The 57,671-nt window shown below is 40.6% G+C and carries 52 protein-coding genes (2 of these 52 cut by a window edge); 28 read left to right on the plus strand and 24 right to left on the minus strand.

What is annotated here, in order from left to right:
- Positions 1 to 721, minus strand: the 5' portion of a protein-coding gene (locus PTET_RS06805) for a fructosamine kinase family protein (RefSeq protein ID WP_036982909.1). The gene continues 149 nt to the left of window position 1, outside the view; 721 of the gene's 870 nt are visible here — the first part of the coding sequence; its start codon is at positions 719 to 721; its stop codon lies beyond the left edge, outside the window.
- Between the two features lie 123 nt (positions 722 to 844).
- On the opposite strand from PTET_RS06805, the gene PTET_RS06810 reads away from it, so the two are divergent.
- Complete coding sequence (locus PTET_RS06810; protein WP_090492838.1) at positions 845 to 1,537, plus strand: DUF445 domain-containing protein; 693 nt, start codon at positions 845 to 847, stop codon at positions 1,535 to 1,537.
- A 97-nt stretch (positions 1,538 to 1,634) separates the two neighbouring features.
- Here PTET_RS06810 and PTET_RS06815 read toward each other — a convergent pair whose 3' ends face one another.
- Entirely contained in the window at positions 1,635 to 1,997 is a 363-nt protein-coding gene (locus PTET_RS06815) for a DUF3718 domain-containing protein (protein ID WP_096038392.1), read from the minus strand.
- Positions 1,998 to 2,440: 443 nt separating this feature from the next.
- Here PTET_RS06815 and PTET_RS06820 point away from each other — a divergent pair, with 443 nt between their 5' ends.
- The 3 genes from PTET_RS06820 (at position 2,441) to PTET_RS06830 (ending at position 5,963) form a co-directional block, all read left to right on the plus strand.
- Positions 2,441 to 3,226, plus strand: coding sequence for a hypothetical protein (locus tag PTET_RS06820; protein ID WP_013464747.1), 786 nt, complete (start codon positions 2,441 to 2,443; stop codon positions 3,224 to 3,226).
- A gap of 100 nt (positions 3,227 to 3,326) precedes the next feature.
- Positions 3,327 to 4,709 carry an amidohydrolase gene (locus PTET_RS06825; RefSeq protein ID WP_016899875.1) on the plus strand — a complete coding sequence of 461 codons (1,383 nt, stop codon included), beginning with the start codon at positions 3,327 to 3,329 and terminating at the stop codon, positions 4,707 to 4,709.
- Positions 4,710 to 4,721: 12 nt separating this feature from the next.
- Positions 4,722 to 5,963: an amidohydrolase family protein gene (locus tag PTET_RS06830; RefSeq protein WP_096038393.1), complete on the plus strand. Its 1,242-nt coding sequence runs from the start codon at positions 4,722 to 4,724 to the stop codon at positions 5,961 to 5,963.
- Positions 5,964 to 6,121: 158 nt separating this feature from the next.
- Here the strand turns inward: PTET_RS06830 and PTET_RS06835 are convergent, their stop codons facing one another.
- The gene (locus PTET_RS06835) at positions 6,122 to 8,344 is read right to left on the minus strand and encodes an NADP-dependent isocitrate dehydrogenase (protein ID WP_013464750.1); all 2,223 of its coding nucleotides are present in this window, start codon (positions 8,342 to 8,344) and stop codon (positions 6,122 to 6,124) included.
- 453 nt (positions 8,345 to 8,797) lie between these two features.
- Entirely contained in the window at positions 8,798 to 9,016 is a 219-nt protein-coding gene (cspD, locus tag PTET_RS06840) for a cold shock domain-containing protein CspD (RefSeq protein WP_013464751.1), read from the minus strand.
- A gap of 209 nt (positions 9,017 to 9,225) precedes the next feature.
- Between cspD and clpS the strand changes: the two genes are divergently transcribed.
- Positions 9,226 to 9,534, plus strand: a complete 309-nt coding sequence (gene clpS, locus PTET_RS06845; protein WP_008110102.1) for an ATP-dependent Clp protease adapter ClpS — start codon at positions 9,226 to 9,228, stop codon at positions 9,532 to 9,534.
- A gap of 68 nt (positions 9,535 to 9,602) precedes the next feature.
- On the plus strand, positions 9,603 to 11,864 hold the full coding sequence (gene clpA, locus PTET_RS06850; RefSeq protein WP_013464752.1) for an ATP-dependent Clp protease ATP-binding subunit ClpA: 2,262 nt from the start codon (positions 9,603 to 9,605) through the stop codon (positions 11,862 to 11,864).
- 201 nt (positions 11,865 to 12,065) lie between these two features.
- Here the strand turns inward: clpA and infA are convergent, their stop codons facing one another.
- The 5 genes from infA to trxB all read right to left on the minus strand — a co-directional run bounded on the left by infA (position 12,066) and on the right by trxB (position 18,061).
- Entirely contained in the window at positions 12,066 to 12,284 is a 219-nt protein-coding gene (gene infA, locus PTET_RS06855; protein ID WP_002962494.1) for a translation initiation factor IF-1, read from the minus strand.
- 90 nt (positions 12,285 to 12,374) lie between these two features.
- On the minus strand, positions 12,375 to 13,079 hold the full coding sequence (locus tag PTET_RS06860) for an arginyltransferase (RefSeq protein WP_096038394.1): 705 nt from the start codon (positions 13,077 to 13,079) through the stop codon (positions 12,375 to 12,377).
- Complete coding sequence (gene aat, locus PTET_RS06865; RefSeq protein WP_096038395.1) at positions 13,072 to 13,788, minus strand: leucyl/phenylalanyl-tRNA--protein transferase; 717 nt, start codon at positions 13,786 to 13,788, stop codon at positions 13,072 to 13,074. Before aat ends, PTET_RS06860 begins: the two co-directional genes overlap by 8 nt.
- A gap of 182 nt (positions 13,789 to 13,970) precedes the next feature.
- A complete protein-coding gene (locus tag PTET_RS06870; RefSeq protein WP_081844607.1) occupies positions 13,971 to 16,784 on the minus strand; it encodes a bifunctional aconitate hydratase 2/2-methylisocitrate dehydratase in 2,814 nt (937 codons plus the stop codon).
- A 326-nt stretch (positions 16,785 to 17,110) separates the two neighbouring features.
- Entirely contained in the window at positions 17,111 to 18,061 is a 951-nt protein-coding gene (gene trxB, locus PTET_RS06875) for a thioredoxin-disulfide reductase (RefSeq protein WP_008110078.1), read from the minus strand.
- Positions 18,062 to 18,337: 276 nt separating this feature from the next.
- Between trxB and pssA the strand changes: the two genes are divergently transcribed.
- Entirely contained in the window at positions 18,338 to 19,663 is a 1,326-nt protein-coding gene (gene pssA / locus PTET_RS06880) for a CDP-diacylglycerol--serine O-phosphatidyltransferase (RefSeq protein WP_028835872.1), read from the plus strand.
- A 118-nt stretch (positions 19,664 to 19,781) separates the two neighbouring features.
- On the opposite strand, the gene ald is transcribed toward pssA, so the two are convergent.
- Positions 19,782 to 20,903 carry an alanine dehydrogenase gene (gene ald / locus PTET_RS06885; protein WP_013464758.1) on the minus strand — a complete coding sequence of 374 codons (1,122 nt, stop codon included), beginning with the start codon at positions 20,901 to 20,903 and terminating at the stop codon, positions 19,782 to 19,784.
- Between the two features lie 139 nt (positions 20,904 to 21,042).
- Here ald and lrp point away from each other — a divergent pair, with 139 nt between their 5' ends.
- The 9 genes from lrp (at position 21,043) to PTET_RS06930 (ending at position 30,048) form a co-directional block, all read left to right on the plus strand.
- On the plus strand, positions 21,043 to 21,522 hold the full coding sequence (gene lrp / locus PTET_RS06890; RefSeq protein WP_008110073.1) for a leucine-responsive transcriptional regulator Lrp: 480 nt from the start codon (positions 21,043 to 21,045) through the stop codon (positions 21,520 to 21,522).
- 196 nt (positions 21,523 to 21,718) lie between these two features.
- Positions 21,719 to 24,208, plus strand: a complete 2,490-nt coding sequence (locus tag PTET_RS06895) for a DNA translocase FtsK (protein ID WP_096038396.1) — start codon at positions 21,719 to 21,721, stop codon at positions 24,206 to 24,208.
- On the plus strand, positions 24,208 to 24,834 hold the full coding sequence (gene lolA / locus PTET_RS06900) for an outer membrane lipoprotein chaperone LolA (RefSeq protein ID WP_024601693.1): 627 nt from the start codon (positions 24,208 to 24,210) through the stop codon (positions 24,832 to 24,834). The genes PTET_RS06895 and lolA overlap by 1 nt, the downstream gene beginning before the upstream one ends.
- On the plus strand, positions 24,827 to 26,170 hold the full coding sequence (locus tag PTET_RS06905) for a replication-associated recombination protein A (RefSeq protein WP_096038397.1): 1,344 nt from the start codon (positions 24,827 to 24,829) through the stop codon (positions 26,168 to 26,170). The genes lolA and PTET_RS06905 overlap by 8 nt, the downstream gene beginning before the upstream one ends.
- Entirely contained in the window at positions 26,163 to 26,543 is a 381-nt protein-coding gene (gene crcB / locus PTET_RS06910) for a fluoride efflux transporter CrcB (RefSeq protein WP_010389726.1), read from the plus strand. The genes PTET_RS06905 and crcB overlap by 8 nt, the downstream gene beginning before the upstream one ends.
- 9 nt (positions 26,544 to 26,552) lie before the next feature.
- Positions 26,553 to 27,857: a serine--tRNA ligase gene (gene serS, locus PTET_RS06915; protein ID WP_024601694.1), complete on the plus strand. Its 1,305-nt coding sequence runs from the start codon at positions 26,553 to 26,555 to the stop codon at positions 27,855 to 27,857.
- A 380-nt stretch (positions 27,858 to 28,237) separates the two neighbouring features.
- On the plus strand, positions 28,238 to 28,738 hold the full coding sequence (locus tag PTET_RS06920; protein WP_090492822.1) for a hypothetical protein: 501 nt from the start codon (positions 28,238 to 28,240) through the stop codon (positions 28,736 to 28,738).
- Positions 28,739 to 28,751: 13 nt separating this feature from the next.
- On the plus strand, positions 28,752 to 29,312 hold the full coding sequence (locus tag PTET_RS06925; RefSeq protein ID WP_090493056.1) for a YfbU family protein: 561 nt from the start codon (positions 28,752 to 28,754) through the stop codon (positions 29,310 to 29,312).
- Between the two features lie 409 nt (positions 29,313 to 29,721).
- Positions 29,722 to 30,048, plus strand: coding sequence for a YggL 50S ribosome-binding family protein (locus PTET_RS06930; RefSeq protein WP_096038398.1), 327 nt, complete (start codon positions 29,722 to 29,724; stop codon positions 30,046 to 30,048).
- A gap of 447 nt (positions 30,049 to 30,495) precedes the next feature.
- On the opposite strand, the gene PTET_RS18950 is transcribed toward PTET_RS06930, so the two are convergent.
- The 3 genes from PTET_RS18950 to PTET_RS06940 all read right to left on the minus strand — a co-directional run bounded on the left by PTET_RS18950 (position 30,496) and on the right by PTET_RS06940 (position 32,877).
- Positions 30,496 to 30,672, minus strand: a complete 177-nt coding sequence (locus PTET_RS18950) for a hypothetical protein (protein ID WP_244186378.1) — start codon at positions 30,670 to 30,672, stop codon at positions 30,496 to 30,498.
- Positions 30,669 to 31,849, minus strand: a protein-coding gene (locus PTET_RS06935; protein WP_096038911.1) for an IS3 family transposase whose coding sequence is annotated in 2 segments (ribosomal slippage) — positions 30,669 to 31,591 and positions 31,591 to 31,849 — 1,182 coding nt in all. Because the reading frame shifts where the segments join, the coding sequence is not laid out codon by codon here. Before PTET_RS06935 ends, PTET_RS18950 begins: the two co-directional genes overlap by 4 nt.
- 44 nt (positions 31,850 to 31,893) lie before the next feature.
- The gene (locus tag PTET_RS06940) at positions 31,894 to 32,877 is read right to left on the minus strand and encodes a response regulator transcription factor (RefSeq protein WP_244186379.1); all 984 of its coding nucleotides are present in this window, start codon (positions 32,875 to 32,877) and stop codon (positions 31,894 to 31,896) included.
- A gap of 181 nt (positions 32,878 to 33,058) precedes the next feature.
- On the opposite strand from PTET_RS06940, the gene PTET_RS06945 reads away from it, so the two are divergent.
- The 3 genes from PTET_RS06945 (at position 33,059) to PTET_RS06955 (ending at position 35,292) form a co-directional block, all read left to right on the plus strand.
- Positions 33,059 to 33,964: an alpha/beta fold hydrolase gene (locus tag PTET_RS06945; RefSeq protein ID WP_096038399.1), complete on the plus strand. Its 906-nt coding sequence runs from the start codon at positions 33,059 to 33,061 to the stop codon at positions 33,962 to 33,964.
- Positions 33,965 to 34,102: 138 nt separating this feature from the next.
- Complete coding sequence (locus PTET_RS06950) at positions 34,103 to 34,912, plus strand: hypothetical protein (protein WP_096038400.1); 810 nt, start codon at positions 34,103 to 34,105, stop codon at positions 34,910 to 34,912.
- Positions 34,900 to 35,292 carry a hypothetical protein gene (locus tag PTET_RS06955; protein ID WP_016899893.1) on the plus strand — a complete coding sequence of 131 codons (393 nt, stop codon included), beginning with the start codon at positions 34,900 to 34,902 and terminating at the stop codon, positions 35,290 to 35,292. Before PTET_RS06950 ends, PTET_RS06955 begins: the two co-directional genes overlap by 13 nt.
- A 143-nt stretch (positions 35,293 to 35,435) precedes the next feature.
- Here PTET_RS06955 and PTET_RS06960 read toward each other — a convergent pair whose 3' ends face one another.
- Positions 35,436 to 36,617 (minus strand): PQQ-dependent sugar dehydrogenase, encoded by a 1,182-nt coding sequence (locus tag PTET_RS06960; protein ID WP_096038401.1) that lies wholly within the window; start codon positions 36,615 to 36,617, stop codon positions 35,436 to 35,438.
- On the opposite strand from PTET_RS06960, the gene PTET_RS06965 reads away from it, so the two are divergent.
- Entirely contained in the window at positions 36,602 to 37,063 is a 462-nt protein-coding gene (locus PTET_RS06965) for a hypothetical protein (protein WP_096038402.1), read from the plus strand. The two genes, PTET_RS06960 and PTET_RS06965, sit on opposite strands and share 16 nt — an antisense overlap.
- Before the next feature lie 74 nt (positions 37,064 to 37,137).
- Here PTET_RS06965 and PTET_RS06970 read toward each other — a convergent pair whose 3' ends face one another.
- Positions 37,138 to 38,337: an Nramp family divalent metal transporter gene (locus PTET_RS06970; protein WP_013464769.1), complete on the minus strand. Its 1,200-nt coding sequence runs from the start codon at positions 38,335 to 38,337 to the stop codon at positions 37,138 to 37,140.
- 405 nt (positions 38,338 to 38,742) lie between these two features.
- Entirely contained in the window at positions 38,743 to 40,005 is a 1,263-nt protein-coding gene (locus tag PTET_RS06975) for a valine--pyruvate transaminase (protein ID WP_036956369.1), read from the minus strand.
- A 234-nt stretch (positions 40,006 to 40,239) separates the two neighbouring features.
- Between PTET_RS06975 and PTET_RS06980 the strand changes: the two genes are divergently transcribed.
- From PTET_RS06980 to PTET_RS06995, 4 genes are all read left to right on the plus strand, one after another.
- Positions 40,240 to 41,253: an endonuclease/exonuclease/phosphatase family protein gene (locus tag PTET_RS06980; RefSeq protein WP_036956371.1), complete on the plus strand. Its 1,014-nt coding sequence runs from the start codon at positions 40,240 to 40,242 to the stop codon at positions 41,251 to 41,253.
- Between the two features lie 355 nt (positions 41,254 to 41,608).
- Complete coding sequence (locus PTET_RS06985) at positions 41,609 to 42,613, plus strand: HlyD family secretion protein (protein ID WP_036956373.1); 1,005 nt, start codon at positions 41,609 to 41,611, stop codon at positions 42,611 to 42,613.
- Entirely contained in the window at positions 42,613 to 45,402 is a 2,790-nt protein-coding gene (gene rbbA, locus PTET_RS06990) for a ribosome-associated ATPase/putative transporter RbbA (RefSeq protein ID WP_036956375.1), read from the plus strand. Before PTET_RS06985 ends, rbbA begins: the two co-directional genes overlap by 1 nt.
- Positions 45,403 to 45,404: 2 nt before the next feature.
- A complete protein-coding gene (locus PTET_RS06995) occupies positions 45,405 to 46,526 on the plus strand; it encodes an ABC transporter permease (RefSeq protein ID WP_036956377.1) in 1,122 nt (373 codons plus the stop codon).
- 139 nt (positions 46,527 to 46,665) lie between these two features.
- Here PTET_RS06995 and PTET_RS07000 read toward each other — a convergent pair whose 3' ends face one another.
- On the minus strand, positions 46,666 to 47,832 hold the full coding sequence (locus tag PTET_RS07000) for a DUF3103 family protein (protein ID WP_208619167.1): 1,167 nt from the start codon (positions 47,830 to 47,832) through the stop codon (positions 46,666 to 46,668).
- A gap of 279 nt (positions 47,833 to 48,111) precedes the next feature.
- On the opposite strand from PTET_RS07000, the gene PTET_RS07005 reads away from it, so the two are divergent.
- Positions 48,112 to 48,531, plus strand: a complete 420-nt coding sequence (locus tag PTET_RS07005) for an MAPEG family protein (RefSeq protein ID WP_024602566.1) — start codon at positions 48,112 to 48,114, stop codon at positions 48,529 to 48,531.
- A 52-nt stretch (positions 48,532 to 48,583) separates the two neighbouring features.
- On the opposite strand, the gene yddG is transcribed toward PTET_RS07005, so the two are convergent.
- From yddG to PTET_RS07020, 3 genes are all read right to left on the minus strand, one after another.
- On the minus strand, positions 48,584 to 49,486 hold the full coding sequence (gene yddG, locus PTET_RS07010; protein WP_036956379.1) for an aromatic amino acid DMT transporter YddG: 903 nt from the start codon (positions 49,484 to 49,486) through the stop codon (positions 48,584 to 48,586).
- A gap of 181 nt (positions 49,487 to 49,667) precedes the next feature.
- Positions 49,668 to 51,515, minus strand: a complete 1,848-nt coding sequence (locus PTET_RS07015; protein ID WP_029609971.1) for an ABC transporter ATP-binding protein — start codon at positions 51,513 to 51,515, stop codon at positions 49,668 to 49,670.
- Positions 51,516 to 51,625: 110 nt separating this feature from the next.
- Positions 51,626 to 52,081, minus strand: a complete 456-nt coding sequence (locus tag PTET_RS07020; RefSeq protein ID WP_013464778.1) for a phosphate-starvation-inducible PsiE family protein — start codon at positions 52,079 to 52,081, stop codon at positions 51,626 to 51,628.
- A gap of 280 nt (positions 52,082 to 52,361) precedes the next feature.
- Here PTET_RS07020 and PTET_RS07025 point away from each other — a divergent pair, with 280 nt between their 5' ends.
- Together PTET_RS07025 and PTET_RS07030 are read left to right on the plus strand one after the other, a co-directional pair.
- Positions 52,362 to 53,756 carry a M28 family peptidase gene (locus tag PTET_RS07025; protein ID WP_016899906.1) on the plus strand — a complete coding sequence of 465 codons (1,395 nt, stop codon included), beginning with the start codon at positions 52,362 to 52,364 and terminating at the stop codon, positions 53,754 to 53,756.
- Between the two features lie 119 nt (positions 53,757 to 53,875).
- Positions 53,876 to 54,322, plus strand: a complete 447-nt coding sequence (locus PTET_RS07030; protein ID WP_008110031.1) for a DUF4826 family protein — start codon at positions 53,876 to 53,878, stop codon at positions 54,320 to 54,322.
- Positions 54,323 to 54,420: 98 nt separating this feature from the next.
- Here PTET_RS07030 and PTET_RS07035 read toward each other — a convergent pair whose 3' ends face one another.
- Genes PTET_RS07035 through PTET_RS07050 form a run of 4 tightly spaced genes read right to left on the minus strand, consistent with a single transcriptional unit; the run spans position 54,421 to position 57,332 of the window.
- Positions 54,421 to 54,888, minus strand: coding sequence for an outer membrane lipoprotein (locus PTET_RS07035; protein ID WP_096038404.1), 468 nt, complete (start codon positions 54,886 to 54,888; stop codon positions 54,421 to 54,423).
- 16 nt (positions 54,889 to 54,904) lie between these two features.
- Entirely contained in the window at positions 54,905 to 55,522 is a 618-nt protein-coding gene (gene lpoB, locus PTET_RS07040; protein ID WP_407681289.1) for a penicillin-binding protein activator LpoB, read from the minus strand.
- A gap of 11 nt (positions 55,523 to 55,533) precedes the next feature.
- The gene (locus PTET_RS07045) at positions 55,534 to 55,959 is read right to left on the minus strand and encodes a YcfL family protein (RefSeq protein ID WP_016899910.1); all 426 of its coding nucleotides are present in this window, start codon (positions 55,957 to 55,959) and stop codon (positions 55,534 to 55,536) included.
- Positions 55,960 to 55,967: 8 nt separating this feature from the next.
- Positions 55,968 to 57,332 (minus strand): COG3014 family protein, encoded by a 1,365-nt coding sequence (locus PTET_RS07050; protein WP_016899911.1) that lies wholly within the window; start codon positions 57,330 to 57,332, stop codon positions 55,968 to 55,970.
- A gap of 216 nt (positions 57,333 to 57,548) precedes the next feature.
- On the opposite strand from PTET_RS07050, the gene PTET_RS07055 reads away from it, so the two are divergent.
- Positions 57,549 to 57,671, plus strand: partial view of a DMT family transporter gene (locus PTET_RS07055; RefSeq protein ID WP_016899912.1) — the beginning only. 753 nt of this gene lie beyond the right edge of the window; only the first 123 of its 876 coding nucleotides appear in the window; the start codon lies at positions 57,549 to 57,551; its stop codon lies beyond the right edge, outside the window.

Raw genomic sequence — 57,671 nt, forward strand, 5'->3', positions numbered from 1 at the left:
TATAGGCGCTATAAAATTCATCGGGTAATGGGGCAAAAAGCTCACTCATAGCAATATCGACCTCCCGATCACCGTAATAGCAGGCAGGGTCAAATAGGGTCGGAATATTATTTACAAATCCCATGTTTCCGCGCCAAAAGTCGCCATGTAATAATGAGGGCAAAACATGATGATTATGCAGTTGCTCTTTTACTAAATTTATCAGTTGTTCGGGGTCTGCCAGCACAATGTCTTTTTCAGCTAATAGCTGTAATTGCCAACCAATACGTTCTTCTGCAAAAAATACATCCCATTTTTTATGCCATTGATTTGGTTGAGGTGTAGAGCTTAAATAATTGTCTGTATCAAAACCAAACATCGCTTGCTCGTGTTTTTGATGTAACATGGCAAGGTGTTCACCCATCGTTGACCAATGCGTGTGGGGAAGGTCATCAAGTGTAAGCCACTCTAATACAATAAACGCATATTCTATATTGGCGCCAGTTGTAATACAGTCGGGCACCATAAATATACTGTTTTGAGTGAGTTGTTTTAAGCCCTGTGCTTGTGCTTCAAAGCGATCGAGCTCATTCTTTTGCGCAATTTTAACTAAATAATTGTGCTTGCCATCACTTATATGGAAAAGCTTATCGGTTGATGTGTTTTGCAACTGACGTTTATGGGTGTGTTTAAAATCGTAATGGATAGCTTGGCTGATCTGTTGATTGATTGTTTTCCACATAACAATTGCTCACCTTTTAAACCTATAAATAAACTATGGCAAAAAGGGATTAAATAAACAAATTAATCGGTGTAAAATTAAGACTATCAATTTCTGATACAAATCACTGAAATGGAATAAAAAATGAATAAAAGTTTTATCACTAACTTATTGGCAGCGTGTTGTGTTGTTATTGGTTTTGTATTTGATCAAGCCATTGTACTTTCGGTGGGCTTATTTGCACTCTCTGGTGCGGTTACAAACTTACTCGCTATTCATATGCTATTTGAAAAAGTCCCGTTTTTATATGGATCGGGGGTGATTGCGCTCAAGTTTGAAAGCTTTAAAGTAGCTATAAGAAATTTAATACTTACGGAGTTCTTTTCTGAGCATAAAATAGACAAGCTTCTAAGCAAGGCGCAGCCAACGATAGACTTTGAAGCGGTAATTGAAAAGGTAGATTTAAATCCCGCTTTCGATAATTTGTTAGTGGTGATAGAGCAATCACAATTTGGCAGCATGCTGGCAATGTTTGGCGGCACTGAAGCCGTTGAGCCAATGCGAGAAAAATTTATCGAAAAAATGCAATTATCACTGGTGCAAATAAGCGGCACCGACGATTTTAAAATGCTACTAAGCGATATGCTTACTCAAGGCAATAACGCGGAAAATTTACATAATACAGTACTTAAATTAGTGGATGAACGCCTAGATGAACTCACCCCTAAAATGGTAAAAGAAATAATTCAAACTATGATCCGCGAACACTTAGGCTGGCTCGTTGTATGGGGTGGGGTATTTGGTGGCTTGTTTGGTTTGTTGGCAGCGCTTATTTAATAATAAATACACGTTAAGCAGGTACTAAGCCCTGCTTAACGTGTTTGATTCGCGTAAATTGAACGTATTAAAACCGATTTCCTAGTTATAATTTGGGTTATTTAGATCCCGCCATAATAACCACCATCGGTTTATTTACCTTTGCCAAATCCCTTATTGATGTGCTGGTGGTAGCCTCAATATTGAAAAAGCGTGCAGATTTTTCTAAATCATAAAGCGCTACAAAATCATTCATTGATAAATCATTGCAGCGTAATTTTTTGCCAATTACATGCTTGTTGGTATGGAGCTCTTTAATTGTTTTGTGCAGTGTCAGTTGTTTGTTAGATGCAACGGCCATGCAAACTTGTGTACCGGGTGATGAATCAGCGGCAACAAAAGTGGTTGCCATTACAGGCGCTGTTAATGTTGCTGCGCCCAATAATACAGTTGAATATAGAGTTGCTTTGAAAGAAATCATAGTATTTGCCTCTTTGTTTATGTGCAACTTAAGTATTGCTTAATGTAGCCAGAATGTTGTTAACTGAATGGGGCAAGCTGTAAGAAGATGTGTATATAAATCGTGCAATTTTGTAGGTGTATGAAAAGTTGTATATAAGTAACCTGAACTATGGATAATAAATCTATCTCAAGCAGCTATTTTCAGCGCTAACTGCGTTGAATTTACTTGCAATAGGCCCACTATTGACGCGAAAATTCGCCTTGTTTTCACTGTAAATTTCTGGCTGGAGAAAACGAACTAAATTATAGATATAATTCAATATATTAGTAAATCTCTTAACCAAAGTTCAGGTTAAATAATTTATTTTTGACACACTTTAGCGTTTTCATACTGAAATATTTTTTCAGACTGTTATTATCGCGCCCTAAATTTGTGGCATTTTATATTTTTGGAGCGCAATTGTGAATAAAACGTTAGCCAGTTACTACCAGCAAGCTTATGCGTGTGAGCAACAGCATTTTAACCAATGTTTTTATTGCGGGTGTGAGGCAACAGAGCGCGATCATTGCCCACCATTGCACATGTTACAAAGTATTATTGATTTAGGCGAAGAAGCAGATTTTGTTGCTATTGCGGCTTGTTATGAATGCCATGCATTACTTCATAATGAACGCTTAATGACCATTGATGAGCGTTTTAGTAAGCTTAAAAAGAAACTATCAAATAAATACGCCAAGCCCTTACGTGTGTACAACATGTGGGAAGAAAGCGAGCTTGGCGACATGAGCGATGAATTTGCGCACAGCATTCAAGCGGGCATGAAACTCGGTAAAGAAGCGGCTGAGCGACTCGCCTTTACAGGGTTTAGTTATGCCACTGAAGAAGCGCGCGTTACGGTGCGCGAAAAAACCAAAGAGTTTGATGTAGAAGGCACCGTATTTACCGACTTTAAAGAAGCGCTTAACTATTGCATTACTGTATTAAAAGTACAAAAAAGTGATTTTTATAAAATTTTAGTCGAGGATTATCAAGGCGATTTTAATAAGGCATTGAGCCAATACAGGCATCGTCATGATAAAGTCACCGCCGCAAAAGATGGTAATACATTAATTAAAGATTTTTCAAAATTACATAAGCAAAATTCGGATTTTGTAACCCGAACGGTTAAACACTTTATTAGTAAAGATCCATCGCTCACCACAGAAGGGGCACTGGATAAGCTTTATAACAATTATATAAAAAAATAATTACAGAAACTCACCTTAAATAACCGCCTTTTCACCTGTTTTTTTAGCTTTATGCGTTTGCTTTCGCTAAAGTAGTAAAAAAACAGGAGAACCTAAAAACATGCAAAAATTTGCTCCCTCATTGTTAGCTGTTGGTTTAGCAGCGGCTCTTGTTGGTTGCCAAGAAAGCGGCCCGCAAGATGCAAAAGTAACCATTAATAAAAACCCATACCCAAGTACTTATCAACCCGTTGCTACATCAAGCACATTAATTACCAATGCCACTGTATTAACTGGCACGGGTGAGCGTTTAGATGAAGCCGATGTATTACTTGTTGATGGTAAAGTACAGCAAGTAGGTAAAGATTTAACCGCTAACGCAGACACCACTATCGATGCGCAAGGCAAATGGGTAACACCAGGTATTATTGATGTTCACTCTCATTTAGGTGCTTACCCAAATCCGTCGGTTGAGTCTCACCAAGATGGCAACGAAATGACTAGTCCAAATACAGCGGAAGTATGGGTTGAGCATTCAATTTGGCCACAAGATCCAGGCTTTAATCGCGCACGTGAAGGCGGTATTACCTCGTTACAAATTTTACCAGGTTCAGCTAATTTATTTGGTGGACGTGGCGTTACCCTTAAAAATGTACCGGCTCACACCATGCAAGGGATGAAGTTTCCTGATGCACCATACGGTTTAAAAATGGCGTGTGGTGAAAACCCTAAACGCGTTTATGGCCGTAAAGGTGAATTACCGATGACACGTATGGGTAACATGGCAGGCTATCGCACAGCTTGGATTGGTGCGCAAGAGTACAAGCGTGCTTGGGACAAATACGATGCTGATTACGCTGCGGGTAAAAACCCAGAAGCTCCACACCGCGATATTAAATACGATACCCTTCGCGGTGTTTTAGAGGGTGAGGTTCGTATTCACAATCACTGTTATAAAGCTGAAGAAATGGCGATGATGATCGACCTTTCTAAAGAGTTTAATTACCATGCGGGTACATTCCATCACGGTATTGAAGCCTATAAAATCGCAGATTTACTGGCTGAAAATGGCTCGTGTGCAGCACTTTGGCCAGACTGGTGGGGCTTTAAAATGGAAGCCTACGATATGGTACAAGAGAACGTAGCGATTGTTGATGCAGTTAAAAACTCATGTGCCGTTGTGCATTCAGACTCAGACACGACCATTCAGCGCTTAAATCAAGAAGCCGCAAAAGTAATGTACAGTGCAAACCAAAATGGTTTTGATATTTCTGAGCAGCATGCAATTAAGTGGATCACGGCTAATGCCGCTAAATCACTCGGCATTGAAGATAAAACAGGCTCACTTGAAGCGGGTAAACAAGCTGATGTGGTTATTTGGAATCAAAGCCCATTTAGCGTTTACGCAAAAGCTGAGCAAGTGTTTGTTGATGGCGCAAAAGTTTACGATAGAAACGATAGCGCATTCCAAGCACAAAGTGATTTTATGTTAGGTCAACAATAAGGAGCACCCAGAATGAAAAAATTATCACGTTCGTTTTCGCTTTCTCTGGTTGCTGCAGGGTTACTAGCATCGGGTGCGGTGAGCGCTCAATCTCTTGCTATAATTAACGCAACACTGCATACATCCTCAGATCAAGGCGTATTAGAGTCTGCCAGCATCGTAATGAATGATGGCAAAATTACTGCAATCAATCCTAGCGATGTTAAAGCAGATGAAATTATTGATGCCAAAGGTCAAATCGTTACCCCTGGTTTTATTGCCACTGTAAATCAACTTGGTTTAGTTGAAGTCGGTGCGGTTGCAGGCTCTCGCGATGCGGGAGAAGAAAAAGCAGGTATTGATTTTGATGCAAGCTTGGCATTTAACCCTCGTTCAAGCCTAATCCCTTATGCACGTAAAGGCGGTGTTACTCGCGATTTGATCACCCCGTACGGCGGTGACAGCATATTTGCAGGCCTTGCCAGTGTGGTGGATTTAAGCGGAAGCTTTGAAAGCGTAAACAAAAAGCAAGCGGCATTAGTGGTTCATTTGGGTGAGCGTAGCAAAGGCTCTCGTGCATTTACGTTGCAAACACTGATCAATAAGCTAGATGATCACCAAACCAAAGCAATCAAAGAAGCTAAAAAAGACGATGCTAAGCCAAGTGCTGAAGATAAAATAATGGCTAAAGTACTAAAAGGCGATATGCCATTACTAATTAGTGTGTCGCGTGCATCGGATATTATTGAACTTATAAAAGTGAAACAGCAGTTTGGGGTAAATATTGTTCTTAATGGTGCGCAAGATGCCGTTGTAGTTAAAGATCGTATCGCAAAAGCGGGTATTCCTGTGATCATCAGTGCAATGGATAACTTACCAGGCAGTTTTGATTCATTACATGCAAGCCTAAATAATGCCGGCATACTAGAAAAAGCCGGTGTTAAAATACTTTTAACTGTGGGTGGCGATGCCAGTCATAATGTTTACCAGCTCCGCTATGATGCCGGTAACGCAGTGTCTTATGGTATGAGCCAGCAAGGCGCATTAAAAGCGATGACTTCAAATGTGGCTGATGTATTTGGTATTAATGCTGGTAGCTTAGAAGTGGGTAAAGCCGCTGATGTTGTAATGTGGAGTAATGACCCGTTTGAGCTGAGCAGCCACGTAAATAAAATGTTTATTAATGGGGTTGAGGTAAGTACTGAATCTCGCCAAGATAAACTGCGTGAGCGCTATACAACAGAATCAAACATGCCACGTGCATACACTAAATAAACTTGTTTAGTTGAATAAAAAAGGCCGCATTAGCGGCCTTTTTTATGAACAGCTTTTACTTATACCAATCCGCAAAGTAAACCACTTAAATAAACGAATTGGTATTAGGCACAAAAAAAAGGCGCTCTTTGGAGCGCCTTTTCATTCATTTAATGGATTTATACCAGTTTAGATAAAATCTCGTTAAATGTTGTGCTTGGGCGCATTGCTTTAAAAGCTGCATCATCATTTGGCTGGAAGTATCCGCCAATGTCCATTGCTGGGCCCTGTGCATCGTTTAACTCGCTAACAATTTGCTCTTTGTTAGTTTCAAGGTCGCTAGCAATTTGCGTAAACTGCGCTTTAAGCTCGCTGTCATCATTTTGCTTAGCAAGTTCTTGTGCCCAGAATAAAGATAAGAAGAAATGAGAACCACGGTTATCAATCTCTTTTACTTTACGTGAAGGCGACTTGTTTTCAGCTAAGAATGTGCCGGTAGCTTTATCAAGCGTATCTGCAAGTACTTGTGCTTTTTTGTTACCTGTTGTTGTGCTTAGGTGCTCAAGTGACGCAGCAAGTGCTAAGAATTCACCTAAAGAATCCCAACGTAAGTGGTTTTCTTTCTCAAATTGTTGAACGTGCTTAGGAGCAGAGCCACCCGCACCAGTTTCAAATAAACCACCGCCATTCATTAGTGGCACAATTGAAAGCATTTTAGCACTGGTACCCAACTCTAAAATTGGGAATAAATCTGTTAAGTAATCACGTAACACGTTACCCGTTACAGAAATTGTGTCTTTACCTTCTTTGATGCGTGCTAGTGAGAACAAGGTTGCATCCATTGGCGATAAAATTTGAATATCTAGGCCAGCAGTATCGTGATCTGGCAGGTATTTATTTACTTTTTTGATTAGCTCAGCATCGTGTGCACGTTCTGCATCTAACCAGAAAATAGCCGGATTACCTGTTGCGCGAGCGCGGTTTACTGCAAGTTTAACCCAATCTTGAATAGGTGCATCTTTAACCTGACACATGCGCCAGATATCGCCTTTCTCAACACTGTGCTCAAGTAACGTATTACCGTTTGTGTCTACAACACGGATAGTACCGTCAGCTTTTGCTTCAAATGTTTTATCGTGTGAGCCGTACTCTTCTGCTTTTTGAGCCATAAGGCCAACGTTTGGTACGCTACCCATAGTCGTAGGATCAAATGCACCGTGCTCTTTACAAAAATCAATCGTTGCTTGGTAAACGCCAGAGTAACAACGATCTGGAATTACAAAGCTTGTGTCTTGTAATTTATCGTCTTTATTCCACATTTGACCGCTTGAACGAATTGCAGCAGGCATAGAGGCATCGATGATCACATCACTTGGTACGTGTAAGTTTGTAATACCGCGATGAGAATCAACCATTGCGATAGCAGGGCGGTCAGCGTAAACAGCTTGAATGTCAGCTTCAATTTCTTCGCGCTTAGCGTCATCTAAAGTTTGAATTTTAGAGTACACATCGCCTAAACCGTTATTTACATCAACACCTAGCTCTTCAAAAAGTGCACCGTGTTTTGCAAAAACGTCTTTGTAAAATACTTTTACAGCGTGACCAAAGATGATTGGATCAGATACTTTCATCATGGTCGCTTTCATATGAAGCGAAAATAACACGCCTTTTTCTTTAGCTGCATTAATTTCAGCTTCAAGGAATGCTTGTAATTTTGCAGCGCTAATACGTGATGCATCAATAACTTCACCAGCAAGTAGCGGTGTGCTTTGCTTAAGTACAGTGATATCGCCATTAGCCGCTACGTGTTCAATACGAACATCCGTTGCTTCATCAACAGTTAGTGACTGCTCTGAACCAAAGAAGTCACCTTCTTCCATGCTTGCAACATAAGACTGTGAATCTTTGCTCCATGCCCCCATTGAATGTGGGTTATTACGTGCATATTCTTTTACTGAACTTGGTGCGCGACGGTCAGAGTTACCTTCACGAAGTACAGGGTTTACTGCACTGCCTTTAATTTTGTCATAGGCGGCTTGAATCGCTTTTTCTTCATCGTTTTTAGGTTCTACAGGGTATTCTGGAAGTGCATAACCTTTTTCTTGAAGCTCTTTAATTACAGCGCGAAGTTGTGGAACTGAGGCACTGATGTTCGGTAATTTAATGATATTAGCTTCTGGTGTTTTCGCCATTTCGCCAAGTTCTGCAAGTGCATCACCAATGCGTTGTTCTTCTGTTAGGTAATCCGGGAAGCTCGCAATAACACGACCAGCGAGTGAGATGTCGCGTGTTTCAACTTCAACACCTGCCGCATTTGTGTACGCTTGGATAATTGGTAACAACGAATACGTTGCTAATGCCGGAGCTTCGTCCGTTTTTGTATAGATAATTTTTGATGTCATCATCATTCCTAGATAGTAGGCCGCATTGGCCAAATTCAACAATGCAAAGAAATCATCGCCTAATACCTTATAAATAAAGTATTAATGTATGCAATGAGTAGTCTGTTAGGTGTTGGTACTCGTATAACCTAAACAAGGTAAGAATAATCACACCTGACGGACTAGTGTCTTTTATAACTAAAATTTATGTAAATCTAAACTAGCCATTAGGCTAAAGTAATTACGTTTTACAGGATAAAGAGTGTAACAAGCTTGGCTAAAAAGGGCTAGGATTACGCGCCAAACGCCAGCAGTTAAACATCTAATAGTGAAATTATTGGGGTAGATAAAATAAAATCAAGGAGTGGGGTTGAATTAACGAACAATGAAGCAATTAATATGGAAGTGGTTAGGGGTTTTAGGGAATTAAGCGAGGATCTAAATAGGTCGCTCGCTTTAGTCTCATATTTACAATCACTCTAAAATATCGCCGTTAGGGGCTATATTAGTAGCGTGTAGACCTTTAGGGCCTTGTTGTAATTCGAAGGTAACATCTTGACCAGCTTTAAGCGTCTTGTATCCGTCCATTACAATAGTGGAGTAATGAGCAAAAATGTCGTTCTCGCAACCGTCTTCTACGATGAAACCAAAACCTTTGGCGTTGTTGAACCATTTGACTTTACCACAAGCCATACTTCTACATCCTTCTATAAGTTGACTAATTTAGTTATCCTAAACTGTATTGTTTGCTAGACTGACTAAGGTTTAATCAATCACCATTTGACTGTAGTTTATTTAAGCAACCAGTCAAGTGTTTTGGGTTATTTTTTAACATTTTATTTATTTTTTTATTCAAGTTTGCTTGAGTTACAAAGACAAGACTATATTTAATTATGAGTGGTATGAAAGATTCTGGTGTTATCGACACCGTTCGCGATAGTGAAAAGCAAAAGTTGCAGCCACCGCGAAAATATAAAGTTGTGTTAAACAACGATGATTACACGCCGATGGATTTTGTAATTGAGATCTTGATGACGTTTTTTAATATGGATAGCGATAGAGCAACTGATGTGATGCTGCAAATACATCAGCAAGGTAAGGGCATTTGTGGTGTTTACAGCGCCGATGTAGCACATACCAAGGCTGAGCAAGTTAACCGCTACTCAAGGGATAACGAGCATCCACTGCTATGTAGTTGTGAGCAGGAATAAATACCACAAAGGTGAACTTTCATCTTTGAAGTGCGGTATAAAATTATTATCTCTGTAAGGGGTTGCCAATGCTAAATAAAGACTTAGAACTAACTTTGAACACCGCGTTTCGTGAAGCGCGTACACGTCGTCATGAGTTTATGACCGTAGAGCATCTTTTATTAGCTCTACTCGATAATCCATCAGCTGGAGAAGCGCTTAATGCGTGTGGTGTTGACATTTCTGGATTAAAAACAGAGTTACTTGAATTTATTGATGAAACCACACCGGTTATTCCTGATTTAGAAGAAGAACGCGAAACTCAACCAACGCTTGGTTTTCAGCGTGTATTACAGCGCGCAGTATTTCATGTGCAATCTTCGGGAAAAAATGAAGTGACTGGTGTAAATGTGCTGGTGGCTATTTTTTCTGAGCAAGAAAGCCAAGCAGTTTATTTACTTAAAAAGAATGATATTTCTCGCCTTGATATTGTTAATTTTATTTCTCATGGGATTGCCAAAGGTGACGACGAATTAGGCGATGACACTGACGATATACATGAAGAAGTGCAAGAAGTTGCCAGTGAAGAAGCGAGTAAGCTCGACAGCTTTACAACTAACCTTAATATACACGCTAAAGAGGGTAATATTGACCCGCTTGTTGGCCGTGACAGTGAAGTAGAGCGCACAGTGCAAGTGCTGTGTCGTCGTAAAAAGAATAACCCATTATTGGTTGGTGAAGCCGGCGTGGGTAAAACAGCCATCGCTGAGGGTTTAGCGTATCGAATTGTTAACGAACAAGTGCCTGAAGTTATTGCTGATGCGGTTGTTTACTCATTAGATATGGGCGCTTTGCTTGCCGGTACTAAATACCGAGGCGATTTTGAGAAGCGCTTTAAAAGCTTATTAAAAGAGCTGCAAGCTAAACCAGGCTCTATTTTATTTATAGATGAAATTCATACCATTATCGGTGCAGGTGCTGCATCGGGTGGGGTAATGGATGCCTCAAACTTAATTAAACCGCTACTTTCCAGTGGACAATTACGGTGTATGGGTTCTACCACCTATGGTGAGTACAAAAATATTTTTGAGAAAGACCGTGCCTTGGTACGTCGCTTTCAAAAAATTGATGTGCTTGAGCCCAGTGTGGAAGACACCACTAAAATTCTTAACGGCTTAAAAGAGCGTTATGAAGCACACCATGGTATTCGTTACACGCAAAAAGCGTTGAAGGCGGCAGCCGAGCTTAGCGCTAAGTACATTAACGAACGTCATCTGCCTGATAAAGCGATTGATGTTATTGATGAAGCGGGTGCAAGCCAACGCTTGTTACCTACCTCTAAACGTAAAAAAACGATTGGTGTTTCTGATATCGAGCTGATTGTGTCAAAAATGGCGCGTATCCCGCCACAAAATGTATCATCGTCTGATAAAGAAACGCTGAAAAACTTAGACCGTAACTTAAAAATGTTAGTGTTTGGGCAAGATCAGTCTATTGATGCATTAACTTCTGCCATTCGTTTGTCGCGTTCAGGTTTAGCGAATGAGAACAAACCGGTTGGTTCGTTCTTATTTGCAGGCCCAACCGGGGTCGGTAAAACTGAGGTTACCAAGCAACTAGCTAAGTGTATGGGCGTTGAGTTTATTCGTTTTGATATGTCTGAATATGTTGAGCGCCATGCAGTGAGCCGTTTAATTGGTGCGCCTCCGGGTTATGTTGGTTTTGAACAAGGCGGCTTACTAACAGAAGCGGTCATTAAAAATCCACACGCTGTTGTACTTTTGGATGAGATTGAAAAAGCCCATCCAGATATCTACAACATTTTATTGCAAGTTATGGATCACGGTACGCTAACTGATAATAATGGTCGTAAAGCCGACTTTAGAAACGTCGTAGTCGTGATGACCACTAATGCCGGCGTGCAAGAAACCACACGTAAGTCGATTGGCTTTAGTGAGCAAGACCATACGCACGATGCAATGGGTGAAATTAATAAAGTATTTTCACCAGAATTTAGAAACCGCTTAGATAACATTATTTGGTTTAATCACCTTGATAAAGAAGTTATTTTACAAGTGGTTGATAAGTTTGTTGTGGAGCTTCAAGCGCAACTAGACAAGAAATCAGTTAATCTTGAGCTGACGTCTAAAGCACGTGAATGGTTGGCTGACAAAGGCTATGACAAAGCAATGGGCGCACGCCCTATGGCACGTGTTATTCAGGAAGACCTTAAAAAGCAATTAGCAAACGAAATACTGTTTGGCGAGCTAATCTCTGGCGGTACAGTAAAAGTATCGGTTAAAGATAAAAAGCTGCGTTTTGATTACGAGAGTGACTTAACGCCAGCCTAACCTATAAAAGTTAGCAATTTAAAAAGCCTGCTTTATGCAGGCTTTTTTATTTGCCAAAGAAATAGACAACAAAAAACCCAGCAAAGGCTGGGTTTTTTGTTTATTAAATGTAATTACTGGCGAGTATCCATTAATTACATTTAATAAACGCTTAAAGCTAGTTTTCACTAGCCAAAAACTAAATCTCGTTTACGCACTTACTTAGCGAGCACGGAATACGATACGACCTTTCGATAAATCGTAAGGAGTCATTTCTACCGTTACTTTATCGCCGGTTAAAATACGGATATAGTTTTTGCGCATTTTACCTGAAATATGAGCCACAACTACGTGACCATTTTCTAGCTCAACTCGGAACATTGTATTTGGTAAAGTATCAAGGACTGTCCCTTGCATTTCGATTACGTCTTCTTTCGCCATGTTTAGCGTAACACCTCTTTAATAGTTAAACGCTGCAGATTTTGCCCAAAATACGCCAATAAGTAAAGGCGCAGGGGCTATTTTTGTAAATTAAATAGCCAGCCACTGGTCATTGCACTGTTTTTGAGCAGGTAAAAACTGCGTTTTATAGTTCATTTTGTCGCATTCATCTATTTGATAGCCTAAATAAACAAATTGTTTTTGTTGCAGTTTAGCAAATTTAAGTTGCTGTAATATCATCACAGTGCCTAAACTAAAGTGCTCATAGTCAGGGTCAAAAAATGTATAAATTGCCGAAATAGCATTGTCCATACAATCAGTTACAGCAACAGCCACTAAGTTTTCTTGATCCCAAAGCTCTATAAAGGTAATGGTTAACCAGCTACAAAACAAAAAGCTTTGAAATTGTGATTTATCAGGTGGATACATACTACCGTCTTGGTGGCGCAAGCTAATGTATTTACTGTAAAGTGGATAGTATTGTTCGCGTTCAACTTGAGAATATTTTACCTCAAAGCGGTTTTTTGCTTTGTTAAGTTTACGTTTTTGCGATTTTGTCGGCATAAACTCATCAGCTAAAACGCGCACAGAACCACACGCGCTGCAAATAGGGCAGTGCGGACGGTAAATTTGGTTACCACTGCGACGAAAGCCTAATGCTAACAATGACTCAAATTTAGTACTACTGTAACAACTCGGATCGAGTATGACCAACAGTTGCTCTTGGCGGTTAGGTAAATAACTGCATTCAAATGGTTGGCTTAGGCCAATACGAGCGGGAAGTTGTTCATTCATAAATCGCTAATAGCTCCTGTGGTTGCCACATGCTGTCAGGTGGGGTGTAACATTGTGCTTTATTAAGTTTAGTTAAAAATTCTTCACGTGGAATAACGCTAGCACCTAACGACATTAAATAAGGATTTTCTAATTGGCAATCAATAAAATGCGCATTATGGCGTTTAAGCAAATTAACCAGCGCCCACATAGCCAGTTTGGAGCAATTTGTTTGATGATGAAACATTGATTCACCACAAAAAACACCGGTTTGCATGATGCCATATAAGCCACCTGCAAGCTCTCCCTCGCGCCAAACCTCTAAACTATGAGCAATCCCATGGTGATGAGCTTTAATGTACGCCTGTTGCATTTGCGGGGTGATCCAGGTGCCATCGGTATCAATACGCTGGTCGCGACATGCTTCTATCACTTCTTCAAAGGCATGGTTTATGGTTACGGTGACCGGGTGCTTTTTTAAATGTTTTCGTAGGCTTTTACTAACATGAAAGTCATTGAGCTCAACAATACCGCGCTCACTAGGCGACCACCACATAATTGGCTCGTGCTCACTAAACCACGGAAAAATACCTTGGCTGTAGGCATTTTTTAATCGCGTTACCGATAAGCATCCACCAATGGCAAGTAAACCATCGGGATCATCTAATGCATGGTTGGGATCAGGAAAAGCAAAGTGGCTTTGAGCGAGTTGATAGAGTTGTTTAGTCATAACACCGATTGAATAACTGCATGGTCAAGATAAAGTGTAACCTGTTGCTTTAAAATCACAAACCACAAATTATTGTGTCACTGCATAGGACTTACTTTCTAAGCGCTATTTTTGTTAGGCAAAAAAAAGCGCGTTTAAAACGCGCTTTTAATTATTAGCTTAAAAAGTGTTAACTAATCGGATTAGCTAACCACTTTTACAGGTACTGCTTGTCCAGCGTTAAACTTAGTTGTCATTGCTTCTTCAACAGGTGTAAACGAGGTAAGGTCAATACCTTCAACCGCAGACTTATACTCTTCGATAGTCGGGAAACGACCAAGTACAGTAGAAAGTACTACAACCGGCGTAGAACCTAGTAGTGACTCACCTTTTTTCTCAGATGTATCGGCTACTACACGGCCTTGGAACAGACGAGTTGATGTTGCGATAACAGTGTCACCAGGTTCTGCTTTTTCTTGGTTACCCATACATAAGTTACAACCAGGGCGTTCTAGGTATAGGATATTTTCATACTTAGTACGTGCCGCTGTTTTTGGTTTTTCATCGTCAAATTCAAAACCAGCGTATTTAGCAAGAATATCCCAGTCGCCTTCCGCTTTAAGCTCATCAACAATGTTGTATGTTGGTGGCGCAACAACTAATGGTGCTTTGAATGAGATAGAACCGTTTTTCTTCTCAAGGTTACGTAGCATGTGAGCAATAATTTTCATATCGCCTTTGTGAACCATACACGAACCAACGAAACCTAAATCAACAGGTTTGTCGTTGTAAAAAGAAACAGGGCGGATCACATCGTGAGTATAACGCTTAGAAACATCATCGTTGTTCACGTCTGGATCGGCAATCATTGGCTCAACGATTTGGTCCAAATCAACCACAACTTCTGCGTGGTATTTAGCGTTGTCGTCTGGAGAAAGTGCTGGCTCTTCACCAGATTGAATACCTGCAATACGTTTGTCAGCTAAGTCGATTAGACCTTGTAGCGTTTGCGCTTCGTTATCCATACCTTTGTTGATCATGATTTGGATACGTGATTTAGCAAGTTCAATTGACTTAATTAGCGTTTCATCATTTGAAATACAGATTGACGCTTTCGCTTTCATTTCTGCAGTCCAGTCAGTGAAAGTAAACGCTTGGTCAGCCATTAGGGTACCAATATGCACTTCAATGATACGACCTTGGAACACGTTTTCGCCGCCAAACTGCTTAAGCATTTGCGCTTGCGTTGCATGTACAACATCGCGGAAATCCATGTGCTTAGCCATTTTGCCTTTAAACGTCACTTTAACTGAATCAGGAATCGGCATCGCAGATTCACCGGTTGCAAGTGCAACAGCAACAGTACCTGAATCGGCACCAAAGGCAACGCCTTTAGACATACGTGTATGCGAGTCACCACCGATGATGATAGCGCGATCATCAATTGTAATGTCGTTCAATACTTTGTGAATAACGTCAGTCATTGCATGGTAAACGCCTTTCGGGTCACGTGCAGTGATCAAACCAAACTTATTCATAAACGCCATTAGTTTAGGAATGTTAGCTTGCGCTTTACTATCCCATACTGATGCAGTGTGACAACCAGACTGATATGCACCATCAACAAGTGGTGAAATCGTTGAAGCCGCCATGGCTTCTAATTCTTGTGCTGTCATTGGACCCGTTGTATCTTGCGAACCAACGATGTTCACTTTAACGCGAACATTTGAGCCTGCGTGAAGTGGCGTATCTGATAGTACACCTACCGCATTACGGTTAAAGATTTTTTCAACCGCTGTTAAGCCTTGGCCTTCATGTGAAATTTCTTTTGAAGGTGCATACACAAGAGGAGTTTCAATGCCGAGCGTTTCAGCAGCAAACGTTTGTAGTTTCTTACCAAATACTACAGCGTATGAACCACCAGCTTTCATGAATTCAACTTTTTGCGGTGTGAACGCTGATGATACATCAACCAGTTCTTTATCACCGTTATAAAGCTTTTTCTCTTTTGTATTGATTGTTAATACAGTACCTGTGGCAACTGAATAAGCTTCTTCAAGCACTGCATCGCCATTTTCATCAGTTACAGTATTGCCGTCTGCATCTACTTTCTTAACCCAGTTTTTAAGATCAAGACCAATACCGCCGGTTACATCAACCGTCGTTAAGAAGATTGGTGCGATACCATTAGTACCTGCAACAACAGGTGCAATGTTGATGAAAGGAACGTATGGACTTGCTTGTTTACCCGCCCAAAGTGCAACGTTATTTACACCAGACATACGAGATGAACCAACGCCCATGGTGCCTTTTTCAGCAATAAGCATTACTTTAGCATTAGGGTGTTTCTTTTGAAGTTCAACGATTTCTTGTTGTGCTTCTTCAGTGATCATACACTTACCGTGTAATTCACGGTCAGCACGTGAGTGGGCTTGGTTACCTGGAGACAGTAAATCAGTTGAGATGTCGCCTTCACCAGCAATGTAAGTTACTACTTCGATTTTTTCTTCGATGTCAGGTAGTTTTGTGAAGAATTCAGCTTTTGAGAAACTCTCTAGTAATTCTTTAGCAATTGCGTTACCTGCTTCGTAGGCCGCTTTTATGCGCTCCATATCAGCATCGTATAAGAATACCTGAGTTTTAAGTACTTCAGCCGCTTGTGCTGCGATTGCTGCGTCATCACCAAATGCTAAATCAATTAGCATTTCAATTGACGGGCCGCCTTTCATGTGTGAAAGCAGTTCAAATGCAAATTCTGGAGTGATCTCTGCAACGTGCTCTTCACCTAAAATGATTTCTTTTAGAAACTGTGCTTTAACGCCCGCAGCACTAGTTGTTCCAGGTAAAGTATTATAAATAAAGAAATGCAGTGAATCTTTACGGTGCTCGTTATTAGTATCTTTAATTTGATTAATTATTTCTGATACTAGTTCAGCGCTATCGATTGGTTGTGGGCTTAATCCAAGCTCCGTTTTACGGGTTTGGATTTCTTCCATATATTTTGTATACAAACTCATAGAAAACTCTCGGTAATTTACTTGATATGAAGTTTAGCATTTTAACTGATTTTACAGTTTCTAGTAATGCCTAAATGAATAAAGCTTTTATTCCTGACGATAATTATAGCTAGTTTTACTTATATAATTTGACGGTATTTGTTGCTCACCCTTAGATCCTATCGTACCTAAGCCATTAATTGTATAAATACGATTGATTTTCAGTATAAATTTTGTGAATGTTTATACGGCTGCAATGAGTACTTTTCGGTGTTGGATGAGCCTTTATAATTTTTGGCCACAAAAAAAGGGCTGAAAATTCAGCCCTTACTATATGTTATGAAAACTTATAGGTTATCTAAAAAGCGTTCTGCATCAAGTGCAGCCATACAGCCAGTACCCGCAGAAGTGATTGCTTGACGGTAGATATGATCAGACACATCACCTGCAGCAAATACGCCTGGCACACTAGTTTGTGTTGCATTACCGTTAAGACCAGACTCAACTACTAAGTAGCCGTCTTTCATTTCTAGCTGACCTTCAAACATATCGGTGTTTGGCTTATGGCCAATGGCAATAAACACACCCGCTAAATCAAGTTCTTCAGTAGCATCTGATGCCACATCTTTAATGCGAACGCCGGTAACGCCCATTTGGTCACCAAGCACTTCATCAAGTGTACGGTTGTAGTGCATGACAACGTTACCGTTTGCTGCTTTTTCAGCAAGGCGGTCAGCAAGAATCTTTTCACTACGGAAACTATCACGACGGTGAATAACATGAACTTCATCAGCAATATTAGATAGGTATAACGCTTCTTCAACCGCTGTATTACCACCACCAACAACCGCTACTTTTTGACCTTTATAGAAAAAGCCGTCACAGGTTGCACAAGCTGAAACGCCACGACCTTGGAAATTAGTCTCAGACTCTAAGCCTAAATATTTAGCAGAGGCACCTGTTGCAATAATTAAAGCATCACAGGTGTAAGTACCTTGGTCACCGGTTAGTGTGAAAGGGCGCTTAGATACGTCAACTTTGTTGATGTGGTCGAACACAATTTCAGTTTCAAAGCGTTCTGCATGCTCTTTCATACGATCCATTAATGCAGGGCCGGTTAAACCGTGTGCATCGCCAGGCCAGTTTTCAACTTCAGTAGTGGTTGTTAGCTGGCCACCTTGTTGAATACCTGTAATTAAAACAGGGTTTAAATTAGCACGTGCAGCGTAAACTGCAGCTGTATAGCCTGCAGGGCCCGAACCTAAAATAAGTAACTTACAATGTTTTGCTTCAGTCATGATCTTTTCCTAAACGTTTAATACGGTTTTAATGCGCCCGATTCTAAGAAAAACAAGCAGGAAGTAAATAAAAGATGAGATTATTTTTTTTCGTAAATTCCGAAGCTGTTCATTAATGTGTACTAGCAAATGACTTACAAGCAGTGCTCGACTAATAAATAGACTGTTAGCTAATAAAACGACGTTAATTCATGACCAGCCTGATTTTTTTTGTTATCTTTTAACTAATTTTGATTTGTCACTGCTTAATTATGTGACCTAAGTGAATAGGCAACTATGTTATTTTGGCAAGAGAAACCCGCATTTGGGTTGACTTCAAAAGACGTTAACGTCTTAACCAATGCGCAAGAATACCGTACGCAATTGTTAGATTTAATTGCCAACGCAAAAAAACGAATTTATATCACCACACTTTACTTACAAGATGATGAAGCGGGTCGTGAAATATTAGCTGCACTGCACAGTGCTTCGTTAGCTAATCCTGCGCTTGAGATAAAAGTATTGGTGGATTTTCATCGTGCGCAACGCGGTTTAATTGGAGCTGAAAAGTCAGAGGGCAATGCAAGCTTATATTGCGACGATTTAGAAAAATTTAATTCAAACGTTCAAGTGTATGGTGTCCCCGTAAAGGCAAAAGAACTGTTTGGGGTGTTGCATTTAAAAGGCTTTGTTATTGACGACACACTGCTCTACAGCGGTGCCAGTTTAAATAATGTGTATTTGCAATATAGCGACCGATACCGGCTCGATCGCTACTTTTTAGTATCGCAAAGCGAATTATGTGACTCAGTAGTCGATTTTATCGAATCAACTTTATTAAGCTCTGAAGCGGTACCAAGAATTGATCAACGACCGCTTAAACGTATGGCTGACTTTAAGCTTGAACAAAAGCAACTTATGCGTGAGCTTAAATCGGCAAGCTATAAAAATGCGCAAGAGTTTAATACCCATGCAATGGGTATTCGTTTATTTTTAGGGTTAGGCCGTCGTAATAACGAGCTCAATCGCTTAATTAAAGCGTTATTTGATACCACCGAGCAAGAGTTGGTGTTATACACGCCGTATTTTAATTTTCCAGCGCCTTTAATGCGCTCTTTACGTCGCTTATTAAAGCAAGGTAAGCAGGTGACTATTGTGGTGGGCGATAAAACCGCAAACGATTTTTATCTGCCACCTAGCGAGCCATTTAGTAAAATTGGTGCACTGCCGTATTTATACGAAACTATTTTGCACAAGTTTGTAAAATCGCAAAAACGCCACATAGATAATGGCAACCTAAACGTATACCTGTGGAAACACGAGAGTAACTCGTTCCATCTAAAAGGGATTTGCTGCGACCGCAAAGTACATTTACTCAGTGGGCATAACCTAAATCCGCGCGCGTGGGGGCTCGATATCGAAAATGGCATTCTGATAGAAGATCCTGAGCAAACGATAATGCGCGACATTGATAATGAACGCCAAGAAATTTTAAAGCATTGTCGTCGTTTAACCGGTCCAAATGATTTAGAAACCATGGACGATTACCCGCAGCCGGTGAAAAAACTGCTTGGTCAAGCTAAGCGCGTAAAAGTCGATTTTATTATTAAACGATTTATATAATACGAGGGTCTGTTGACCACAGACCCTAAAATTTAGATACAAAAAAAGCAGCTAATTAGCTGCTTTTTTAATGCTTATACCTAAATAATGACTTAGGTATAAGCAGTAACTATTATTGTTACGCGTTTTCTACTGCAGTACGTGGGTCAACATATTCCATGTTGAACGCTTCAGCTACTTCTTTGTATGTTACTTGGCCTTTAATTACGTTTAAGCCTTTTAAGAAGTGAGCGTCATCTAGTAGTGCTTTTTTGTAACCTTTGTTTGCAAGGTTAATGATGAACGGTAATGTTGCATTATTAAGTGCAAACGTCGATGTACGTGGAACAGCACCAGGCATGTTAGCAACACAGTAGTGAACAACTTCATCAACGATGAAAGTAGGATCAGCGTGCGTAGTTGCTTTAGAGGTTGCAATACAACCACCTTGGTCAATCGCAACATCAACAATAGCAGCACCTGGCTTCATTGCTTTAATGTGTTCAGCAGTCACTAGTTTAGGTGCAGCAGCACCTGGGATAAGCACGCCACCAATTACTAGGTCAGCTTCTAATACGTGCTTTTCAAGCGCATCAGCTGTTGAGTAAATAGCTTTAACTTTGTTACCAAACTGTGCGTCTAGTGCACGTAGTACGTCGATGTTACGGTCAAGTACAACAACCTCAGCACCTAAGCCAACCGCCATTTGTGCAGCGCTACGACCAACCATGCCGCCACCAATAACAACAACTTTAGCTGGCTCAACACCTGGTACACCACCTAGTAACATACCACGACCGTGGTTTGCTTTTTCTAGCGCTTGTGCACCTGCTTGAATAGACATACGGCCCGCTACTTCACTCATTGGTGCCAATAGTGGTAAACCGCCGCGTGCATCAGTCACTGTTTCATAAGCAATACAGATTGCTTTACTTTTAACAAGGTCTTCAGTTTGTGGAAGATCCGGTGCAAGGTGAAGGTAAGTAAAAAGAATTTGGTCTTCACGTAACATTGCACGTTCAACAGCTTGTGGCTCTTTTACCTTGATGATCATTTCTGCTTTTGCAAAAACGTCAGCAGCTGTTTCTAAAATTTCAGCACCTGCTTGAACATAATCATCATCTGTAAAACCAATGCCCATACCAGCGTTAGTTTCAACAATCACTTGGTGACCGTGATTTACAAGTTCGCGAACACTCGCAGGAACCATACCTACACGGTACTCATGGTTTTTAATTTCTTTAGGTACACCAATAATCATAATTTTGCCTTGTTAGAACGGGATAAAAATTTTTCACTATTATATTCTTGCTAGGGTAGTGTGTCTCACCTTTTTTTAAGGTCTTTGTAGTGTTAGTATCTGTTAAATCGATTTTATTAGAATAAAAAACTAAAAAGCTATGCATAACTTATTAGACCGTATTGATCGCAAGATTTTAGTCGAATTACAACTCGATGGCCGCCTGTCAAATGTTGAACTGGCCCGACGAGTTGGCCTAAGCGCCACGCCCTGTCTAGAGCGAGTGAAAAAGCTAGAGCGCGAAGGATATATTTTAGGCTACAAAGCCGTGGTTGATCCTGCCAAGCTTGGTCAAGGGCTTTCTGTGTATGTGGAAGTAACCATTACCAAAACATCGCCCGACGTATTTGAAGAGTTCAGTGCCGCTGTTAGAAAGCACGAAGAAATTATAGAATGTCATTTGGTTTCGGGTAATTTCGACTTTTTATTAAAAACCCGGGTTAACGATATGTCAGAATACCGAGGCGTGCTCGGTGATATATTATTAAAACTGCCTAATGTGAGTGAAAGCCGCACTTATGTAGTCATGGAAGAAGTAAAAGGTGAAGAGGGCGTGGTGATCCGTCCTTTTGTTGCTTAATGATAGAGTAACAGCCTTTAATATACTTTTATTGTTGCAGCCAACTTTGCTTTTTTAATAAGTGTACGACGAAATAATAAAAACTTGTTCATAATCAGGCCATCATGGTTAAGATAAAGTGCATCAAAATACATTTCCTGCTAAGGTATTCTATTGCCAAGTGAGTGTAAAAAATAATAATGAGGGATAGGTAATTATGCGCCTAAACGGTGTACAAAGACTATTAGAAACGGGGCTGATCGTCAGCACCTTTGCAGCGGTATTTATTTTATGTGCTTTAATTAGTTTTCATCCTGCCGATCCTGCTTGGTCGCAAACGGGGGAATTTACCAACGTACAAAATATTACGGGTACAGCGGGCGCGTGGGTGGCCGACATACTATTACTTACCTTTGGCTGGCTTGCCTATTTTGTGCCAGCGGCTATTCAGCTGCTAGGTTACTTGGTGTTTAAGCAGCCACACCGTATTTTACAACTCGATTACACCACACTTGGATTACGCATTATTGGTTTTGCGCTGTTTATTACCTCAGCAACCGCTATTAGCAGTATTAATTTTGATGATATTTATAACTTTTCATCCGGTGGGGTAGTGGGTGATGTGATTGCATCAGCCATGATGCCAGCGTTTAATTTTACCGGTACCTCTATTTTACTACTGTGTTTCTTTTTTGCAGGGCTAACGCTGTTAACGGGTGTGTCGTGGGTACAATTTGTTGATTACTTAGGTGATTTAATTGTTCGATTATACCGCTTTTTGGTGACCTATGCCCGAGGCTGGATGCAACGTGAACGCATTGCAGGTAAAGTACAAGACGAGCAACCCGATGCTTATTTTGAAGACCATACACGCCAACAAGAACCTGAACTTGCTGATAAAAAAGCAGACAGACCAAAAGCACTCGACAAACCAACAACTAAAGTAAACGCCCCTCAAGACGACGAATTTATGCCGTTTGACGAGCTTGACCAAATACTCGATCAAGAAATTAGCTTTAGCGCCATAGACGATGAACCTATGGACACCGAGGCAGCACTTAACGCGCTGGATCAAAGCCCTGTGGTTGAACCTGAAAAACCAGCAACAACCGTGGTTTCACCAGCAAGGCCAATTAACAAGCCAAAATCAGGGTTTCAACCGCCGCCAACTGCAAAAGAAAAGTTTGAGCAATTATTAGAGCAAGAGCCACCTCCGGGGCCATTGCCGTCACTGGATTTACTCGACAGACCCGACAAAGCTAAAAACCCAATTTCGCAAGAAGAGCTTGATAGCGTATCACGCCTTGTAGAAACAAAATTACTTGATTTTAACGTGCAAGCCACTGTGGTTGGGGTTTACCCCGGGCCTGTTGTTACTCGTTTTGAGCTTGATTTAGCACCGGGTATTAAGGTGTCTAAAATTACAGGGCTGTCAAAAGATTTAGCGCGTTCACTTTCGGCAATTAGTGTGCGCGTGGTTGAAGTTATTCCTGGTAAAACCTATATCGGTATTGAGCTGCCTAATAAATACCGTGAAATTGTACGTTTATCAGAAGTCATAAACGCGCCTAAGTTTGAGCAAAACCCATCGCCGTTAACCATGGTGCTTGGTAAAGATATTGCAGGGCAACCTGTGTGTGCCGACCTAGGTAAAATGCCACACTTACTGGTAGCTGGTACAACCGGTTCAGGTAAGTCAGTGGGCGTTAATGTAATGATATTAAGCTTACTGTATAAATCGGGCCCTGAAGATGTTCGTATGATCATGATTGACCCGAAAATGCTTGAGCTTTCAGTATACGAAGGCATTCCGCATTTATTATGTGAAGTTGTGACCGACATGAAAGAAGCGGCTAACGCACTGCGTTGGTGTGTAGGTGAAATGGAACGCCGTTATAAGCTTATGTCGGCATTAGGTGTGCGTAACTTAAAAGGTTACAATCAAAAAGTAATGGAAGCCAAAGAAGCGGGCTACCCAATTATGGATCCATTATTTAAAGACACCGACGGCATGAAAGACGGCCCTGATGAGCTAGATAAATTACCTAGCATAGTGGTGGTTATTGACGAATTTGCCGACATGATGATGATTGTAGGTAAAAAAGTTGAAGAGTTAATTGCTCGTATTGCGCAAAAAGCGCGTGCTGCGGGTATTCACTTAATTTTGGCAACACAGCGTCCGTCGGTTGATGTAATAACCGGTTTAATAAAAGCGAACATACCTACACGTATGGCGTTTCAGGTATCAAGTAAAATAGATTCGCGCACCATACTTGATCAACAAGGCGCAGAAAACTTATTAGGCATGGGTGACATGCTTTATTTACCGCCAGGCACCAGTGTGCCAGAGCGTGTGCATGGCGCGTTTGTAGACGACCATGAAGTACATGCCGTGGTAAACGATTGGAAAGCCCGTGCTAAACCAAATTACATAGACGAGATTTTAAATGGCGATGCCACGGAAGATATTCTATTACCAGGGGAAGCCAGCGAGAATGGCGATGAAGAGTCAGATCCGTTATACGACGAAGCGGTCGCCTTTGTAATAGAAACCGGTAAAGTATCGGTATCATCAGTGCAACGTAAATTACGTGTAGGCTATAACCGTGCTGCACGTTTAGTAGAACAAATGGAAACATCAGGTATCGTGAGTGCACCAGGACACAACGGCGCGCGCGATGTATTAGTACCTAATGGAGCAAATTAATGAAAAAATTAAGTAGTTTATTATTGGTATTGGGCAGTTTAGTTGCTATGCCAAGTTTTGCTGACGACAGCCAAGCATTACAAGATAAGTTATCGACCTTAAAAAGCTTTAAAGCACAATTTAAACAAAACGTAACCGACGGTGAAGGCCAACTGGTAATGCAAGGCCAAGGCAATATTGCCTTGCAACAGCCTTTAATGATCCGCTGGCAGCAAACTAACCCAGACGACACCTTATTTGTGTCAAACGGCGATAAAACCTATTACTTTGATAGCTTTGCTGAGCAAGTAACCATTATGAAAACTAGCGGTTTAATTGACTCTACACCGTTTATATTGCTCACCTCTAAAGACCCTGCGCAATGGGAAAAATACAGCGTGATCGCTACTGACTTAGGCTTTAGCATTACCCCAAATAAAGGCGTAGAAAGCCAAGTAGAGCAGCTTGATATTACTTTTGCTGATAACGAGCAGGGGCTTGCAAAACTGGTGGTTAAAGATAACTCAGGCCAGCTATCTGCGTTTACATTTAGCAATGCACAGGTTAATACTGAGCTTGATAAAACAACTTTTGAATTTACCCCGCCAGCGGGTGTAGAAATAGACGATCAGAGTAACGGTGAGTAATTTAGGATTTAACTTTGGGCCCGATGTGCGCCCACTCGCTGCGCGTATGCGCCCTTTATCGCTTAACGATTACATAGGGCAGCAACATTTACTAAGTAGCGATAAACCGCTGCATCAAGCCATTGTTGCAGGGCGTTGCCATAGTTTAATTTTATGGGGGCCGCCAGGGGTGGGTAAAACTACGCTCGCGCAAATTATTGCCAACCATGCAGACGCTGAACTAATTCAAATGTCGGCAGTAACCGCTGGCGTTAAAGATATTCGCGATAGCGTAACCCAAGCGCGCGATAACTTACAAAGCCGTGGTCAGCGCACTTTGATGTTTGTTGACGAGGTACACCGCTTTAATAAATCTCAGCAAGACGCGTTTTTACCGCATATTGAAGATGGCACTTTTATATTTGTTGGTGCCACCACCGAAAACCCCTCATTTGCGCTTAATAATGCGATTTTATCTCGCGCAAGGGTGTATGTATTAAAATCCTTGCAAGAAAGCGATTTATACACAGTAATAGAGCGCGCACTCAAACAAGACGAACAACTTAGCCAAAAGCAAATCGTGATTGCAGATAACGCCAAACAAGCGCTGTGCCAAGCAAGCGGTGGCGATGCTCGTAAAGTGCTTAATTTACTCGAGCAAGCAGTCGATTTAACCACTGAGCAAAACGGCAAGTACAACGTAGACGAACAGGTACTCAGCCAAGTTCTTCCCACGCATTTAGCTAAATACGATAAAGGCGGCGATGAATTTTACGATTTAATTTCGGCGTTTCATAAATCGGTGCGAGGCAGTTCGCCCGATGGTGCGCTTTATTGGTACTGCCGTATTTTAGCCGGTGGCGGCGACCCGCTTTATGTTGCAAGGCGCTTATTAGCAATTGCTACAGAAGACATCGGCAACGCCGATCCACGAGCGATGGAAGTGGCTTTAAACGCATGGGATATTTTTCAGCGTGTTGGCCCAAGCGAAGGTGAGCGCGCCATTGCACAGGCCACCTTATATTTAGCCAGTGCACCTAAAAGTAATGCGGTTTATATGGCGTTTAATCAAGCCAAACAAGACGCTAAAAACGAGCCAAGCTACCCGGTACCAGAGCATTTACGTAATGCCCCCACCAATTTAATGAAAGACTTAGGCTATGGCGCAGAGTATCGTTACGCGCATAACGAAGAAGGCGCATTTGCTGCTGGCGAAAAATACCTACCGCCAGAAATGGATGGCAAACAATACTACCAGCCAAGTGATCGTGGACTTGAGCAAAAAATTAAACAAAAGCTCGATTATTTAAAAGAGCGCGACGGACAAAGCCCAATAAAACGTTATGAGCATGATTAAACTTTACATGATGATAGCCCTTGGCGGAGCGTCAGGAGCCTGTTTACGGTTTTTTATTAGCGAAACCATGCTAAAACTCCTCGGTAGGGGATTCCCTTTTGGCACGTTGACGGTTAATATTCTGGGTTCATTGTTGATGGGCATTTTATACGGTTTAATAGATAAACAAGTTATTGCCGTCAGTCCTGCTAAAACCCTCATCGGAATTGGCTTTTTAGGTGCGTTAACCACCTTTTCAACATTCTCAATGGATTCGTTGTTGTTATTACAACAAGGTCACTTTATTAAAATGGCCCTCAATATCATCTTAAACGTGATGGTGTGTATTTTTATGGCTTGGCTGGGCCTTCAGCTAGTAATGCAAAAAGGTTAAAAAACTAACATGTTAGATTCTAAATATTTACGTCAAGATGTCGAACAAACTGCAGCACGTTTAGCCGCACGTGGTTATGAGCTAGATGTAGCGGTAGTGACTGAACTTGAAGAAAAACGCAAAACATTACAAGTAAAAACGCAAGAACTTCAAAGTCAACGTAACGCCAGTGCTAAAGCCATTGGCCAAGCAAAAGCAAAAGGCGAAGACGCACAACCATTGCTAGACGCAGTTGCTAACTTAGGCAGCGAGTTAGACGCGGCTAAAGCTGAGCAAGACGAAGTGTTAGAAGCAATTAAACAAATTGCCTTAGCAATTCCAAACTTACCGGACGAGTCGGTACCAGAAGGCGCTGACGAAGACGACAACGTAGAAATTTTAACGTGGGGCACCCCTAAAAAGTACGATTTTGAAGTTAAAGACCACGTTGACGTAGGGCAAGACCTAAACGGCCTAGACTTTGAAATGGGCGTTAAAATTAGTGGCGCACGTTTTACCGTAATGCGCGGCCAAGTAGCACGTATGCACCGTGCACTTACCCAATACATGCTAGACACCCACACAGATAAAAACGGCTACACAGAAATGTATGTACCGTACTTAGTGAATAGCGCAAGCCTTTACGGCACCAGCCAATTACCTAAGTTTGCGGGCGATTTATTCCACACGTTAGGGCTAGTGAACGATGATGGCGAGCAGCAAGCTGGCTTTAGCCTTATTCCTACGGCAGAAGTACCGCTTACAAACAGCGCACGTGATGAAATTTACGAAGAAAGCGATTTACCAATTCGCTTAACAGCGCACACGCCATGTTTTAGAAGTGAAGCAGGCAGCTACGGTCGCGATACACGCGGTTTAATCCGTCAGCACCAGTTTGATAAAGTAGAGCTTGTACAGCTTGTAAAACCAGAAGATTCAATGCAAGCACTCGAAGAGCTAACAGGCCATGCTGAGCAAATTTTACAAGCGCTAGAATTGCCATACCGTAAAGTGATTTTATGTATGGGCGACATGGGTTTTGGCGCAGCTAAAACATATGACTTAGAAGTATGGTTACCGGCGCAAGATACCTACCGCGAAATTTCGTCTTGTTCAAATATGGTCGATTTCCAAGCGCGCCGTATGCAAGCACGTTTTCGCCGTGAAGGTGCTAAAAAGCCAGAGTTACTACATACACTAAATGGCTCAGGTTTAGCCGTTGGCCGTACACTAGTTGCCATACTAGAAAACTACCAACAAGCCGATGGTTCAGTAGTCGTACCAGAAGTATTACGCCCATACATGGGTGGACTTGAAGTGATTGGCAAAGCTTAAAGTACTACCTGTAAGCTGTCAGTTTTTAGCTGTAAGCTTTAATAAAGAAAGCCGCTGTTTGTAATGAACAGTGGCTTTTTTGTGGGTAAAAGGTTAAAGGCGAAAGTAAAAGTCTAAGTTACGCTATTTGTCACTAAAAATAGTAAACCTGCCTCTATTGTTTATTTGCACAACACTTTTTGTCTGATATTACTGATCTCCACCATTTTGGTGTGTTGCGCCATTTATAAACCATGAGTGAAGCTAACTAATTGTTTACAGGTATTTATTTGAGGGCTAAGATAAATGCATTGTAATATATGGACATTTGTCGTTTTATAAACCGACAAATGTCGTAGACAAAATTGTTAGGCAACCCTGAAGAACAACCTGAGGAATAAATGGAAAGTATATTATCAATACTAGGATCGGTTGCATCTATCGGGGCTGCGATATGGGCTTTTATCGAAGCTGGTAAGGCCGCTGATTCTGCGTCTCAGGCAGTACAAGTTAGAGACGAGATGATCGATCGTAGACGTTTAGTTGAAGTTTCAAAAGTTCATGCGCAAACAGATAGAATTTTATCCGTCGTATCTAAGATAGGGCCGTCATGTAATATCAAAAAGCTAAAAGGCGTCGACTTTCATGGTATTGCAAAGGAAGTGGAAGAGTACGCAAGGTTTCTTAATGAGCAAAGCTCAAATTTCTCCGAACTCTTTGTAAATAAAGCTAGTTCTCTGTGTGGTGAGCTAAATGAGGATATTGAAGCATTATCAGATGCATCTGACCCCGAATCTATTAAAGAAGTTGGGAAGAGGATTTACTACAAGATTAATAGCTTCATGCCCTTTGTCAAAGATCTCGCTGACGAGCGTCAGGAACGTCCTGTCTCAGCTAAATAAAATGGAAGGTAATATGAAAATATCAGATGGTGAAAAACTAATACTCCTGATGCTGAGTGAACTGTATGAGAATCTTGAAATAGACGGTGAAATTGAACCGAAATTTATCCAGTCCGCAATATTCAGTAATAACTTATGGGCAATACCTTGGAAATATTCTGGGATACCTTTTGAGGATCAAGATGATCCAGAAATTGTTAAAGAGGTTCTTGATATATTGGATATGTGGAGCTTTATTGAGCATAGTTATAAGCAGTTGTCGGACGGAGAAAAAGTACAATTAGAAGAGGCGGCAAAACCGTTTGGAAAAGACCCTAAGTTTCCTGGGTTTGATGGAAATAATGAATCTTCCTATATGGGAATTGCATCTTTTATTGTTAATGATTTAGAGCGATTCGAAGAATTCAAAGGTAGAAATTTCAATTCTCATTGTCCATCTTTAGATGGGCACGGGAGAATGCTTTCCGTTTTCGAAGAGATTCGAAAAAATATGAACTTTGGCCCATTATCTGTTGATGACCTATGCCGCATTCTTAAAGAGCGTATTCATCCAAGTAACAGAGAAAATGCCTAACAAGGCCAGCCAGAGGGATGCCAAAACCGCCGCTTCGCTCTGGTTTTGTCACCCCTGCTGGTGGCGTTAGCTCTCGAAGGATTGTTGAAGTGTTGAAGTTTTTTTTACTAGTGTTCGTTCTGGCAGCAAAAAAACCAAAGGGGTCAAATCTTGACTTCTGACTTCAGAACTTAAATTTCTCAAAGCGGCTTGATTTAAGCCGTTATTTTTCTCTAAAAGCGCAGCGTTTCCTATCCTCTTTGTGAATAAATCTCTTCATTAAAAAGCACTCAGATAACAACTTAACAGTTAGTTATGTTCTAACTATTTGTTAAATAGTAAATTATCTTTGGATTTTGTTTCTTTATAATTTATTCTACGTACCTCATTGGCGGGTTAATAAGTTGGGGTCATATGCCAAAGGATATTTATGAGTACTAAAAGTAGACGATTACGCAAGAAATTGTATTTAGATGAATTTGCTATTCTAGGTTTTGAATTTACTTGTAATTTAAATGCTACTGAAGCGGAATTTGATTTATTACTAGATGGGCTTTTAGAATTCATCGATAAAAGAAAACTTTGTATTGCTGGTGGAGGTGACTGTAAGTCATTCAGTGGCTTTATTTGTTCTGTTCATCGTTATGGTTCGGCGACTAATCAAGATAGAGAAGAAGTTGAGCTTTGGTTAAAGTCTAAAGAAAATATTTCAAATATTGTTGTTAGTCAATTAGTTGATGCAAACTACGGAGTGTAATGATTTATCTAAAGATTATTTGGTTGAAGACCAAAATGAGCAAATATTAACTTCATATATCAGAACTTAAATCTTATTGCGACTTATTTAAGCCGCTCTTTGCATATTATACACAGCGTGATAAGTCGGGTTGTCTCAAGTAAATTTATCATTTTTGTCGGATGGCGTGGCTTCGCCACTTATCCGACCTACGTCTAAAGGTAGGTTGGTTAAGCCGAAGGCGCCACCCAACAGAGTTCTAATTTAGGTGACACAAGTTGATGATTTAATTAATTTAGTTACTAATTTATGTGTTTATAACCCTCTAAAAGCAGCGAAATTGTCATGAATGTCATTAGTAACACTACAATAATCACTGACTCTTGAGCTTAATTGTAAAAGAGCGAAGTAAGGTTGAAGTTTTAACGCCATGGTTCTGTCGGGCTTGGTCTATAAATTGTACTTATATTATTCAACAGCTTTTAAGCGTTTTGTAATGGCTTGAAGTTTATCTTCTAGTGTAAAAGACAGAATTAAGGTTTCTTCTACAATTTCTTTCGTTTCATCAACTAAGCCTACTAGCTCCGACTCTTGCTCTTCATCTAAGCCTAGAGTGATCATTTTTGATTGTATTGTAGTGGTCAACTAATTTTGGCCACAGTTTTAGAATCTTGGTATCTAACCTCAGATTCATTTGGTGCTAAACTTGCATTATAATGATGTGGTCTAACGTTGTTGTAATATCCGTTGATATAATCACTCACACTATATTTAGCATCTTTAAAGTTTTCGTATCCAACCTTTGGCATCCACTCCGTTTTAAAGCTTCTAAAAAATCGCTCCATTGGTGCATTATCCCAACAATTTCCGCGCCTGCTCATACTTTGTGTAATTTTATAGCGCCATAAACGTTGACGATATTTTAAACTTGTATAATGACTACCCTGATCTGAATGAAACATCAGTCCTGTCGGTTTTCCTCTGCTTTCATACGCGAGTTCAAGTGCTTTTAGCGTTAAATTAGTATCTGGCGACAACGACATGGCCCAGCCAACTACTTTACGTGCAAATAAATCAATAACAACGGCTAAATAAGCCCAGCGATTACCTACCCAAATATACGTCACATCACCGCACCACACGGTATCTGGCTCAACAACATCAAATTGTCTATAAAGCAGGTTTGGAATTTCAAGGTGTTCATTACCACCACGTTTATATGAATGTTGAGGTACTTGGCAGCTTTCAAGCTTTAATTTAACCATTAGCTTAGCAGCACGATAACGACTCAATTCAAAATCATTGTTCGTTGCTATTGCCGCGATTGTCCGCGCCCCAGCTGAGCCGCCGCTCATTGCATGTATTGCTTTAACTTCAGCCTCTAGCCTTACTTGCTCTGGCGTCGGCGTTGTATCCCGTATAGCCCAATATTTATAGCTGCTCCGATGCACATTGAATACGTTACACAGCACGCTAATTGGGTAACGCTCTCGTTGGTTTAGTTTCTCAATTAACGAGAATTGTTCAGGGAGTCGGACATCAAGAGAGCGGTAGCCTTTTTTAATATATCCTTTTCTAATTCAATGCGTTGGATTTGCTTTTTAAGTTCGCGGATTTCAATTTGTTCGGGCGTCATTGGCGAAGCAGATGGTGACTGACCATTACGCTCTTGCTTTAATTGGGTAACCCATTTACTGACGGTTGATTTACCCACCCCCATAGCCTTGACTGCATCTTCTTGTGTATAACCTTGGTCCACCACAAGCTGAGCCGTTTCTAATTTGATTGCCGCAGAGTATGTTGCGCGTTTTAATTTCGTCATTTTTTCACCCAAATTTGTATGCTTATTAGCATAACATTTCTTTCTTAATGGGTGACCAAAATCACTGTACCACTACATATAGCTTGAGATAAGTCATTTACGAGTATTTTTATTTGTTTATCTTGCTCTGAGCATAGCTTTTTTATGGTACTAAAATCATCAGCAAGTTGACTTTTTAGAGTGTTTAAAGCTTGTTGGCGAATGTTGGCTTTTTCTAATTGTTGTTCAATAAATTCTATCCGGCTTTCTATAATGGTAAGCAAAATAGCGAAGTTATCTCGAAGGCGACCGAGTAAACCTTCATCCTTTGTATTTATTCCTTTTACAAGCATTGAACAAGAAGGCGCGTTAAATAATAAATTAGAGCTAAATGGAACTATTCGCTTGGCTCTTCTGCCTAGTTCTAGAATTTCTTTTTCCAAGTCAGAAATAGTTTGTTTTGGGAATTGGTGATATTGGTTTGCTACCCTAAACTCTACGCAACAGCTGGCGCCTGCATTAGTAAAATAGCGCTGTACGTTAGCAAATAATGTGTCTAAATCCGTTACCTCAAGATTGTCAGTAAAAAATGTGACTAATTCTCCAAGTTCGCTTGCTTGTTGCATTGATGTAAAAGCGGTAGATGAAGCGACTTCGAACATTTCTTTTAGATTATTTCGCTCTGTAATGCGCAGTTCTACACGCTTTAATTTTTCGTTAAGTTCCTTAAAATCTACTGGCTTGGCAATATAATCATCACCGCCATAGCCATAAGCTGTGAGTTTGTCTTCACTCGATGTTAAGGCTGAAATAAATATAATTTCACAGTCGTCATACGCACCACATTCTTTTATTTCTTTAACCAAGTCGTAACCCGTGAAATCATTACTAAGTAAGATATCCATTAGGACTACTTGAGGCTGATGTTCCTCCATTAAAGCTAATATAGGCTCGCTGCCATCAGATGAGGTAATGTCATGTTGCTTGGATAGGACCATTTCCATGATATTTCTATTTTGAGGGTTATCATCGACGGACAATATTTTCACATGCTCTCCTAATTAACTATTCTCATCCTTCTTCAATATAATAGCCATGGAAATGGCTACCCGCAAACAATCGACTTATGTATATTTTTCATTACTTATTTAAGTGACACAACTTGAACCCTTAATTATGGTAGTTACTTAATTTATGTGTTTATAACTCTATAAAAGCAGCGAAATTGTCATGAATGTCATTAGCAACACTACAATAATTACTGACTCATTAGCTTCGTGGCATAAGAGCCAATCGACGTTTCAATTTCAAGGTCATGACATTGCATATCATGTACAAGGCGAAGAGGGCGCGCCGTGTTTATTGCTGATCCATGGTTACCCAACCGCAAGTTGGGATTGGCATAATCAATGGGCTGCGCTCACTCAACACTTTAAGGTATTTACTCTGGATATGCTGGGTTTTGGTTTTAGTGATAAACCAAAAAATAGTCGTTACACCATTAGCATGCAAGCGGATTTACTGACTCATTTTTTACAGCTTTTTAATGTAAAAGCAGCGCATATTTTAAGCCACGATTACGGTGATACGGTAGCGCAGGAACTACTTGCTCGAAGCAACTTAAATGAGCCATATGCCATAAAAATACAAAGCGTTTGCTTTCTCAACGGCGGGCTATTCCCTGAAACACATAAACCGGTATTACTGCAAAAGTTGCTACTTAGTCCACTTGGCGGATTTGTGTCGCGACTTGCTAACTATAAAAGTTTTAAGCGTAATTTTGACAATATATGTTCTATACCACTTGCTGAAAAAGAGCTAAACGAATTGTGGCAGTTAATTGAATACAAACAGGGTAAGCCTGTAATGGCAAAACTGATTTATTACATCACAGAGCGTAAATTACATCGTGCTCGTTGGGTTGGCGCTTTACAGCACGCTGAAATACCCATGCGTTTAATTTGCGGTATGGACGACCCCGTTTCGGGTCGCCACATGGTTAAACGCTATCGCGAGCTAATCACTAATTCAGATATTATTGAACTGGAAGGGGTAGGCCATTACCCCCAATTAGAACAGGCAAATCAAGTAATCAAATGCTTTATTGAATTTCATCGGCTAAAGGTGACGCATTAGGTTTTAAAAGTTGGATGTTGAGATAGGTACTCTTGACACTAAAATCTTTGAAAAGTATATTGGACTAGTTAGAGGAACTAATAGAATTGTTAAACAAAAGCATTTTAGCAATTATTACTAATGATAATGGAATATAAAATGGATTCAACAGCTGCGAACCCGCAAAAACACTCTCTTACGCTCGATATTTTTGAAGAGCATCTTCATAAAGCAATTGATAAACCCACTGTTAATTATCGTATGGTACGGGTAGGGCCCTCTCGAAATGGCCGAGGTACCAAGCTAAAAGTTCATAACGGGGCTCATAAAGCAACTTGGGCTAAAACGACCATTAATAGTCGTTTAAGAACCATCAATATTGATGTTTATCTTAATTTTAAACAAAACAGTTTGCAACAAGGCGATTATCTTAAATTAAAAACGTTGGCTATAGCTGGTATTAAACAATATTGGTCAAATACAATTACAGTGGCGGGTGTGCGTTTTAATGTAATAGTTAATCCTTTACATAAAAGTAGTTCTGATGCCATTCCTGTAGACCTAGAGATAGAGGAAAGTGAAAGTTATGGTCGTTCAATGAACCCAGCTATATTAGGTATTGATGCGAGTTTTATTTATCAAAGAGGATCTGTAACAGCTGGTATACCATCAAAATTGATTGATGATGAGTTTAAGTTGGTTTCAGCGCATGAGTTTGGCCATTCTATACTTATGTATGTAGGAGGTATTAATTTATCTTGGGGTCATAAAGGTAGTACAAATGTTCTCCTTCAAAATGTTAAAGCGTCTTCTCCAGGTTATCCAAATCAAGGAAAGATTGATCTCATGAAGTATTACAATGACACAAAAAATACCGCTAATCTGAAGCAACGCATTACACGCAGTGAAGCGATTGAAGTTGATATAAAAAGATTAATTTGGAGTTCTGAGGTTCTATGGAAAGATTAAAGGTATTAATTTTTGGATTACTAATAACTTTTGTATTGAGCTCATGTTCAAGTATTTATTGGGCTAGTGTTAAAAACTCTACGGCTGAAGAGTTAATGGTTAAAGTGGTGTTTAAAACTGAGCACGGTACTCAGGTAATGGACATGCCATTAAAAGCAGGTGAAGTAAATGTTTGGCAATATGAACAGTCATCAAGTGAATCAAAAATAATGGATAAATATTTATCTTCAATTGAGATAAGTGACGGCAGTGGCTGTTACTTAGTCTTTAATAAAGAAGAGATAAAAAAGAAGGTTAAAAATACAACGCGGCAAATCGTAATTTCTCCTGATGATTTTCAAAAAGCCTGCGAGAGGAAAGTTAATTTAAACACACCATAAAAATCTTTTGTAAAGCTTCCCTAAAGGGTCTGACCTTAAGTATAAATTTAGCTTGCTGCTACTTTTAGTCTCGTAGGATTTATTTTAAAAGTTAAACATTAAAATAAATCCTACGAGACAATCACCATTCATTTAAGTGAATATCACTTTGGCGTTACCAGCATCAGCTTTGCCTCTTTGCCATCCGTTAATATCGCTACATTACCTTCAGCAGTGACAAACACATCTCTGAGCCTACCTGTGGCTTCTGGGAAAATATGAGTCTGGGTGTATTCATCATTCGCTAAATTAATACTGTAGAGCTTTTTATCGACCAGAGTAGTAATAAGCACGTGGCGTTGCAGTGAAGGGAAGGCTGCATGGTTATCGCCATAATACGCCATGCCTGATGGCGCAATTGAGGGCGTCCAATCTACGGTTGGTTTAGCCATTCCAGGGTAGTCTCTAAAGGGGGATATACGTGCTTGTGAATAATCGTCACCGTTAGTGATTACCGGCCAGCCGTAATTGGTGCCAGCTGTTAAATAATTGAGTTCGTCACCGCCAGCGGGGCCGTGTTCGTGGCTAATAATTTGCTGTGTATCGTAATCATAAACCAAGCCTTGCAAGTTACGGTGCCCGAGTGAATAAATAGCATGCGCGTTAGCGTTTTTGTGACTAATAAACGGGTTATCGTTTGGTATTGTGCCGTTTAAATTTATGCGTAATGTTTTGCCAAGTTGACTGGTAATAACCTGTGCTTGCTCGCGGTAGTCAAAACCATCACCACTTGAAAATAATAAGGTACTATCTGGCAATACAAGCGCGCGGCCAGAATAATGCTGCGGTGTGCCCTTATCGGTGACTACTTTATAAATAACTTTTGGCGTTGAAAATTGCGCACCATCAAACGTGGCTTTGGCTATTACTAGCCTGTTTGCATCAAGCTCGCCTTGGGCATAGGTAAAAATAACGTCTTTTGAATCACTGTAATTAGGCGAAAGTACTATATCGAGTAAACCGCCTTGCCCTGCAACGTATAAGCCCTCGAAATCTAGTTTAACTCGGGTTTGTTGGTTGTTTTTAATGATAACAATATGGCCATCACGCTCGGTGACTAACCAGGTATTGTTTGGGAGTTTAACCATACTCCACGGTGAATTGAGCCCTGTTGCTAAAGTACTAGCTGTGTATTGCTGTGTTTGTAACTCGGCACTGGCGTGACAAGAAAACGCTAAAAGTGACAGTAGCGTAATACAATATAGAGATTGTTTACCCTGCAAGCCTTTGCTAGTGTAAGGAAAAAGTTTTATTTTAAGTTGAGATAACCATGCAGTTTTTAACACGTATACTCCCGTCATTTTTAGTTTCTTGGTTACTTACATTCACTCTTGCTAGCTTGTTTCATAGTCAATACGTTGTCAATCAATTAGTTAATGTAGGTGTTGTAGTGGGCTTTAATGACCGTGTTAACTTAATCCTTGAAGATTGGCTTGGCTTGCTACCGACCTATGGCGCTATTATTGCTGTTGCACTTGCTATCGCGTTTTTGGTTACTTGGTTTATTGCTAAAAAAATGAACAAGCAAGGTACACAACTATTTGTTATTGCTGGTGTGGTGGCGTTTGCAACGGCGTTAATTGCGATTGAATCTATTATGAATATTACTATTATTGCAGGCGCAAGAGGTTGGGGTTTTTATGCGCAATTGTTTGCAGGTGCAGTAGGGGGTTATGTTTTTGCAAAACTCATTAAGGAAAATAAGCACAAGGCAGCGCATCACGGCTTTTAAGTCAGTATTGGTCTGCAATGTAAAAAGCCGCTATTAATATAGCGGCTTTTGTGTGTATAAATTACCTAGTGGTATTAAAAAATCAAACTAAACAGCTTGTAACCACTTAAGCCAAAAATAAGTACTAACACCGGTAAAGTAAGTAAGTTTACCAACATTGAGTTGGTGTATTTGCCCATTACTGTTTTTTGGTTAACCAGCCACACTAGGTAAGTGGTGACAATAGGCAGTAGTAAGCCATTTGCGGCTTGAGCAAAAATTATCACGGCAACAGGGTCTAAACCCAGAGACGCCACGGCTGCACCAAATAATAAAATAACAATGGCGACACTTTTAAAGCGGGTGTTATCCATTTTATTTGACCAACCTAACATGCCACATACTGCATATGCTCCGGCAAGGGGGGCTGTAATTGCGCTGGTTAAACCTGCTGCAAATAAGCCAATAGCAAAAAAGTAATGGGCGGCATCGCCAAGTAATGGCTCAAGTTGTACCGCCATGTTAGCAGCGCTAATTTGCCCTGCATCTGTGCCATAAAATGCCACTGACGCGGTTGATAAAATAGCCAGCGTGATCACGCCACCTAAGGTGATAGACACACCCGTATCTACATTAGTTTGCTTAATGACTTTTTGCTTATCACTTTTGCTGTCGTGTCTTGCAGCTAAAACACCTGAGTGTAAAAATAAGTTATACGGCACTATGGTGGTGCCCACTAATGCCAATACCGTGGTAATTGAACCCTCTGGCATACTAGGAATAAAGCCTGCTAACACATCACTCAGCGAGGGAGCAGCCATAACTAACGTAGAGATAAACACTAGGCTCATTAAAATCACTAATAAAATAAGCGCGTTTTCAACGACTTTGTGTTTACCGCTGTAAAGTAACACCGCACTTAAAAATGCAATGAGTGGCGTCCAAAGCTGGGCATTAACATGAGGAAATATTTCAATTAATCCCATGCTGGCACCGCTAAGGTTGCCAGCCTCGTAGGCGGCACTACCTACTCCAATGGCGCTGATCACTAAAAATATAGCGAGAGATTTAAATAGGGGCGTTTCAATGTGAGCTCTTAGCGCTTGCGCTAAATCTTGCCCGGTGGCTACGCCAAGGCGCGCCGCCATAGATTGTAATAATATGGTGGCAATAACTGAAAACAGTAATGTCCATATTAGTGCAAAACCAAAGTTTGCACCTGCCACGCTGGCAGTCGTAATAGTCCCTGGTCCAATGAAGGCAGCGGTGACGAGTAGTCCTGGTCCTAATCGCATAATTGACCTTAATAGTACTTTTGTATATTGCTATTTAAAGTTACATCTAACGTTTTATAACGCGATGCCTGTATTATTGCTGCCACTTATATTAAGTGCCTTGCAGCGATAGCCGCCCCTTGGCAAACCCTTTTTTGATGATAATCATATGTTAAAAAAGGTCGCGTAGCATACCAACTTATATATAAATTTAAAGGGGGTGTGGCGCGTTTGCACAAAATTAGTACAATCAACAAATAAAAGTAATAACTGCTTACCTCAGTTTAGGGCTTATTTAACGACTTAAAGAATGACTTAATAACCTTAAATTGTTCACAGGTTTATGCCAATAACTATAGGCACTATAAACGCTTTGCACGCACTGTATTCAAGCAAAGGGTTTGAATGCCCTAAATATCAACCCATTTATGCCATCACGGCTTTAATGGCCTCTAAGCCTTTTCGCAAAGTGCTGGCATCGGTTGCATAATTAATTCGAATGCACTGGTGTTTGTGTGCCCAAGCATCATCAATACCAATAAAGAAATTATGCCCGGGAATAATATACACATCCTGCTCTTTAAGCTTTTGGTAAAGTTGTTCGCTGGTTATTTTTGCCTCTTTAAACCACAGCCACATAAAAAATGCGCCTTCTACTTTGTGTAAGTAAACGGGGAGGTGGGCAAATATTTCATCAAACAAGTTCATTGCTGTTTGTGCTTTTTCTCGATAAAAAGGCAGCACTGAATTTTTACACAGCGGAAGGAGTTCATCTTCATCAATTAGCCGTGTTACTAAACTTGGGCCAAAACTGTTTGGCGATAAAACCATACTGCCATTCACACGGCCAATGGCTTTAATTATGTCATTGTTAGCCACTACAATACCGGTTCGCAAACCCGGTAGGCCAAGCTTTGAAAGTGACATGCATAAAATAATGTTTGAGTTCCAGGTTAAGTTTGCGTCGGTATAAATACACCCAGGGAATGGGTCGCCGTAGGCGTTATCAATGATCAGTGGGATATTATATTGCTTAGCCAATAAATCGAGATGCTGTACTTCTTCATCAGTAATGACATTGCCTGTTGGGTTAGTCGGGCGCGATACACACAGTGCGCTAATGCTGCTGTCGCTTGCTAATACTTGCTCAACAGCTTTAAAATTAATGATATATTTAAATTGGTTTGAGCCACTTTCAGTATTTAAAATTTCGATATCGGGCTTTATTGCTACAAACATATCGTCAGTTAAGCCTTGATCTGCATAGCCTACATATTCAGGTGCCAGCGGAAATAAAACCTTTTTATGGCTTCCATCAGGCATACTGCCAGCTAACAGATTAAATAACACAAAAAAATTGGCTTGGCTGCCATTACCAAGCGCTATATTATTTGCGGTTAAATCCCATGAGTATTCACTTTTTAGTTGCTTGGCCAGAGCTGCACGAAATGCATCATTACCTGTTGGGCCATCGTAAAGTCCAAATACGTTGGAAAGTGTATTATTAGCAACAAGCTTTTGTAACTCATTGATAAAAATATCATTAACCTCAGGCACTAGGGCCGGATTACCACCACCGAGCATAACAATATTTGGATTATTACTGTTTTTAGCATCGCCTAAATCTTCCATTAACTGAGTAATACCATTAGGTTGAGTAAATTTAGTGCCGAAGTTTGAGTAATCCATAATGACCGTGTGCCTTAAAAAATGATAAGTTAGTGTAAATTAACACTATGAATTTGATATTGAAAAATTTTCACCGATTAGATTACTATAGCCATAACCCGCTATAATCGTTTTTCATATTTTAAGTAGGGCAGCCTTATCAGCAACCTTGAATCACACACTAAAACACCTTTAAACACCAAAGCAGACGATTCGGTTATTACTGATACGATTCTTAAAATTGCCACTTTTAACTTGTTTAATTACCTTGAGCCGCCTAATGCCTATTATGAATTTGAACGCATATACACCGCAGAGCAGTGGGCTAGAAAGCAGCGTTGGCTTGTAAATTACTTAACCGAACATCAGCCTGATGTGATTGGTTTTCAAGAAGTATTTAGTATTGAGTCGCTTAAAGAATTAGTTAAAGATCAAGGCTATACGTACTTTGCCGTGGTAGATGAGCCTCAGGTAATCGACGACTTTATTTACAAACGCCCTGTAGTAGCGCTTGCTGCTAAATACCCCATCGTTGAAGTGGCAACTGTTGAGCATGACCATGAGCTTGCTAAAACCCTTGGTTTAACTGAGGATTTTACATTTAGCCGAAAGGTGCTTAGAGCTACAATAACTTTACCGCATATCGGCAACACGGATTGTTATGTGGTGCATTTTAAGTCTAAGCGCTCAATGATAGAGCTTGATGAGCAAAACAAAGACCTCACACCCGAAAAAAATATTATCGAGCTATTAAAGGCCAATATAGCTGGGAGTTGGGGCTCAACTATTCAGCGCGGCAGTGAAGCCACATTACTGATGATGGACATCATTGCGCGCCGCGAATCTACACAAAACCCAATGGTTTTAATGGGCGATTTTAACAACGACTTAGCTGATGGCGTTTTAAGCCATTTACTAACAAATACACTGCGCTTTGCCCCCACGTTTGACAGTAAAACTTACCTTGCAAAATATTGCCTTAACGACGCATGGCAGTTATTTGCAAAGTCGCAATTAAATTTGGCTAATCAAAATAATGAAAATACAGTGGATTTAAAGCGAAAGCCTACCCATTATTTTGGCGCGAGCAGCTCAGTGCTTGACTACATTTTGTTGTCTTGCGAGTTTGACTCAAGTTACGACGACAGCTTTTTTGAGGTGAGCCATTACCATACTTACGATCGTCATTTAATTAACCCTGAATTTGAGCGTGATGATTTAAGCACAGATCATGGCGTGGTATTGATTAGCTTAGCATTAAGGTCGTAGCGGGTTTTGTTACTATAAATAGTAAGCTAATCTGCCGCTGACATAATTAATATTAAGGCGCTCAGTAGGTGCCTTGATGTTTTCCCTTTCTTTTATCCTGCTGTTTTAAAAAATCACTAATAATTAGTGCATTAACCCTAATTTATATTGATCCACATCATCTTTATTAACGGTGAGAGTGTTAGATTAGTGACGCTGGATTTTTAAGTTCGTTTAAATCGCTTATTACAACTACCCTTGTTGTACTTACAAAGCAGGGTTGCTTTTATATAACAAATAGCGTGCTGTATCCTAAAAATTTTTACCTTGACTACCCTCACTTACATTACTTTATACATACATGGAGTTTTAGCACATGACAATTAAATCAACGTTCAAATCTTTGAGTAAGCTCGCTGTATTGATCATTGTGGGGGGGGCTGGCTGGTATGCTTGGCAAACCTTGCAGCCTACATCATTTGCTGAACAACTCCCTGACAGTGTTGCCTATGGGAATGGGCGAATTGAAGCGACTGAGTACGATATTGCTACAAAATTACCGGGCCGCTTAGTTGACGTTATGGTGCAAGAAGGCGATATGGTTAAAGCGGGTCAAACGCTAGCGGTTATTGACACTGATGATTTAAATGCACAGTTACGTGAAGCTCAGGCGGGACTTCGTGTTGCCAATGAGTCTCGTAAATACGCATTAGCGATTGTAGAGCAGCATAAAAGTGAGCTTAATTTTGCACAAACTGAATTGCGCCGCTCTGCAAAATTATTGGAAAAAGGCCATATTTCAAAAGAAGTGGTAGATCAACAACGAACCACCTCTGCTATTGCGCAAGCTGCTTTAACCGCGGCAAACGTAAAAGTTGTGCAGTCGGATGCTGAAATAGAAGCAGCGCAGGCACGTATTGAGCGATTACAAAGCAACATAGCCGACAGCACGCTCAAAGCACCAATCAATGGACGTATATTGTATCGATTAGCTGAGCCTGGCGAAGTGCTTGGCAGTGGTGGCAAGGTTTTATCGTTATTGGATTTAACCGATGTTTATATGAGTATATATTTACCAACAGCGCAAGCGGGCAAGGTAACAATAGGCTCACAAGCGCGCATTGTTATTGATGCTGTTGCCGAGTATACATTGCCGGCTAAAGTGACGTTTGTATCTGCACAGGCGCAATTTACCCCTAAATCGGTAGAAACCCGAAACGAGCGCGATAAACTGATGTTTAGAGTTAAGGTAAAGCTCGATTCGCAGTTATTAAAAGATCATATCAAACAAGTAAAAACAGGGGTGCCAGGGCTTGCTTATGTGTTGTTAGCGCCTGAAAAAAATTGGCCTACGTCATTACAGGTACGAGTGCCTGAATAATGGATAACGACGATAAAAACATTCAACAGCCACCAAGTGAAAGTGTGGTTACGCTTACTAAGGTGAGCCATCGCTATGCTAATAATCGCGTGCTGGACAACATTAGTATTTCATTACCTGCCGGGAAAATGGTCGGGTTTATAGGCCCTGATGGCGTAGGAAAATCAAGCTTGCTGGCACTTATAGCGGGGGCAAGGGCGATTCAAGAGGGGGAGGTTGAGGTATTAAACGGCAATATGCGCAGCAGTGGTTTTCGTAATACGGTGTCGCCACGCATTGCTTATATGCCTCAAGGGCTTGGCAAAAATGTGTATCCAACACTTTCTGTGTTTGAAAATATAGATTTTTTTGGTCGTCTATTTTCTCAAAATAAAGCCGAGCGAAAACAACGAATTAATAACCTTTTAAAAAGTACAGGCTTAGAGGCATTTGCCGATCGCCCCGCAGAAAAGCTCTCTGGTGGGATGAAACAAAAACTCGGTTTGTGCTGCGCACTGATCCATTACCCTCAATTATTAATTTTAGATGAGCCAACTACCGGAGTTGATCCGCTATCGCGTCGTCAATTTTGGCAATTAATAAACAGTATTCGCGCTGAAAATACACAAATGAGCGTACTGGTTGCGACCGCCTACATGGAAGAAGCCGATGATTTTGATTGGCTAGTTGCTATGGACGATGGAAAAGTAATCGGTACGGGCAGCCCACAAAACCTGAAAGCGCAAACTAATAAAGAATCGCTTGATGAAGCCTTTATAGCATTACTTCCTGAAGAAAAACGCCATGATCATCAGCGGTTAGTTGTGCCACCTCGTAAACAAGACTTAAACACAACTCAGTTCGCTATAGAAGCAAATGGATTATGTAAAACATTTGGCGATTTTACCGCCGTTAACAAGGTGAGCTTGAGTATTGAACAAGGTGAAATTTTTGGCTTTTTAGGCTCAAATGGCTGTGGAAAAACCACCACAATGAAAATGCTTACCGGGTTACAACCGGCAACCAGCGGCGAAGCAAAATTGTTTGGTGAAAAGGTCGATGCCAATAACATCGAAAGCCGCAAACGCGTTGGTTTTATGTCGCAAGCATTTTCGCTTTATAACGAGCTTACAGTGAAGCAAAACTTGGTATTGCATGCGCGTTTATTTCACTTACCTGCAGAGAAAATAGAGCCGCGCGTTAAAGATTTAATTACTCGGTTTAACCTTAAAAAATACAGTGACGATTTTCCTACCGATTTGCCCCTAGGTATTCGCCAGCGTTTATCGCTTGCTGTTGCAGTAGTACATAGCCCTGAAATGCTCATACTTGATGAGCCCACATCGGGGGTAGACCCCGTTGCAAGGGATGACTTTTGGCAGCTACTCATTGAGCTTTCGCGCGAACAAGGCGTGACTATTTTTATTTCGACTCACTTTATGGATGAAGCGGCACGTTGCGATAGAATTTCGTTAATGCATGCAGGTAAAATACTTGCCAGCGATACGCCAGCTGCACTGTGCCAAGCGCGTAATACCGACACACTAGAAGCTGCCTTTATTGAATATTTAGAAGAGGCGGTAAATGCAGCGGGAGCAAGCTCGGCGATACAAGTATCGATAACTGATAAACCCAAAGCATTGGCTACAGCGCTCGCTACTCGTAAAAATAACACTAACCCCACATTTAGTTTGTTGCGGCTATTTGGTTATGCGCATCGCGAAACGCTAGAGTTGTGGCGCGATCCTATTCGCCTAACGTTTGCTTTGCTGGGCTCGATAATTTTGCTGTTTATTTTAGGTTACGGCATTACATTTGATGTTGAAGATTTAAGCTTTGCGGTACTAGATCAAGACCAATCACCCGAGAGCCGCAACTACATTCAAAATATGGCAGGTTCGCGTTACTTTATTCAAAGAGCAGATATTAAAAGCCCGCAAGAACTTAATAAACGAATGCGCAATGGTGAGTTAAGCGTGGCCGTTGAAATTCCACCTAACTTTGGTCAGCAATTTAAACGCGGCCGTAAACCTGAAATTGTAGTGTGGATTGATGGTTCTATGCCGTTTAGGGCAGAAACGATTAATGGTTATATGAGCGGCGTGTATTACAGCTATTTAACCAACTTATCTTTGCGCACTTATGCACAAGTACCAAACTTAGTGCCAGCTAATATTGAATCTCGCTATCGTTATAACCAAGATTTTAAAAGCATTGAGGCCATGGTGCCGGCGGTTATTCCACTACTATTGGTATTTATTCCTGCAATATTGATGGCGCTTGGCGTAGTGCGCGAAAAAGAGTTGGGTTCAATCATAAACTTATATGTAACACCGGTTAATCGGCTGGAATTTATTATTGGCAAACAGCTGCCTTACATTTTAGTGAGTATGATCAGCTTTTTTGGCTTAGTCGCACTTGCTATTACCGTGTTTGGTGTGGCGCTAAAAGGCAGCTTTTGGGCGCTTAGTTTGGCTGCATTATTATACGTTACAGCGACTACGGGGGTGGGGCTGTTAATTTCGGCTTTTACAAAAACACAAATTTCAGCACTGGCAGCCACTACGGTGGTGGTGTTGATGATTGCCGTTAACTTTTGTGGGCTAATTGACCCTGTTTCTTCCTTGGAAGGGTTTGGAGCGATTATTGGCAAACTGTTTCCAACCACCTACTTTTTAGAGGCGTGTCGAGGGGTCTTTAATAAAGCGCTTAATTTTTCTGATTTATCAGCTCAGCTACTGCCTTTATTCGCTTTTATACCCGTGCTGACTCTGGCCAGTGTATTTTTACTTCCAAAGCAGGACAAATAGCCATGCAACGTCGCGGAAACATTATTAATTTAGGTATTAAAGAGTTGCGTAGTTTATGGCGTGATAAGGTTTTGCTGCTATTCGTTTTTTTTGCTTTTACTGGGCTGATTTATGTGGTGGCTTCAGCCACGTCGATAGAGTTAAATAATGCGCCGATTGCAGTTGTTGATCACGACCAATCGCAATTATCCAAGCGTATTATTAATGCCTTTTATGAGCCTTACTTCAAAACGCCAGACAGTATTTCATTAAGCGATGTTGACTCAGCTATGGATAATGGCCGTTATACTTTTGTGCTTAATATCCCGCCTTATTTTGAGCGTGATGTACTTGCAGCTAAGCAACCTACGATTCAAGTAAATATAGATGCTACGCGTATGTCGCAAGCATTTATTGGTGATAACTATATTCAAACCATTATTAACGGCGAAGTAAATGAATTTGTGCAAGGTTATCGAACCGTTTATTCACTGCCAATAAAGCAATCGGCGCACATTATGTTTAACCCAAACATGACAAGCGTATGGTTTGGTAGCGTGATGGAATTGATGAACGTGATCACAATGATTTCGATTATTTTAACTGGCGCCGCGGTGATCCGTGAACGTGAACACGGCACATTAGAGCATTTATTAGTGATGCCATTAAGCCCCTTTGAAATAGTGATGGCGAAAATTTGGGCTAATGGTTTAGTGATTTTATTACTGACTGCATTTTCATTATTTATTGTGATCGAAGGTTTGTTACAAGTGCCTATTCATGGCTCGCCAGGCTTATTTTTATTTGGCGTTGCTATTCATTTATTTGCGACCACATCGCTGGGTATATTGTTAGGCACACAGGCGCGCACCATGCCGCAACTCGGGTTATTGATGATCTTAATTTTATTACCATTACAAATGCTCTCTGGCGGTGTTACGCCGCGTGAAAGTATGCCTGAGGTAGTGCAAAATATTATGTTATTGGCGCCAACAACGCATTTTGTAAAATTTGCTCAAGCAATTTTATACCGAGGAGCAGGGTGGGATGTAGTTTGGCCTTACTTTTTAGCATTAACTGTTATTGGCAGTGTGTTTTTTATTGTTGCATTAATGCGCTTTCGTAAATCAGTGGCGCAAGGTTAGGGTATTAAAATATAACGCGTGTTTTCAAAAGATGACTTTAAGATAAAGCCACCCGTTAACGTTAAAGCGCTAATGGGTGGCTATTGAAGTATGGGGGAGTGATACCATCCGCAATAATAATTAAGCGAATGGGGATGACTTAGTTTAGTCTTGGGTTAATTTCTAAAGGAGATAGCGTAATGGTCGCATTACTGCTTGCTCCTTTATATTCTTGATAGTCTTTGTTTTCAAACAGCGTGTAAAAAACATCAACATAATCGTCATTATTAGTAAACCATTCATCCGGCATTGCTTTTAGCAGTTCATTGGTCAGCTTAGGGATAATGGCATAACCCTGCGCTTGTAAATCAGGAATGCTCGCCATTACTTGCTCTGATATTTCTAATAATTTTATTGCTAGAGTTTTATAGTTGGTGTTGTCATCTTGTTCCATTAAGAGTAAATCAACCGCTTGCCAACGATAACGTTGCCAATGAATGAGCACCTGATTAGGGCTGTAATCGGTTTGATCATGATCTAAATACGGTAAATCAACGATATCTAATATTGGTTCATCTCGGGTGGGGTCGACACCCGTTACAATGGCATAAATTTCAGCACCACCTGAGATCCAAGGTTCTTTGTCATCTTCTAAGCGTATTTTTTTCAATACACTGGTTTGCAGAGGTTGTTCATTGCTTAACTGGTTTCGTGGACTAACCGTGCTTTTACTGAATTTGTTAGTAGATAAAATTCCTCTCATTACTGCAATACCCGCATCTTGTACTTTTTGTTGATCTAATTCGACAATAAAGACAGGTTGGGTCGGCATTTGGTCAACACTAAGATAATGAATGTCACCATACTGATCGAACGCTTCAATCTCGCTCCATTGCGTATCGTCACCAGCGGGTGCAAATGCAAATAAAGGGCGTTCGCCTTGCTGCCAAGCGCTAAGCATTTTATCGCTTGCCAAACGCACTTGTAACAAACTACCTGTGTTTTGTGGTAAACCTTTCAGTTGTTGTAACGCGTTGTTTGCTAAACGAGTATTTTGTTGTGTGTGCATACCTAAAGACGGTAGCTGATCCGCATTCAAAACCAGTTTATATTGGCTTAGCGTTTGTTTAAGATCAGCGTTTAATACACTGTAATTAAGCGCTAATTGTTTTGCGAAATTGCGTTTAATGGTGGCTACGTCTTTGTATTGCGCCAACTTAGCCAAGTTTTCACCTTTTTCGATTTCATATTGAGCTGAAAAAGCGGGCGCTGATACACAGTTCAATAGCGCTAAGGTTACCAAGCATTTGGTTATTTTATTCATCATATTCATTTTACCGTTCCGTTATCAGTAACACTATAAAACAACACTTAGAATAAATACTCAAATAAAAATTATAAAATACGTAATTAGTACTGGTTTTAAGTTGCGCTCAGACTCTAAAAAAATACCAAGACGCTGTGATAGAGTAAGTTTTATATAAAGAATGAATCTATTACAAAAAATTATTTTACTAAAAAGTAATTACTATATACATCAGTGGCTTATCTTTGGCTTGATAGTTGCTGTAACTATTACTCTAATAACAACACAAAGGATTAAACAATGACCGATATAGCACATTCAGCGTTTATAGCATTTTATTTATATTTAATTATGATGTTAGTTCAGTGGACAGTGGCGACGTTTAGTAAAGCCAAACAGCCTGGGGCTGTACCAGGAAAAATTGATAAAGACCTATCTCATGAGAGTTTTATATTTAGAGCGCATCGCACCTTTCATAACACATTAGAAAATAGTGCGTTATTTATAGGAACGGTTTTATTTGCCTTTGTGATGAATTATCACAGTTCGGTTTTTGCAATCTGTATTTGGGTTTACGTTATTGCACGTTTAATTCATATGGCACTGTATTACGCCATTGCCACAGAGAAAAACCCCAGCCCGCGTAGTTACTTCTTTTTGATTGGTGTGATTGCAAACATTGTGATGTTAGTGCTGTTAGGACTGCGATTAGCAAGCTAATTAAATGATTAAAGCGAAAAGCAGACAGTCCCTAGCTTTTCGCTTACTTATTTTATTGGGCTGGCTTTGTTTTTCGGGTCACAATAAAACACATTAATGAGCCTAATGTAACTAATACTACGCCTTGCCAAAATGCGTTGGTGAGCGATAGTGATAAGTAAATAGAGGCAAATAGCGTAGACAATACAGGAATAAAGTAAGACAAGGTGCCTAATAACACTAGGTTACCGCCAATTATTGCTTGGTTCCATAGTGCGTAACCTCCACCAATAACCACCCCTGCCAGCAATAAAGTAAAACTAGAATATACGTTAAACTCAAAGCTGGGTTCATTACTCAGTCCGTAACTTATCCATAAAGAAATTGCCGTGGCTGCAAAAAACACATTAATGGCATTTTTACCCTTGCTAAGTTTAACCGTTACACTGCAATACACAGCCCAAATAAACGCTGCTGCAAACGCCATAGAGTAGGGCAATGGGTTGTCGCTAATATTAGCGGTTAATACAGCCATAGATAAACCACTGTTGCCTGCAATACACGATGCAACCCCTAAAAATGCAATCAGTATGCTCGGGTAGACTAATACGCTTACCTTAGTGCGGTTAACAATAATCGAAAATAAAATGGTTAACGCTGGCCAAAGGTAGTTAATAATTGCCATTTCTAACGCTTGCTGGCGACTATTTGCAAAGCCGAGGGATAACGCTAAACACATTTCGTAAATAACAAATAAGCTGCCACCAAAGACTAAATAGCGTTTTGGGTAATTGCTTAGCCTTGGTACACCCATGACTAGTATTAAAAAAATCGCACTGACGCTGTACATTAAAGCAGCGCCACCAATTGGGCTAAATAGTTCTGATAAGTCGCGAATAAAGGCAGTTAAACTGCTCCAGAGCAAAATTGCGAGCACCCCAAACAGGGTGTATTTGTGTTTACTTAATAAAGACATAATAAAATTCAAAGCGTGATGATAAAACACGGGGAATGTGGCATTTTATGATTTAAAGAACAAGCATATGTATCAAAATGCCGACTAAATGCTTATAAATTATATTTAAGATCAATAGCTAAGGACAGAATGTAGCATTAAGCAGGGCAAGCTTAATATTCAGCTTGCCCTGTTAACCTAATTACTCAACGCCAATAAAACCACCGGTTTGATGCGCCCAAAGAGCAGCGTAAATGCCGCCTTGGGCAATTAATTCATCGTGACTGCCTTGCTCTACAACGCCGCCTTCATCAAGCACGATGAGTCTGTCCATTTGTGCAATGGTCGATAATCGATGGGCAATGGCGATTACTGTTTTACCTGTCATTAAATCATCTAAGCTTGCTTGAATAGCCGCTTCGACTTCAGAGTCTAAAGCGCTGGTGGCTTCATCAAGTATGAGGATTGGTGCGTTTTTAAGTAGTACGCGTGCAATAGCAATACGTTGGCGCTGACCGCCTGACAGGGTGACCCCTCGTTCGCCTACTTGCGCATCAAAGCCTTTGTTGCCTTTGCTGTCTTCTAAATCGGTTATAAAATCAAGGGCTTTGGCTTGCTTAGTCGCATCGAGCATTTCGGCTTCTGTGGCATCGGGTCTGCCGTATAAAATGTTATCTTTTACTGAGCGGTGCAGTAGGGATGTATCTTGGGTAACCATAGCAATATAGCGGCGAAGGCTTTCTTGGCTTACATCCGTGATATTTTGGCCATCAATACTAATGCTGCCTTTGTCGGTATCGTAAAAGCGCAGCAACAAGTTAACTAAGGTGGATTTACCCGCGCCAGAGCGACCCACAAAGCCGATTTTTTCACCGGGTTTAATGTTTAAGTTTAATCCGTTTATTACGGGGCCACGGTTATTTTCATTCACGGCTTTACCGTAATTAAAATGTACATTATTAAAGTCGATTGCCCCTTGGGTGACCTTTAACGTTTCGGCTTCTGGTTTGTCATCAACCGCAATAGGATTAGAAAGGGTGCGCATGCCATCGGCCACGGTGCCAATGTTTTCAAACAAGCTGCTAATTTCCCACATGATCCATTGGGCCATGCCATTGAGCCTTAACGATAAACTCAATGCCACGGCAATCGCTCCTGCACTAATGGCGCTTAACGACCATAAATACAAAGACACTGCTGCCACTGAAAACACTAACAAATAGTTTAAGCTTTGAATAACCACGTTTAAGCTGGTGACCAAGCGCATTTGTTTATAAACAGGCTGTAAAAATACATCCATACTTTGTTTAGCGTATTGTTCTTCGCGTTGGGTGTAAGAAAACAGCTTAATGGTTGAAATATTTGTGTAGCTGTCGACGATACGGCCGGTCATTTCTGAGCGTGCATCAGCTTGTGAACTGGCAATACTTTTTAATCGGGGTACAAAGTAAATTTGCACGCAAATATACAATGCTAACCACACTAATAATGGCAACATTAAACGCCAGTCTGAGGCGGCCACTAAAAACACCATTGAGCCAAAATAAACAGCAATGTACATAAGTACATCAAGTAACTTAGTGACTGACTCACGTACTGCTAATGAGGTTTGTAATACTTTTGTAGCGATACGCCCAGCAAATTCGTTTTGATAAAAGCTGACACTTTGACGCAGTAAATAACGGTGTGCCAACCAACGAATCGACATAGGGTAATTGCCCAAAAGCGATTGATGTAAAATAGCCGATCTAAAAAATACGACTACAGGCATGACGACTAAAAGCATTAACCCCATTTTTATTAGCGCGGATTGTTGCTGCGAAAACAGCTCTTCAGGTGTGTACTCGCCAAGCCAGTCAACCAGTTGGCCCATATAACTAAATAAAGACACCTCTAAAATAGCGAGTAATGCGGCACTGAGCGACATAAGCACTAACGACAATTCCATGCCTTTGGTGTAGTGACGACAAAATGCAAAAAGGGTTTTAGGAGGCTGAGATGGAGAACGCTCTGGGAACGGTTTAGTCATCCGTTCAAATAGTCGATACATATTAACTGCTTAATTAAATATTTATAAAGATGTCCCACTATACCATTGTAAAACACAAAGGCGCAGTGGGAATGAGGTGTGCGTCGGTTAACTCAAGTTGAGTTAACCGTTTATAGCTTAGTGTGGCCGGTTTTATTTTTTACCAGCCAATACGATATACCCAGTGCTAAGGTAACTAACGCCAGGCCAACAATTTGCTCTGAGGTCACTAATTTTAAATCGAGGACAATAATTTTACGCGCCACAGCCATCAGTGCGGTAGCAATAACAAGTTCAACGGGCAGCGAGCTAGAGCCCAAATATAACCGAATGTTAGTAAATATTTCTACCGCAATTAGCACCACCATAAAGGCACCAAAGGTTTGCAGAATGTCTTCAATATTTAATAAAAAATAAGGCGGAGAACTTAACCGCATGTATAAAACATACACTACATCAGCAATACTCCAAAAAATAACCAGCACCATGAGCACTGCCAGTATTTTAATTGCAAAGCGAATAGCATGATGTAAATACTGCATCAGGGGATCAACATGATCCTCTGGTAATTCTTCGTGTTTCTTCATGTTATTTCAGCACCTTATTGATTAAATTAGCCTTTATAAAATGATAGCTGATTAATTATGTTTAGCACTATATACGGTCAAAACAGTATAAGTGATTATTTTTATTAAAATAGTGTGCTTGAACAGGGGACTTGTTTGGTGTGGGTTAAATTCTAAGTAAAATTCAAGGTGTTAATAATATGTAATTAAGCGTGTGATTTTTAGTGTCTATCTCAAAAGGTTTGCGGTTATTGGTTTCTGCTGTCATGTTGGTGGCATTCATTATGAGGATAACAATGCTATGTCTAATTTAGGTTTAAAGTTCGTTAATCGACTTATAAAGTATGGTGTGTTGGCATCATTAAGTTCTGTAACGCTTACAAGCTTTGCTGGCGAGTCTACACAACAAGCATCATTGCATAAAATTGCACAAGAAATTTCGGCGCAGCGTATTGAGAGTGATATTCAAACGCTGGTGGGTTTTGGTACGCGACATACGCTATCAGAGACTAAGTCTGATACACGTGGTATTGGCGCGGCAAGGCGTTGGATTAAAAAAGAATTTGAAGCGATTTCGGCACAATGTGGTGGCTGCTTAGAAATAATAGAGGTAAAACAAACCATTTCGGGAGAAAAGCGCATTCCTAACCCTGTAGAAGTGGTTAACATAATTGCGATTCAGCGCGGCAGTACTGAGCCTAATCGTATGGTGATGATGTCGGGTGATATAGACTCGCGCGTTAGTGATGTAATGGATTTTACCAGCGATGCGCCAGGGGCAAACGATAACGCTTCAGGGGTTGCCGGTGTTATTGAGGCAGCGCGTGTTTTATCGAAATATACATTTAATGGCTCGGTTGTTTACGCGGCGCTCTCAGGTGAAGAGCAAGGTTTATTTGGCGGTAAAATTTTAACCGCTTATGCGCAAAAAAATAATTGGCAGGTTCATGGTGTTTTAAATAACGACATGATTGGTAATATTACCGGTATTAATGGCGTAACCGATAACACCACTGCACGCATTTTTTCAGAAGGGACGCGAGTGGTTGAAACCAAAGAGCAAGCGCGTACTCGTCGTTTTACCGGTGGCGAAGTTGACTCAGCGAGTCGTAATTTAGCGCGTTACATAGACACCATTGCCGATAAATACATTGAAAATTTAGACACTATGCTGGTATACAGACTCGACCGATTTGCTCGAGGAGGGCATCATCGCCCATTTAATGATGCGGGCTTTGCGGCTGTACGTATAATGGAAACTAACGAGCATTACGACCGTCAACATCAAGACCTACGCACCGAAAATGGCATAGTGTACGGTGATACCATCGATGGGGTTGATTTTGATTACGCCGCAAAACTCACGTCATTGAATGCGGTGAGCCTAGCGTCAATGGCATGGGCACCAGCGCCACCGAAAGAAGTGAAAATTAGTGGTGCCGTACGCGCCAGTACAACACTTTCTTGGCAACCATCGGAAGATAAAAATATTGCCGGTTACAAAATTTACTGGCGCTATACGAGTGAGCCACAATGGCAATACAGCCAATGGGTTGATAATGTTAGCGAGTTTACGCTTAAAAATGTGGTTATTGATAACTACTATTTTGGCGTTGCTAGCGTTAATAAACAGGGTGTTGAATCGCCAGTGGTGTTCCCCGGTGATGTGGGGTCGTTTGATCACAACATAAAATAATCGGTTTGCTTAAAAACCCAGCAAACAGCTGCGAATAAGGTGTTAAGCACGCTATTTATGCTTGCGCCTTATTTGTTATGCCCTTAAAGTGTAAACAAAGAAGTAAAAAGGTTATTAAAATGCAGCAACAAGAACAAAAACCATTAACACCAGAGCAGCAAGCTGAACTTCAGCAACAAGAAATTCAATGGCAGCGCGAATGTTTTCAAAATGCGCAAAAACATTTAGCTGAAAAAGGCATTATGCCCAAAACATTGCTTGAAAAAGAAAGCCGTTTTTTAGCGCCTTTATGCGCGCTATGGAAATTTAAAGCGCAAAACGGTAAAAGCTACTGGGTGATCACCGGTCGTTTACCAACCGATCACGCTGAAGCATCTGCAGCAAAAGATGCACGCGATGCTATGCGTTATTTTTCACTGCAGTGGCAGTTAAAGGCCGATCAAATTATTACCGCGGGTGCGCGAGATAAAACCCAAGCTGATTTTGCAAATTTACTGATTAACCGTGCACATGGTTTATATGAAATGCATGAAAACGAGCAGCTTTGGGCAAAAGAACCCGCTTAATAAATAAAAGTGAATACATTTAAAAAAACCTAACTTAGCGACGTAAGTTAGGTTTTTTGTTGGAACTTTCAGAATTAAGCTCGAAACATAAATAGACTCTAATAAGCGCTATCTACGCGCACTGTGTTGTTGGTTAAATAAATAAGGCGTACATTATCACCTTGGTGAAAACGCATAGCGGGATCGCTGTCTTGTACCACCATAAATTGTTCACCACTTTCTACTTGTATAAGTAGTTCAACTAATTGGAGGTTTTCATAGCGTTGTGTCTGTTGCTGATTATGCGCAACATTACCACCAATCACTGATCCTAAAATAGTCGCTACCGTGCGACCGCTGCCACCACCAAACTGGTTACCAATAACACCACCTAATAAGGCACCGCCAAAGGTTTTCCAGCCGTTGCTTTTATCGTGAACCAATTGTTGCTCTGTAATGTTGCGCACTGACTTCACTTTACCAAATAGTACTTGCTGCACAGGAACGGCTTTATTGCGTTCATACTTGGCAAAAGTGGGGGCACTAAATATTAATAAAGTGCATAAAAATAAGCTAAGCGTTTTCATGGTTCGCTCCTGTTAGTTACCAACCAAAGGTAGATTTTTCACGGGTTTTACGAATTTCAGTTTCGTCAGCCCATTCAACAAGGCCACTTTGCATATCCATTAAGCGCATTGTAAATTTGTAGTACACATCGGCTTTGTCAGCATTGGATTTAACAATGCTCGACAGGTTACCGTACAGCATATATTGTGCGCCAATTTGTTTACCAAAGGCCACCGCAGTGCTTGGATTGATCAGTGCATCTTCATTTTGAAATGTAAGTTGTTCACGAACCGCTTCTACACGGGTCATATCAACAAATCTAAATTTTCCACTGCGAAGTAATTGAGTCGAAATTGAGTCGGTAATTGACTCAGTGTCTATGTGTTCACTGGTTTTGTTTTTAATACGCTCAACAAATACCACAGGGCGTGTATTGGCAGTCATAGTACCAACCACTGGCGAACTGAGCAGTGAGTCGGTCATTTGCGAGGCTACTTTTTGTAGGTCGGTAGAGCCAAAGTTTATATCTGTGGTTTCTACGGCTTGGGCATCACCATAACTAACGACTGCTTTATTAGCACAGCCGTTTAGTGTGAGTGCGGCTAAGCCTAAAATTGCATAGCCAGAGAGTGATTTAAATTGTTTATTGATCATCATGGTTTCCTTTAATCTTTAAATTCTTGAGCTTCAGTAGACACTTCTCTTACAGCTAAAGAGAAAGTAACGGCATTAGGGCTAGGCGCGAGTCCTGCAAGCTGAGTTTTAGCAAAGCCAAATAATGTGAGGGCTTGCCACGGCGAGTGGTTGCCTTTAATTACAAAGCCATCTTTATCAAACCAGTTAAATTGATACTGTAAATATTGTGACTTTTTATAGGTACTTGCCAAGGTGACTACCACGTCGGTTAGGTTATTTGTTTGACGAGTTTTTACATCACTGATTAATAGCTTTTTTGCTAACTGTGGATTGTTAACATTGAGCTGCTCTTTGTAGGCATTGGTAGTTTGTTCAACTCCAATGCCTGAGGTTACAGGTCGACTGCTACATGCACTAAGCATAAACAACGCAATAATGGGGAGTATGTATTTCATGATGGCTCCTAAAGTTGCACTACATGGGAGTTAAAATAGTTATTAACAGAGGTTAGGTAGATTAACGTTAACCTTTGCTTACTAACGGTAAAATTTATTGGCGGTTGTGAGCCAACATTTAAGGTATGTTCTCCTGCAGTCACTGCACTGCGGGCAAGGCTAATTTGATTGGGTAAGGTAAGCCAGCTGCGGGTATCGGCTTGCTCAGATGCAAGATTATATAAGTTTGCTAAAATATTCCCCACATCACCGCCACTGCGGGCAAGCTCAGCGCGCAGCTTTTCTTTCGCCACTAAGCGCAATATTTGCCTCGATACGCGCCCAGCAACTTGCTGCTCTAGCGTTTTAGCGGCCAGTGCTTCTAAGTGTACTAACGGGCTTAGTGATAATACGTGGTCATTAATTTTGACGTTGTTAACGGTGCTTACATAAGCATTATTTATATAAATGGGCATGGCGAGACTATAAAAGCGGGCGTCTCCCTGTGAAGTATAAATGGGTAATCGTAATTTAAATTCGTGTTGTTTTGGTATCAGGCCTTGTTCGAATAATATAACCACTTCGCCTTGGTTTTTTTCTAAGGTGTTAACTTCACCAAACTGGCGTTTAAATTGGTTATAGTCATCAGCAAAACCTTGCTGCTTAGCAAGACGCAGTACATCGTGTTGTAAATACGGATTGTTAGGTTGTATTTCGAGCGCTTTTTTATAGTCTATGTAGGCATCATCACCTTGCTTTGCCGTTTCATATAGTAACCCTGATAAATAAAACGTGTACGCATTTTGAAAGCCATTTTTGACCGAGCGAATTAAGTTATCCATATCGGGATAGTGTTGCTGTGCTTGGGCAACCGCATTATCAAATTCGCTTTGATTATTTAATAGTTCATCAACTTGTACTTTATTAGCACGGCGTATTTCAACTAAGGCGCTTTCAATATCATGTTTATAAACATAATTGAGCGCTTTGTAGCTATGCAACATACTCATTTCGTAGGCGGGCGGTGTATAACCAATAGCTGAGTCGTTGGTTAACAGCGCATTACTTTGCTCAAGCCCAGCACTTACTTGTATTTTTGCAGCTTGGCGCTTAGATTGCATTTGTTGATAGACAGTTTCAAAATGAACTAGTGCGTTATCGGGGTTGTTGGCTAAATCCGCGATACGGCCTTGTTCTAATTGGCTCAGTAAATAATTACTGTGTGTTTTGCTGTTTTTGCTTATTAAGGAGCGTGCACTCTCAATATTATTATTCGTAATGGCTTGTCTAATAGGGGTGGTATTAGTGGCGTAATCATTAAAGAGATCGTCAAAGCCAATGGTGCTGCAACCACTTACAATAAAGCAAAGACTAAAAATTAAAATGTGACGCACGCGCACTCCTTCTTATTTATTCTGTAAGGTTAACATACTGCCAATAAATACAAGTGTGAAAGATTGTAAAAAAGCGTAGTGTATAAACATAGAACAAAAACCCTTAATAAAAACTTTATCATTTAAAAAATAACCATGGTAACGTTTACAACATTGGGCGTTAATTTAATCGGTATATAAATACGGTACATATTTATCAATACGTTAGGAATTAATTTGAAAGCAACACTGTTTACTATTATCGCGTTAGTTGCCTTTGCTGCAAATTCGTTATTATGTCGGTTAGCGTTGGCGCAAGGCTTCATTGATGCGTGGAATTTTACCGTTATTAGGTTACTG

The sequence above is a fragment of the Pseudoalteromonas tetraodonis genome, from assembly GCF_002310835.1.
In the GTDB taxonomy this organism is placed as follows: domain Bacteria; phylum Pseudomonadota; class Gammaproteobacteria; order Enterobacterales; family Alteromonadaceae; genus Pseudoalteromonas; species Pseudoalteromonas tetraodonis.

Bases quoted from the DNA above. Each gene is read 5' to 3' on its own strand.
- PTET_RS06995 (WP_036956377.1), top strand. From the start codon at position 45,405: ATGCAACGTCGCGGAAACATTATTAATTTAGGTATTAAAGAGTTGCGT.
- pssA (WP_028835872.1), top strand. From the start codon at position 18,338: ATGTTATTTTGGCAAGAGAAACCCGCATTTGGGTTGACTTCAAAAGAC.
- clpS (WP_008110102.1), top strand. From the start codon at position 9,226: ATGAAAGATTCTGGTGTTATCGACACCGTTCGCGATAGTGAAAAGCAA.
- PTET_RS07035 (WP_096038404.1), bottom strand. From the start codon at position 54,888: ATGAAAACGCTTAGCTTATTTTTATGCACTTTATTAATATTTAGTGCC.
- yddG (WP_036956379.1), bottom strand. From the start codon at position 49,486: ATGTCTTTATTAAGTAAACACAAATACACCCTGTTTGGGGTGCTCGCA.
- crcB (WP_010389726.1), top strand. From the start codon at position 26,163: ATGATTAAACTTTACATGATGATAGCCCTTGGCGGAGCGTCAGGAGCC.
- PTET_RS06815 (WP_096038392.1), bottom strand. From the start codon at position 1,997: ATGATTTCTTTCAAAGCAACTCTATATTCAACTGTATTATTGGGCGCA.
- PTET_RS06920 (WP_090492822.1), top strand. From the start codon at position 28,238: ATGGAAAGTATATTATCAATACTAGGATCGGTTGCATCTATCGGGGCT.
- clpA (WP_013464752.1), top strand. From the start codon at position 9,603: ATGCTAAATAAAGACTTAGAACTAACTTTGAACACCGCGTTTCGTGAA.
- trxB (WP_008110078.1), bottom strand. From the start codon at position 18,061: ATGACTGAAGCAAAACATTGTAAGTTACTTATTTTAGGTTCGGGCCCT.
- PTET_RS06945 (WP_096038399.1), top strand. From the start codon at position 33,059: ATGAATGTCATTAGCAACACTACAATAATTACTGACTCATTAGCTTCG.
- PTET_RS06975 (WP_036956369.1), bottom strand. From the start codon at position 40,005: ATGGATTACTCAAACTTCGGCACTAAATTTACTCAACCTAATGGTATT.
- PTET_RS06870 (WP_081844607.1), bottom strand. From the start codon at position 16,784: ATGAGTTTGTATACAAAATATATGGAAGAAATCCAAACCCGTAAAACG.
- PTET_RS06830 (WP_096038393.1), top strand. From the start codon at position 4,722: ATGAAAAAATTATCACGTTCGTTTTCGCTTTCTCTGGTTGCTGCAGGG.
- rbbA (WP_036956375.1), top strand. From the start codon at position 42,613: ATGGATAACGACGATAAAAACATTCAACAGCCACCAAGTGAAAGTGTG.
- PTET_RS06970 (WP_013464769.1), bottom strand. From the start codon at position 38,337: ATGCGATTAGGACCAGGACTACTCGTCACCGCTGCCTTCATTGGACCA.
- lpoB (WP_407681289.1), bottom strand. From the start codon at position 55,522: ATGATCAATAAACAATTTAAATCACTCTCTGGCTATGCAATTTTAGGC.
- PTET_RS06930 (WP_096038398.1), top strand. From the start codon at position 29,722: ATGAGTACTAAAAGTAGACGATTACGCAAGAAATTGTATTTAGATGAA.
- PTET_RS06835 (WP_013464750.1), bottom strand. From the start codon at position 8,344: ATGACATCAAAAATTATCTATACAAAAACGGACGAAGCTCCGGCATTA.
- PTET_RS06895 (WP_096038396.1), top strand. From the start codon at position 21,719: ATGCGCCTAAACGGTGTACAAAGACTATTAGAAACGGGGCTGATCGTC.
- PTET_RS06950 (WP_096038400.1), top strand. From the start codon at position 34,103: ATGGATTCAACAGCTGCGAACCCGCAAAAACACTCTCTTACGCTCGAT.
- PTET_RS06965 (WP_096038402.1), top strand. From the start codon at position 36,602: ATGCAGTTTTTAACACGTATACTCCCGTCATTTTTAGTTTCTTGGTTA.
- PTET_RS06860 (WP_096038394.1), bottom strand. From the start codon at position 13,079: ATGAATGAACAACTTCCCGCTCGTATTGGCCTAAGCCAACCATTTGAA.
- PTET_RS07030 (WP_008110031.1), top strand. From the start codon at position 53,876: ATGCAGCAACAAGAACAAAAACCATTAACACCAGAGCAGCAAGCTGAA.
- cspD (WP_013464751.1), bottom strand. From the start codon at position 9,016: ATGGCTTGTGGTAAAGTCAAATGGTTCAACAACGCCAAAGGTTTTGGT.
- PTET_RS07020 (WP_013464778.1), bottom strand. From the start codon at position 52,081: ATGAAGAAACACGAAGAATTACCAGAGGATCATGTTGATCCCCTGATG.
- lolA (WP_024601693.1), top strand. From the start codon at position 24,208: ATGAAAAAATTAAGTAGTTTATTATTGGTATTGGGCAGTTTAGTTGCT.
- PTET_RS06985 (WP_036956373.1), top strand. From the start codon at position 41,609: ATGACAATTAAATCAACGTTCAAATCTTTGAGTAAGCTCGCTGTATTG.
- lrp (WP_008110073.1), top strand. From the start codon at position 21,043: ATGCATAACTTATTAGACCGTATTGATCGCAAGATTTTAGTCGAATTA.
- PTET_RS07000 (WP_208619167.1), bottom strand. From the start codon at position 47,832: ATGATGAATAAAATAACCAAATGCTTGGTAACCTTAGCGCTATTGAAC.
- aat (WP_096038395.1), bottom strand. From the start codon at position 13,788: ATGACTAAACAACTCTATCAACTCGCTCAAAGCCACTTTGCTTTTCCT.
- PTET_RS06925 (WP_090493056.1), top strand. From the start codon at position 28,752: ATGAAAATATCAGATGGTGAAAAACTAATACTCCTGATGCTGAGTGAA.
- infA (WP_002962494.1), bottom strand. From the start codon at position 12,284: ATGGCGAAAGAAGACGTAATCGAAATGCAAGGGACAGTCCTTGATACT.
- serS (WP_024601694.1), top strand. From the start codon at position 26,553: ATGTTAGATTCTAAATATTTACGTCAAGATGTCGAACAAACTGCAGCA.
- PTET_RS07025 (WP_016899906.1), top strand. From the start codon at position 52,362: ATGTCTAATTTAGGTTTAAAGTTCGTTAATCGACTTATAAAGTATGGT.
- PTET_RS07045 (WP_016899910.1), bottom strand. From the start codon at position 55,959: ATGAAATACATACTCCCCATTATTGCGTTGTTTATGCTTAGTGCATGT.
- PTET_RS06810 (WP_090492838.1), top strand. From the start codon at position 845: ATGAATAAAAGTTTTATCACTAACTTATTGGCAGCGTGTTGTGTTGTT.
- PTET_RS07005 (WP_024602566.1), top strand. From the start codon at position 48,112: ATGACCGATATAGCACATTCAGCGTTTATAGCATTTTATTTATATTTA.
- PTET_RS06825 (WP_016899875.1), top strand. From the start codon at position 3,327: ATGCAAAAATTTGCTCCCTCATTGTTAGCTGTTGGTTTAGCAGCGGCT.
- PTET_RS06955 (WP_016899893.1), top strand. From the start codon at position 34,900: ATGGAAAGATTAAAGGTATTAATTTTTGGATTACTAATAACTTTTGTA.
- ald (WP_013464758.1), bottom strand. From the start codon at position 20,903: ATGATTATTGGTGTACCTAAAGAAATTAAAAACCATGAGTACCGTGTA.
- PTET_RS07015 (WP_029609971.1), bottom strand. From the start codon at position 51,515: ATGTATCGACTATTTGAACGGATGACTAAACCGTTCCCAGAGCGTTCT.